The 56,772-nt window shown below is 69.5% G+C and carries 54 protein-coding genes, 3 tRNA genes and 1 other RNA gene (1 of these 58 only partly in view); 26 read left to right on the forward strand and 32 right to left on the reverse strand.

Annotation, left to right across the window (positions count from 1 at the left end; translation table 11 throughout):
- Positions 1-90: 90 nt before the first annotated feature.
- Together DEU37_RS13600 and DEU37_RS13605 are read right to left on the reverse strand one after the other, a co-directional pair.
- Positions 91-1,416, reverse strand: coding sequence for a hypothetical protein (locus tag DEU37_RS13600; protein ID WP_147424884.1), 1,326 nt, complete (start codon positions 1,414-1,416; stop codon positions 91-93).
- Between the two features lie 116 nt (positions 1,417-1,532).
- Positions 1,533-1,605, reverse strand: a tRNA-Lys gene (locus DEU37_RS13605).
- Positions 1,606-1,720: 115 nt separating this feature from the next.
- Here DEU37_RS13605 and DEU37_RS13610 point away from each other — a divergent pair.
- The 3 genes from DEU37_RS13610 (at position 1,721) to DEU37_RS13620 (ending at position 4,654) form a co-directional block, all read left to right on the forward strand.
- Positions 1,721-2,560 carry an inositol monophosphatase family protein gene (locus tag DEU37_RS13610; RefSeq protein WP_183043692.1) on the forward strand — a complete coding sequence of 280 codons (840 nt, stop codon included), beginning with the start codon at positions 1,721-1,723 and terminating at the stop codon, positions 2,558-2,560.
- 18 nt (positions 2,561-2,578) lie between these two features.
- Positions 2,579-3,175 carry a nitrate ABC transporter substrate-binding protein gene (locus DEU37_RS13615; protein WP_121191164.1) on the forward strand — a complete coding sequence of 199 codons (597 nt, stop codon included), beginning with the start codon at positions 2,579-2,581 and terminating at the stop codon, positions 3,173-3,175.
- 228 nt (positions 3,176-3,403) lie between these two features.
- Positions 3,404-4,654 (forward strand): tyrosine-protein phosphatase, encoded by a 1,251-nt coding sequence (locus DEU37_RS13620; protein WP_121191165.1) that lies wholly within the window; start codon positions 3,404-3,406, stop codon positions 4,652-4,654.
- 69 nt (positions 4,655-4,723) lie between these two features.
- Here DEU37_RS13620 and ssrA read toward each other — a convergent pair.
- Positions 4,724-5,093: a transfer-messenger RNA gene (gene ssrA / locus DEU37_RS13625) on the reverse strand.
- 100 nt (positions 5,094-5,193) lie between these two features.
- On the opposite strand from ssrA, the gene DEU37_RS13630 reads away from it, so the two are divergent.
- Positions 5,194-5,853, forward strand: coding sequence for an SIMPL domain-containing protein (locus DEU37_RS13630; protein WP_121191166.1), 660 nt, complete (start codon positions 5,194-5,196; stop codon positions 5,851-5,853).
- A gap of 124 nt (positions 5,854-5,977) precedes the next feature.
- Here the strand turns inward: DEU37_RS13630 and smpB are convergent, their stop codons facing one another.
- The 3 genes from smpB to ftsE all read right to left on the reverse strand — a co-directional run bounded on the left by smpB (position 5,978) and on the right by ftsE (position 8,540).
- Positions 5,978-6,454, reverse strand: a complete 477-nt coding sequence (gene smpB / locus DEU37_RS13635) for an SsrA-binding protein SmpB (RefSeq protein WP_005055097.1) — start codon at positions 6,452-6,454, stop codon at positions 5,978-5,980.
- A gap of 80 nt (positions 6,455-6,534) precedes the next feature.
- Complete coding sequence (ftsX, locus tag DEU37_RS13640) at positions 6,535-7,449, reverse strand: permease-like cell division protein FtsX (protein ID WP_121191167.1); 915 nt, start codon at positions 7,447-7,449, stop codon at positions 6,535-6,537.
- The gene (gene ftsE / locus DEU37_RS13645; RefSeq protein ID WP_121191168.1) at positions 7,446-8,540 is read right to left on the reverse strand and encodes a cell division ATP-binding protein FtsE; all 1,095 of its coding nucleotides are present in this window, start codon (positions 8,538-8,540) and stop codon (positions 7,446-7,448) included. Before ftsE ends, ftsX begins: the two co-directional genes overlap by 4 nt.
- Before the next feature lie 91 nt (positions 8,541-8,631).
- Here ftsE and DEU37_RS13650 point away from each other — a divergent pair, with 91 nt between their 5' ends.
- Positions 8,632-9,441 carry an alpha/beta fold hydrolase gene (locus DEU37_RS13650; RefSeq protein WP_121191169.1) on the forward strand — a complete coding sequence of 270 codons (810 nt, stop codon included), beginning with the start codon at positions 8,632-8,634 and terminating at the stop codon, positions 9,439-9,441.
- Here DEU37_RS13650 and prfB read toward each other — a convergent pair whose 3' ends face one another.
- A complete protein-coding gene (gene prfB, locus DEU37_RS13655) occupies positions 9,442-10,554 on the reverse strand; it encodes a peptide chain release factor 2 (RefSeq protein WP_121191170.1) in 1,113 nt (370 codons plus the stop codon).
- A gap of 73 nt (positions 10,555-10,627) precedes the next feature.
- Between prfB and DEU37_RS13660 the strand changes: the two genes are divergently transcribed.
- Together DEU37_RS13660 and DEU37_RS13665 are read left to right on the forward strand one after the other, a co-directional pair.
- Positions 10,628-11,878: an MFS transporter gene (locus tag DEU37_RS13660; protein WP_121191171.1), complete on the forward strand. Its 1,251-nt coding sequence runs from the start codon at positions 10,628-10,630 to the stop codon at positions 11,876-11,878.
- A 35-nt stretch (positions 11,879-11,913) separates the two neighbouring features.
- On the forward strand, positions 11,914-12,570 hold the full coding sequence (locus DEU37_RS13665) for a DUF6226 family protein (RefSeq protein WP_121191172.1): 657 nt from the start codon (positions 11,914-11,916) through the stop codon (positions 12,568-12,570).
- 11 nt (positions 12,571-12,581) lie between these two features.
- Here DEU37_RS13665 and DEU37_RS13670 read toward each other — a convergent pair whose 3' ends face one another.
- The 8 genes from DEU37_RS13670 to DEU37_RS13705 form a co-directional block, all read right to left on the reverse strand.
- Complete coding sequence (locus tag DEU37_RS13670; protein WP_121191173.1) at positions 12,582-13,007, reverse strand: pilus assembly protein TadG-related protein; 426 nt, start codon at positions 13,005-13,007, stop codon at positions 12,582-12,584.
- A complete protein-coding gene (locus DEU37_RS13675) occupies positions 13,004-13,480 on the reverse strand; it encodes a TadE family protein (RefSeq protein WP_310790707.1) in 477 nt (158 codons plus the stop codon). Before DEU37_RS13675 ends, DEU37_RS13670 begins: the two co-directional genes overlap by 4 nt.
- Entirely contained in the window at positions 13,464-13,853 is a 390-nt protein-coding gene (locus tag DEU37_RS13680; protein WP_061683637.1) for a TadE/TadG family type IV pilus assembly protein, read from the reverse strand. Before DEU37_RS13680 ends, DEU37_RS13675 begins: the two co-directional genes overlap by 17 nt.
- A 14-nt stretch (positions 13,854-13,867) precedes the next feature.
- Positions 13,868-14,047, reverse strand: a complete 180-nt coding sequence (locus DEU37_RS13685) for a hypothetical protein (RefSeq protein WP_005055077.1) — start codon at positions 14,045-14,047, stop codon at positions 13,868-13,870.
- A 108-nt stretch (positions 14,048-14,155) separates the two neighbouring features.
- Positions 14,156-15,082 (reverse strand): type II secretion system F family protein, encoded by a 927-nt coding sequence (locus DEU37_RS13690; RefSeq protein WP_121191175.1) that lies wholly within the window; start codon positions 15,080-15,082, stop codon positions 14,156-14,158.
- Positions 15,079-15,936 (reverse strand): type II secretion system F family protein, encoded by an 858-nt coding sequence (locus DEU37_RS13695; RefSeq protein ID WP_121191176.1) that lies wholly within the window; start codon positions 15,934-15,936, stop codon positions 15,079-15,081. The genes DEU37_RS13690 and DEU37_RS13695 overlap by 4 nt, the downstream gene beginning before the upstream one ends.
- Positions 15,933-17,123: a CpaF family protein gene (locus tag DEU37_RS13700; RefSeq protein WP_005055072.1), complete on the reverse strand. Its 1,191-nt coding sequence runs from the start codon at positions 17,121-17,123 to the stop codon at positions 15,933-15,935. Before DEU37_RS13700 ends, DEU37_RS13695 begins: the two co-directional genes overlap by 4 nt.
- A gap of 90 nt (positions 17,124-17,213) precedes the next feature.
- Positions 17,214-17,435 carry a hypothetical protein gene (locus DEU37_RS13705; protein WP_121191177.1) on the reverse strand — a complete coding sequence of 74 codons (222 nt, stop codon included), beginning with the start codon at positions 17,433-17,435 and terminating at the stop codon, positions 17,214-17,216.
- Between the two features lie 166 nt (positions 17,436-17,601).
- Between DEU37_RS13705 and DEU37_RS13710 the strand changes: the two genes are divergently transcribed.
- The 3 genes from DEU37_RS13710 (at position 17,602) to DEU37_RS13720 (ending at position 19,387) form a co-directional block, all read left to right on the forward strand.
- Positions 17,602-18,429, forward strand: a complete 828-nt coding sequence (locus DEU37_RS13710; RefSeq protein WP_121191178.1) for a formate/nitrite transporter family protein — start codon at positions 17,602-17,604, stop codon at positions 18,427-18,429.
- Positions 18,430-18,441: 12 nt separating this feature from the next.
- Positions 18,442-18,523: transfer RNA gene (locus DEU37_RS13715), tRNA-Leu, on the forward strand.
- A 138-nt stretch (positions 18,524-18,661) separates the two neighbouring features.
- Positions 18,662-19,387, forward strand: a complete 726-nt coding sequence (locus DEU37_RS13720) for a DedA family protein (RefSeq protein WP_121191179.1) — start codon at positions 18,662-18,664, stop codon at positions 19,385-19,387.
- A 1-nt stretch (position 19,388) separates the two neighbouring features.
- Here the strand turns inward: DEU37_RS13720 and DEU37_RS13725 are convergent, their stop codons facing one another.
- Complete coding sequence (locus DEU37_RS13725; RefSeq protein ID WP_121191180.1) at positions 19,389-20,237, reverse strand: Ku protein; 849 nt, start codon at positions 20,235-20,237, stop codon at positions 19,389-19,391.
- Positions 20,238-20,296: 59 nt separating this feature from the next.
- Between DEU37_RS13725 and DEU37_RS13730 the strand changes: the two genes are divergently transcribed.
- Positions 20,297-22,717: an ATP-dependent DNA ligase gene (locus DEU37_RS13730; RefSeq protein ID WP_121191181.1), complete on the forward strand. Its 2,421-nt coding sequence runs from the start codon at positions 20,297-20,299 to the stop codon at positions 22,715-22,717.
- A 3-nt stretch (positions 22,718-22,720) separates the two neighbouring features.
- Here DEU37_RS13730 and DEU37_RS13735 read toward each other — a convergent pair whose 3' ends face one another.
- The 5 genes from DEU37_RS13735 to murI form a co-directional block, all read right to left on the reverse strand.
- A complete protein-coding gene (locus tag DEU37_RS13735) occupies positions 22,721-23,527 on the reverse strand; it encodes a spermidine/putrescine ABC transporter permease (RefSeq protein WP_259457300.1) in 807 nt (268 codons plus the stop codon).
- A gap of 56 nt (positions 23,528-23,583) precedes the next feature.
- The gene (locus DEU37_RS13740) at positions 23,584-24,501 is read right to left on the reverse strand and encodes a cation diffusion facilitator family transporter (protein ID WP_121191183.1); all 918 of its coding nucleotides are present in this window, start codon (positions 24,499-24,501) and stop codon (positions 23,584-23,586) included.
- Positions 24,502-24,566: 65 nt separating this feature from the next.
- The gene (gene rdgB, locus DEU37_RS13745) at positions 24,567-25,211 is read right to left on the reverse strand and encodes an RdgB/HAM1 family non-canonical purine NTP pyrophosphatase (RefSeq protein ID WP_121191184.1); all 645 of its coding nucleotides are present in this window, start codon (positions 25,209-25,211) and stop codon (positions 24,567-24,569) included.
- Positions 25,208-25,945, reverse strand: a complete 738-nt coding sequence (rph, locus tag DEU37_RS13750; RefSeq protein ID WP_121191185.1) for a ribonuclease PH — start codon at positions 25,943-25,945, stop codon at positions 25,208-25,210. The genes rdgB and rph overlap by 4 nt, the downstream gene beginning before the upstream one ends.
- Positions 25,942-26,778: a glutamate racemase gene (murI, locus tag DEU37_RS13755; protein ID WP_121191186.1), complete on the reverse strand. Its 837-nt coding sequence runs from the start codon at positions 26,776-26,778 to the stop codon at positions 25,942-25,944. Before murI ends, rph begins: the two co-directional genes overlap by 4 nt.
- A 66-nt stretch (positions 26,779-26,844) precedes the next feature.
- On the opposite strand from murI, the gene DEU37_RS13760 reads away from it, so the two are divergent.
- The gene (locus tag DEU37_RS13760; protein ID WP_121191187.1) at positions 26,845-28,179 is read left to right on the forward strand and encodes a nicotinate phosphoribosyltransferase; all 1,335 of its coding nucleotides are present in this window, start codon (positions 26,845-26,847) and stop codon (positions 28,177-28,179) included.
- A gap of 10 nt (positions 28,180-28,189) precedes the next feature.
- On the opposite strand, the gene DEU37_RS13765 is transcribed toward DEU37_RS13760, so the two are convergent.
- From DEU37_RS13765 to DEU37_RS13775, 3 genes are read right to left on the reverse strand one after another with little or no spacing between them, the layout of a single operon-like run.
- Entirely contained in the window at positions 28,190-28,462 is a 273-nt protein-coding gene (locus DEU37_RS13765) for a DUF3039 domain-containing protein (RefSeq protein ID WP_005055043.1), read from the reverse strand.
- Between the two features lie 55 nt (positions 28,463-28,517).
- Positions 28,518-30,071 (reverse strand): hypothetical protein, encoded by a 1,554-nt coding sequence (locus DEU37_RS13770; protein WP_121191188.1) that lies wholly within the window; start codon positions 30,069-30,071, stop codon positions 28,518-28,520.
- Positions 30,047-31,480 carry an ABC transporter ATP-binding protein gene (locus tag DEU37_RS13775; RefSeq protein ID WP_259457301.1) on the reverse strand — a complete coding sequence of 478 codons (1,434 nt, stop codon included), beginning with the start codon at positions 31,478-31,480 and terminating at the stop codon, positions 30,047-30,049. The genes DEU37_RS13770 and DEU37_RS13775 overlap by 25 nt, the downstream gene beginning before the upstream one ends.
- Positions 31,481-31,582: 102 nt before the next feature.
- Here DEU37_RS13775 and DEU37_RS13780 point away from each other — a divergent pair, with 102 nt between their 5' ends.
- From DEU37_RS13780 to DEU37_RS13790, 3 genes are read left to right on the forward strand one after another with little or no spacing between them, the layout of a single operon-like run.
- Entirely contained in the window at positions 31,583-32,515 is a 933-nt protein-coding gene (locus DEU37_RS13780; protein ID WP_121191189.1) for a hypothetical protein, read from the forward strand.
- Between the two features lie 50 nt (positions 32,516-32,565).
- A complete protein-coding gene (locus DEU37_RS13785; RefSeq protein WP_259457302.1) occupies positions 32,566-32,805 on the forward strand; it encodes a hypothetical protein in 240 nt (79 codons plus the stop codon).
- Between the two features lie 21 nt (positions 32,806-32,826).
- Positions 32,827-34,116 carry a maltokinase N-terminal cap-like domain-containing protein gene (locus DEU37_RS13790; RefSeq protein ID WP_121191191.1) on the forward strand — a complete coding sequence of 430 codons (1,290 nt, stop codon included), beginning with the start codon at positions 32,827-32,829 and terminating at the stop codon, positions 34,114-34,116.
- Between the two features lie 96 nt (positions 34,117-34,212).
- Here the strand turns inward: DEU37_RS13790 and DEU37_RS13795 are convergent, their stop codons facing one another.
- Complete coding sequence (locus DEU37_RS13795) at positions 34,213-35,799, reverse strand: S1C family serine protease (protein WP_121191192.1); 1,587 nt, start codon at positions 35,797-35,799, stop codon at positions 34,213-34,215.
- Positions 35,800-35,899: 100 nt separating this feature from the next.
- Between DEU37_RS13795 and DEU37_RS13800 the strand changes: the two genes are divergently transcribed.
- Positions 35,900-37,117: an aminotransferase class I/II-fold pyridoxal phosphate-dependent enzyme gene (locus DEU37_RS13800; RefSeq protein ID WP_121191193.1), complete on the forward strand. Its 1,218-nt coding sequence runs from the start codon at positions 35,900-35,902 to the stop codon at positions 37,115-37,117.
- Here the strand turns inward: DEU37_RS13800 and DEU37_RS13805 are convergent.
- Positions 37,098-37,901: a carbon-nitrogen hydrolase family protein gene (locus DEU37_RS13805; RefSeq protein ID WP_121191194.1), complete on the reverse strand. Its 804-nt coding sequence runs from the start codon at positions 37,899-37,901 to the stop codon at positions 37,098-37,100. The genes DEU37_RS13800 and DEU37_RS13805 overlap by 20 nt on opposite strands.
- A gap of 131 nt (positions 37,902-38,032) precedes the next feature.
- On the opposite strand from DEU37_RS13805, the gene DEU37_RS13810 reads away from it, so the two are divergent.
- Positions 38,033-38,109: transfer RNA gene (locus DEU37_RS13810), tRNA-Met, on the forward strand.
- An 81-nt stretch (positions 38,110-38,190) separates the two neighbouring features.
- Here DEU37_RS13810 and DEU37_RS13815 read toward each other — a convergent pair.
- On the reverse strand, positions 38,191-38,658 hold the full coding sequence (locus DEU37_RS13815; RefSeq protein WP_121191249.1) for a MarR family winged helix-turn-helix transcriptional regulator: 468 nt from the start codon (positions 38,656-38,658) through the stop codon (positions 38,191-38,193).
- A gap of 73 nt (positions 38,659-38,731) precedes the next feature.
- Here DEU37_RS13815 and idi point away from each other — a divergent pair, with 73 nt between their 5' ends.
- The 7 genes from idi to DEU37_RS13850 are packed head-to-tail and all read left to right on the forward strand — an operon-like array spanning position 38,732 to position 44,367.
- On the forward strand, positions 38,732-39,280 hold the full coding sequence (gene idi / locus DEU37_RS13820) for an isopentenyl-diphosphate Delta-isomerase (RefSeq protein WP_121191195.1): 549 nt from the start codon (positions 38,732-38,734) through the stop codon (positions 39,278-39,280).
- Entirely contained in the window at positions 39,277-40,353 is a 1,077-nt protein-coding gene (locus DEU37_RS13825; protein WP_121191196.1) for a polyprenyl synthetase family protein, read from the forward strand. The genes idi and DEU37_RS13825 overlap by 4 nt, the downstream gene beginning before the upstream one ends.
- A complete protein-coding gene (locus DEU37_RS13830; RefSeq protein ID WP_121191197.1) occupies positions 40,350-41,204 on the forward strand; it encodes a squalene/phytoene synthase family protein in 855 nt (284 codons plus the stop codon). Before DEU37_RS13825 ends, DEU37_RS13830 begins: the two co-directional genes overlap by 4 nt.
- On the forward strand, positions 41,201-42,796 hold the full coding sequence (crtI, locus tag DEU37_RS13835; protein ID WP_121191198.1) for a phytoene desaturase family protein: 1,596 nt from the start codon (positions 41,201-41,203) through the stop codon (positions 42,794-42,796). Before DEU37_RS13830 ends, crtI begins: the two co-directional genes overlap by 4 nt.
- 1 nt (position 42,797) lies before the next feature.
- Positions 42,798-43,157: a lycopene cyclase domain-containing protein gene (locus tag DEU37_RS13840; protein ID WP_121191250.1), complete on the forward strand. Its 360-nt coding sequence runs from the start codon at positions 42,798-42,800 to the stop codon at positions 43,155-43,157.
- Positions 43,154-43,498: a lycopene cyclase domain-containing protein gene (locus DEU37_RS13845; RefSeq protein ID WP_121191199.1), complete on the forward strand. Its 345-nt coding sequence runs from the start codon at positions 43,154-43,156 to the stop codon at positions 43,496-43,498. The genes DEU37_RS13840 and DEU37_RS13845 overlap by 4 nt, the downstream gene beginning before the upstream one ends.
- On the forward strand, positions 43,495-44,367 hold the full coding sequence (locus tag DEU37_RS13850) for a prenyltransferase (protein ID WP_121191200.1): 873 nt from the start codon (positions 43,495-43,497) through the stop codon (positions 44,365-44,367). Before DEU37_RS13845 ends, DEU37_RS13850 begins: the two co-directional genes overlap by 4 nt.
- A gap of 84 nt (positions 44,368-44,451) precedes the next feature.
- Here DEU37_RS13850 and DEU37_RS13855 read toward each other — a convergent pair whose 3' ends face one another.
- Together DEU37_RS13855 and DEU37_RS13860 are read right to left on the reverse strand one after the other, a co-directional pair.
- On the reverse strand, positions 44,452-47,364 hold the full coding sequence (locus DEU37_RS13855; RefSeq protein ID WP_121191201.1) for a UPF0182 family protein: 2,913 nt from the start codon (positions 47,362-47,364) through the stop codon (positions 44,452-44,454).
- A gap of 63 nt (positions 47,365-47,427) precedes the next feature.
- Entirely contained in the window at positions 47,428-48,546 is a 1,119-nt protein-coding gene (locus tag DEU37_RS13860; protein WP_121191202.1) for a PDZ domain-containing protein, read from the reverse strand.
- Between the two features lie 135 nt (positions 48,547-48,681).
- On the opposite strand from DEU37_RS13860, the gene DEU37_RS13865 reads away from it, so the two are divergent.
- Complete coding sequence (locus tag DEU37_RS13865) at positions 48,682-50,091, forward strand: zinc-dependent metalloprotease (RefSeq protein ID WP_121191203.1); 1,410 nt, start codon at positions 48,682-48,684, stop codon at positions 50,089-50,091.
- A gap of 830 nt (positions 50,092-50,921) precedes the next feature.
- Here the strand turns inward: DEU37_RS13865 and DEU37_RS13870 are convergent.
- Both DEU37_RS13870 and nudC read right to left on the reverse strand, forming a co-directional pair.
- On the reverse strand, positions 50,922-52,637 hold the full coding sequence (locus tag DEU37_RS13870) for an ATP-dependent helicase (protein ID WP_121191204.1): 1,716 nt from the start codon (positions 52,635-52,637) through the stop codon (positions 50,922-50,924).
- Positions 52,634-53,566: an NAD(+) diphosphatase gene (nudC, locus tag DEU37_RS13875; RefSeq protein ID WP_121191205.1), complete on the reverse strand. Its 933-nt coding sequence runs from the start codon at positions 53,564-53,566 to the stop codon at positions 52,634-52,636. Before nudC ends, DEU37_RS13870 begins: the two co-directional genes overlap by 4 nt.
- 65 nt (positions 53,567-53,631) lie before the next feature.
- Here nudC and DEU37_RS13880 point away from each other — a divergent pair, with 65 nt between their 5' ends.
- On the forward strand, positions 53,632-54,957 hold the full coding sequence (locus DEU37_RS13880) for a phosphotransferase (protein ID WP_121191206.1): 1,326 nt from the start codon (positions 53,632-53,634) through the stop codon (positions 54,955-54,957).
- A gap of 24 nt (positions 54,958-54,981) precedes the next feature.
- Here DEU37_RS13880 and DEU37_RS13885 read toward each other — a convergent pair whose 3' ends face one another.
- Positions 54,982-56,772, reverse strand: the 3' portion of a protein-coding gene (locus DEU37_RS13885; protein WP_121191207.1) for an ATP-dependent DNA helicase. Its footprint extends 1,497 nt past the window's final position; the window shows 1,791 of its 3,288 coding nt (coding positions 1,498-3,288); its start codon lies beyond the right edge, outside the window; its stop codon occupies positions 54,982-54,984.

Consider the following 56,772-nt stretch of genomic DNA (forward strand, 5'->3'; position numbering starts at 1 on the left):
AGTGCGGGAACTAGACAGCTCCACTCTCGACCGGGAGGTCCTCACCCGTCTATCGCGTCACACCTCAACCAACGTCCCTGGGCAGCACAGCTAGCGCGCAATCTCATCGTTGCGGTCCCAATCCGCTGGCCACTCCTGGCGTGCGGCATCAATCCAGACATCGTCATCCCCCGGCCAGGAAGAGGGTCGCGCGGGACCCGCGTAAAGGAACTCACTCGTGCGGTCTGTTGCGCCGATGCCCAGCACCCACCCACTCGGAAGTATGCGCCATCCTCGCCAACGGGTCCTGTCGGGCGTCGTCTCGACGACGACCCCGTGATCGTCCGGTAGCTCGTACCTGGAGAGGGGACGGAGCATATCGTCTGTCCGCTCCGCGCCCCAGAAGCGGTTTCCCTGCCGCTCATACCACCCAGATTGACAGGTATGGAGCCAGCGAAGGGCCTTCTTCGTACCGTTGAACTCGCGCCGATCTAGCTGAGCACCCGTAGAGTCGGCACCGACCGCACCAGCTAAGGCATCCAGAGTCTGTACTTGATCGAGCGCCTTCGCCTCACGACGATCCAGATCATCTTTCACGTTACGCGCATGGTCGACCGCTCCCAGGAAGGTTCGGTCTCCGGTGAGGCGCAAGTGCGGACCGCTGAAGGCCTTCGCAGTTCGGAGCGAAAAGGACAGCCCGACGAGAATGCCCGCCTTCTCTCGCCAATCCACGTCGTCGTTCAGCCGGGAAATGCGAGAGAGGATTCCCTCGACGGCCGCCACGTAGGCGAACCCGTAGAGGAAAGGGAACAGCGCGAGTGGGAGCCAGACCGCCATGAAGAGTTGGAGGAAGAGTTCCTTCTGATCGAGTGTCGTCCACTCGGTCACCAAGCGGATGGTGCTCCATGTGATGAGACCGATTCCCAGAGCTACGAGGGCGAAGTTGACGCATCCGGATACTGCCTTCTGACCGGTGCTCGGGTCGATGCGCTGAACGGCAACTTGCATCAGCACAAGCAGTATCAGCACCATCTGAAGCAGGATCTCGGCCCACAAGGGAAGCGGACTCAGATTGACGTAGAAGGCGACGAATGCGGAGAGGCCAAGCGCTTCCTTGGCCACGTTTCGGAGCAGTAGTCCTCCCGACTTGTTGTTCAGCGCGCGAAACAGCAGTGGCAGACCAACGACGAGCGCGCTGAGGATCGTGTCCTTCAACAGCGAGAGTTGCCACAGGCCGATGGCCGACGCACCAAGCACGCACAGACTCACCCATGCGAAGTAGGCGAGCAGAACCCCGATGACATGGCGGTTCCAGAGCGCCTTCCCAACGGCGGCAAAACCGCTAAGAAGACCGGCGCGCGTTTTCGGGTTGGCTAGCCCCGCGACAACGAACATCGCAAGGACAATCGCCGTCGCGAGTTCACGTTCGTTGAGCACTGGGCCTCCGCCGTTGACCGTAGCAGACTCCAGATTGGCCCCGGATTGGCAGAGCCGATCTGAGATGCGAAAAGTCCCGGTCGGAATATGCCTTCTGACCGGGACTTTTCTGAGGGTGCACCCCCTGGGACTCGAACCCAGAACCCACTGATTAAGAGTCAGTTGCTCTGCCGATTGAGCTAGAGGTGCGTTCCGTCGGCCGCCGGATCTTTCGAGAAGATCACTGGCGAACCGAGGGACAACGCTACCATCCCGAACGTCTCACCGCGAATCGAGGCCCCGAGTGACCCCTATCCTTGAGGGTGTGACCTCCCCCGCCACCGCGTCCGCCTGGAGCACGCCCTTCGACGGCGACCTGACAGACGATCTCCGGCTCGCGTTGCGCCTTGCCGATGCGGCGGATGCCGTGACGATGGCGCGCTTCGATGCCGCCGATCTCGACGTCCAGGTGAAGGCCGACGCCTCCCACGTCACGGAAGCCGATCTCGCCACCGAGCGTGTGCTCCGCGAGCTGCTGTCGACCGAGCGGGCCGGCGACGGCATCCTGGGCGAGGAGTACGGCACCTCGGGCGACGCGGCCCGGCAGTGGATCATCGACCCGATCGACGGCACGGCCAACTACCTCAAGGGCATCCCCATGTGGACGACGCTCATCGCACTCGCGGTCGACGGCGTCCCCCGTGTCGGGGTGGCCAGCCAACCCGCCCTCGGGCGACGTTGGTGGGCGGCATCCGGCCAGGGCGCCTGGACCAATACTCCCGACGGCGGCACGCGCCGCCTGGGCGTCTCGGGTGTCGACGCCGTCGCCGACGCGAGCGTGAGCTTCCAGTCCATCGCGCAGTGGGACGAGGTCGGCCGCGCCGCAGATCTGCTCCGCCTCAGTCGTGCGGTCTGGCGAGACCGCGGCTATGGCGACACCTGGCCGTACATGCTGCTCGCCGAGGGCCGTCTCGAGTTCGTGGCGGAGTTCGGGGTCAAGGAGTACGACATCGCAGCCCTCGTGCCGATCATCCATGAGGCCGGCGGCCGGTTCACCGACATCGACGGAGCCGACTCGCTGTCCTCACGCTCCTCACTCGCGACCAACGGGCGCCTGCACGACGACTTCCTGTCCCTCCTCGGCGCTTCGTCCGCCACCTCCTGACCGATCGGACCCCCGCCGATGACACGTGCTCGTCTCGCGCCCCTCGTCCTCTCCGCCGTAGCCCTGGCGTCCGCGCTTGTGCTGAGCGGCTGCACGTCGGCCGCACCTTCGGCCGATCCGACCACGACCGGTAACGCCGTGTCGCCCACTCCGACCGAGGCGCTGCCCGGGCCGACGCCGGACGCATCGGCCACGGCGGGAGGCGCCGTCACCTGCGACAGCATGATCGTCTCCGACACCCTCGCTGAGTTCAAGACCAAGGGCTGGACCGCCAAGCAGACTCCGTTCACCTTCGAGACCCAGCCGCCCAGCGCACCGATCGGCGGCGGCCTGATCTGCACCTGGGCGAACTACTCGGTCGCCTCCGGCAACCTGATCGAGTTCGGTTGGGCCCCCATCAGCTCGGCCGATGCCGAAGAGGTCTCCGCGCAGCTCGAGAAGGAGGGCTGGCGCCGCGAAGCGGGCGAGTCCGGCTTCTACATCACGCAGGATCCGTCCCGCGTCATCACGGTCGACGACAAGGGCTATGGCATGACGTATCTCTTCGGCGACGGCTGGGTCGCGGTCTCCGACACGAAGCAGAACCTGCTTCTCATGCCGGCCACCGCCGACTGACGGCATCCCCGCCGGACCACACCACACGACTCGCGGTCGTTCCACAGCTTCCCAGCGACCCCATAACCCGCGCTGGCGATACCCATCAGCCCCCGTCAGCACAGGTTCATCCACCGTTGCGGTGCGCGCCGCACGCACCCCGCAGTCTGGTTCTTCGTCCGCCCCCTCGCCGTGCCCGAACGGCGTGCGCGAGGCCGGACGAACCATCCCCCGACTGTAAGGAAAACAGTGATCACGCACCGCACCCGACGCGGAATCCTTGGCCGACTCGGCGCGACCACCCTCGTCGCCGCCGCCGTCGTCTGCTCCGTCGGCCTCAGCGCCACCAGCGCCAGCGCCGACGACTCCTCCAACCAGCCCCCGCTGACCGCGAAGGACCACGCCATCACCGACGTCCCCGGCCTCGTCAACGGGCGTGAGCTCGGATCGTTCACCGGACTCAACGGCCAGCTGGTCAACTCTCCGCGCCTTTTGCGCACCGAGTCCCTCGACAAGATCAGCAGTGACGGCGCCGCCACCCTGGCAACCAAATACCACGTGAACCTCGTCATCGACCTGCGCACGGCCACGCAGATCGCGGCGAAGCCCGACGTGCCGGTCCCCGGCGCGAAGTCGGTGAACATCTCCATGTTCGGCGCCGACGGCAACTACCCCGACGACACCGTGATGTACCACGACCTCGTCGACAAGGGCTACAACGGCCCGAACGATCGCGGCCCCATGATCACGGCCTACGCGCAGATCCTCCGACTCATCGCCCAGGACACCACCGGCACCGTCCTCATCCACTGCTCGCACGGCATGGACCGCACCGGCACCGTGATGGACCTCCTGTACAACATCCTCGGCGTGAGCGAGTCCGACGTCCTGCACGACTACCTGCTGTCGAACACGCAGCTGAAGGTCGGGTGGGCGACGCCCCAGCTGCTGCAGGGCACATTCGAGTCCGACGTCACCTCGAAGTACGGCGGCATCGACTCGTACCTGCGCAAGACCATCGGCCTCACCGACCAGGACTTCGCCGCGCTGCGCACGAACCTGCTCGTCTCGAACGACGCGTCCGCCTCGTCGATCACCGTCGACGGCATCTCCGTCCCCCTGGATGCCGCGGCCACCACGGCCGGCGCCACCATCACCGACCCGCAGACCGCGCTCGCGGCCGGGGACGTGACGGTGACGACGACGAACCCGAATGCCACGGCATCCACCACGGTGTCAGGTCGCACGGCGACCATCACGGTCACCGCTCAGGACGGCACCACCGTCGACCGCTACGTCGTGAACGCGGCCCTGCCCGCGCCGGCGGGCGGCACCTCGACGCCCGTCGCGGCCGCGGCGGCCGCAACGACGAGGGCCACGCTGCCGGAGACCGGCGGCGACGACACGGCCGTGGTGCTCGTCGGCGGCATCGGCGGGGCGTTGCTCATCGCCGGCGGCATCCTGCTCATGCGCCGTCGTACGAAGCGCACGGCGGGCTGACACCCGCAGACGACGAAGGCCCCGGCATCCATCGATCGGATGCCGGGGCCTTCGCCTGTGACAGTGACGTCGTGGAGCTGGGGGGAATCGAACCCCCGTCCAACGCTGAGATACTGCGTCTTCTCCGGGCGCAGTCTGTGAAGACGTTCTGCTCGGCTCCGACCTTTGTCACAGACACCTAAGTCGACGAGCCCAGCCTGGGAAGAGTCCCGTGTGACGTCCAGGCGCCGTCACACAGCAAGACCCCTAGATGACGCCAGGGTCCGTGGCGGGGTCACACACGGTCTGACGGACTATCGGGCTCGCTTAGGCAGCGAGGGCGAAGTCAGTGCGCTTGGATTCGGCACTTGTAGTTTTGCAGAGATCGTTTACGAGATAACCCTGCATCCTCGGCCCGCTTCTCGCAGATTCACAGACGCTGTCGAAACCGATCAGCCCCTTGTGCGTCACGGCGACGTGCCGTGCGGCGAGTGAGCCACTGTCACGCTGTGGAGTTGTCCCTCGGATGCCGTCGGCACCCGAGCATTACAGTTTACCCCATGAGCGAGCTCACGATCACCGTCCGAGGAGAGAGCCACACCCGTGTGCTGCCCGAGCGTGCGGTCGCGCACGTCACGGCATCCGCCGACGGGCCCGAGCGCGCGGACGTCGTCGCGCGGGTGTCCGGCCTCACCGAGCCGGTTCGCATCCACCTGGCCACGCTCGCATCGGCGGGCACGATCGCCGACTGGTCGAGTCAGCGCATGTCGGTATGGGCCGACCGGCCCTGGAGCAGCGAGGGCCGGCAGCTCGACCTCGTGCACCACGCGTCCGTGGAGATCACCGCGACCTTCGCCGACCCGGGCTCCCTCTCCGACTGGCTCAACGACATCGCAGCGGTCGACGGGCTGCAGGTGGGCGCGGTCGACTGGCAGCTCACGCCCGAGACCCGCGCTCGCGTCGAGCGGGAGGTCGCGACGGATGCCGTCGCCGCCGCCGTGGAGCGCGCCTCCGCCTATGCCGCGGCGATCGGGCGAAGCGAGGTCGTACCGGTCGAGATCGCTGATCTGGGGCTGCTGGGCGCGGCATCCTCCCCCACCCCCGCGCCGCGGATGATGGCGAAGGCCGCGGCGGAGTTCGATCGCGCCGCCGCCGTCGAGTTCCGCCCCGACGACATCGTCGTATCGGCGGGCGTCGAGGCCCGCTTCATCGCACGCTAGGTCGCGGCATTTCGTGCGGCGCGCGCCGCACGGCGTCGCACCGACTCCGCAGAATCACACCTACTCCGCATCCAGCCGCGTCTCCGGCTGCGGAGTTCGCAACATTCTGCGGAGTTCGTGGGGACTACTCGCCGCGGAGGTTGCGACCGCGCATCGCGCGCTCGGCCTCGCGCTTGTCTTCACGCTCGCGGATCGTCTGCCGCTTCTCGTACTCGCGCTTGCCCTTTGCGATCGCGATCTCGACCTTGGCCCGACCGTCGGAGAAGTAGAGCTTGAGAGGAACCAACGTGTACCCGCCGGCGCTGACGGCGTGCGACAGCTTGACGATCTCCTCCTTGTGCAGCAGCAGCTTACGGGTGCGCTTGGAGGCGTGATTGGTCCAGTGGCCCTGCGAGTACTCCGGGATGTGCACGGCGTCGAGGTAGGCCTGTCCGCCGTCGATGTAGGCGTACCCGTCCGACAGGTTCGCCCGCCCCTGACGCAGCGACTTCACCTCGGTACCCGTGAGCACGAGGCCCGCTTCGTACGTCTTCTCGATGGTGTAGTCGTGGTGCGCGCGACGGTTGGTCGCGACGACCTTCTCCCCGCGTTCCCTGGGCATGGCTGATCCTCTGTGCTGGATGGCGTTGTTCCGCCGATGGACGACGGGATGCCGCGGACACGGCAGCCCGTCAGTCTATCTCACGCCCGCAGCCACCGGCGGATCGCGAAGCCTGCCGACAGCGCCGCCAATACGAGGCCGATGACGACGATGATGGGGATGACGACGGCGGCATCCCTCATGTCGATCCATTCGGTGATGAAGCTCACCCGTCCCTTGAGGTATTGCCCCACGCCGAAGTGCACGCCCACGACGATCGCCGCACCCGCCATGAGCGAGCCGATGAACGCGGCGAAAACGCCCTCCAGGATGAACGGCGTCTGGATGAACCGGTTGGAGGCACCGACGAGTCGCATGATGCCGACCTCGCGTCTTCGCGCGTAGGCCGACAGCCGGATGGTGGTCGCGATGAGCAGAACGGCGGCGATGAGCATCAGCACGGCGATGCCCACGGCGATGTACGTCGCGATCGTCAGGGCGGAGAACAGCGGCTCGAGATACTGCAGCTGGTTCTTCACCTCTTCCACCCCGGCCATCCCGTTGAACGCCTCGGTGATGACGTCCGCCTTCTCGGGGTCGATGAGGCCGACGAAGTATGTGTTGCCCAGCTGCGCAGGGGTCACATAGTCCTTGTACTCGTCGCCGTAGAGCTTCAGCAGGTTCTGATAGGCCTCGTCTGAGGACTCGAACCGCACGTCGCGCACTACCCCGCTCAGCGCGGAGCTCGACAGCCGCTGCGACACCTGATCGATCTGCTCCTGGGTCGCCGCGCCGTCGGCACACGTGGTCGCCGTCGAATCCTCGCGGCACATCAGCACGGAGACCTGGGCCCGGCCGGACCAGTAGTCCCGCATCTTGCCGATCTCCATCTGCATGAGCATCGCGGCCCCGACGAACGTCAACGACACGAAGGTGACGAGGACGACCGAGATCACCATCGACGCATTGCGACGCAGCCCCGTGAGCGCCTCGCCGAGAATCAACTGCAGTCTCATGAGGTCGGTCCCACTTCGTCGTTCTCGTCTGCTTCTCGGCCGCGGCGGTCGGCAACCCCGAGCTTGCCGAGGTCGATGTCACCGACGCCGAGCTCGCCGAGGTCGACCTCGGGGGCGGCGATGGTGATGGGGCGCGTGAGCGGCACAGGCTCCCCGCTCGCCGGAAGAGGCGTGGGGCGCTGCATGGCCGGGCGGGGGGCTGCGTCGGCGGGCGTCGCGGACACGGGGGCGGGTGCTGCCGGACGCGTGAGGGGCGGGGTCGCCGCGGCATCCGGCGCCGTCGGAGGCGCCGGGACGGGCTCGACGGGCGCTTCCGCGATCTCTCGCTGCAGTTCGAGCACCGCGGTCAATGCGGCTGTCGCCGCCGCGCCGCGTTCCATCTGCGGTTGCAGCGACGGCAGCGAAGAGGTGTCGCCGTACCCGCCGTGGCGGTCGTCGCGCACCATCACACCGCCGCGCAGTTCGATGACGCGGCGCTTCATCTGGTCAACGAAGCCGGCCTCGTGCGTCGCCATGACCACCGTCGTGCCGCCGGCGTTGATGCGGGCGAGCAGTTGCATGATGTCGATCGAGGTCGCCGGGTCGAGGTTTCCGGTGGGCTCGTCGGCGAGGAGGATCTGCGGACGGTTGACGATCGCCCGCGCGATGGCGACGCGCTGCTGCTCACCGCCGGACAGTTCATGCGGCAGCCGCTTCTGCTTGCCGTCCAGGCCGACCAGGGCGAGCGCTTCGGGGACGGCCTGCTGGATGAACGCGCGGGACGCGCCGATGACCTGCAGCGTGAAGGCGACGTTCTGGAACACGGTCTTGTTCGGCAGAAGACGGAAGTCCTGGAAGACCGAACCGATGTGCCGACGGAAGTACGGAACCTTGCGCGTCGAGAGGGTCTTGAGGTCGCGACCGAGCACGACGACGCGGCCCTCGCTCGGGCTGTCCTCCCGCAGGATCAGGCGCAGACAGGAGGACTTTCCCGAGCCGGACGCGCCCACGAGGAAGACGAACTCCCCGCGCTGCACCTCGAAGTCGACGTCGCTCAGCGCCGGCTTGCTGGTCCCTCGGTATTTCTTGGTGACGTGCTCGAACCGGATCATGACTCGACGAGCCTACGTCGCCGCTCTCCGGATGCCGGGTGCGACACTCGCCGCGTGTCGACTGCCCACCCGATAGCGTGGCCGTGTGCGCATGCTCGATCTGAATCTTCCTTTCGCCGTGTCCACGTTCGGCGCCCCCGACGCTCCCCCGCTCGTCGTCCTGCCCGGCGGCCCGTGCCGTGACCCGGAGTACCTGGAGGATCTCGCCGGCATCGGCGAGAGCGCGCACGTCATCGTGCTGCACCCACGCGGCACGAGCCGAACCGGCGGCCTGTCACGCGGATGGTGGACGGATGCCGACGACGTCGTCGCTCTGCTCGACGCGCTTCACCTTCCTTCGGCCTCCGTGCTCGCTCATTCGGCCGGCACGCGGCTCGCGCTGGCGACCGCGACGCGCTACCCGGGCCGCGTCGCGTCCCTGGCGCTGATCACTCCGCCGGCGACCTGGCTCTCCGGATCGCCATCCGACGCCGCGACCATCGGCGCCGCCCGCACCGAGCCCGAGGCCGTTTCCGCGCTCGCCGCGCTGGGCGAGGACACCGCGACCACCGACGCCGGCTTCGCCGAGCAGTTCCAGCGTCAGGCGCCGGCCGGCTACGCGAAATGGACGGAGCGTGAGCGCGACCATGCCCGCGTCGGGCGGGTGTCTCTCGCCGCGGCATCCGCGTGGTTCGACGACATTCCGGGCGATGCGGCCGAGCGCATCCGCTCGGCGTCTCTTCCACCGATGACGGTCATCGCCGGCGACGCCGACCTGCTCACCGGGGTGCAGCCCGTGGCCGACTATGCCGCGACGATCGGGGCCGAACTCGTCTGGCTCGCCGCGTGCGGCCACTACCCCTGGGTGGAGCAGCCCGCCGCGTTCCGCGAGGCGGTCACGACATGGCTCCGCCGCGACTGATCAGTCGTCGTCGTCCTTGCGCTTGCGCCAGCGGATGCCGGCGGCGATGAGACCGTCGAGGTCACCATCGAAGACGACCGCGGGGTTGCCGACCTCGTAGCCGGTGCGGAGGTCCTTCACGAGCTGCTGGCCGTAGAGGAAGTAGGAGCGCATCTGGTCGCCCCAGCTGGCCGTGATGGTACCGGCGAGCTCCTTCTTCTTCGCGGCCTCCTCCTCGCGCTTGAGCAGCAGGAGGCGGGTCTGCAGCACGCGCATGGCGGCGGCGCGGTTCTGGATCTGGCTCTTCTCGTTCTGCATGGAGACCACCAGGCCCGTCGGCAAGTGGGTGATCCGCACGGCGGAGTCGGTCGTGTTGACCGACTGGCCGCCCGGGCCCGACGAGCGGAAGACGTCGACGCGGATGTCACCCTCGGGCACCTCGACCTCGACGGCCTCTTCCAGCGCGGGAATGACCTCGACGGCGGCGAACGACGTCTGACGCTTGTCGGCACCACCGAAGGGGCTGATCCGTGCGAGACGATGGGTGCCGGCCTCGACCGACAGGGTGCCATAGGCGTACGGCGCGTCGACCTCGAACGTGGCGGACTTGATTCCCGCGCCCTCGGCGTACGAGGTGTCCATGACCTTGACGGTGTACTTGTGCCGTTCGGCCCAGCGCAGGTACATGCGAAGGAGCATCTCGGCGAAGTCGGTGGCGTCGTCGCCGCCCGCGCCGGAGCGGATCGTGACGACCGCGGGACGGTCGTCGTACTCGCCGTCCAGAAGGGTCTGCACTTCGAGCTGACCGATGACCTCCTGCAGCGCGGCGATCTCGCGGCGCGCTTCTGCGGCGGTGTCTTCGTCGTCCATCTCGTGCGCCATCTCGACGAGAACCTCGAGGTCGTCGAGGCGCTGCTCGACGTCGGTCACGCGCTTGAGGTCGGCCTGACGGTGGCTGAGAGCGCTCGTGACCTTCTGTGCCTTCTCGACGTCGTCCCACAGGTCGGGGGCGCCGGCCTCCTCGGACAGGCGCGCGATCTCCGCACGCAGCCCCTCGACGTCGACCACCGCCTGGATGTCGGAGAAGGTGGAACGCAGGGCCTGGATGTCGGCGGAAGGATCGAAATCAAGCATGACACTCCAGACTAACGTGGATCGGGTGACCTCCCGCGTGCCCGACCCTGCGTCTGCACCCGGAATGGGCCCGATGCTCTGGCGTCTCGCGCCCATGATCTACGGTCCGACGGTGCTCTTCGCCCTCGGCGAGGGCGCCGTGGTCCCGCTCTTTCCGGTGATCGCGGCGCAACTGGGTGCCGACGTGCCGACCGCGGCGCTCGTGGCATCCGCCCTCGTCGTCGGCCAGCTGTGCGGCAACATTCCGGCGGGGTGGGCCGTGAGCCGCATCGGCGAACGGATGACGATGATCATCGGCGGCGTGCTCGCGCTCGGCGGCGTGGCCGGCATGCTGTTCGCCCCGAGCCTGCCGGTGCTGGCCGCGTCCGTGTTCCTCATCGGATTCTGCGCGGCTGCGTTCGGCCTGGCCCGGCACTCCTTCATGACGACGCGCGTGCCGGTCGCCTACCGGGCCCGGGCGCTGTCGCTGCTGGGCGGCACATTCCGCCTCGGCATGTTCGTCGGGCCGTTCGTCGCCGCCGCGCTGATCGCGATCTTCTCGGACGAGCACTCGACGGTCTGGTTCTTCGGCGTATGCCTGCTCGCCACGATCGCCCTGCTCGTGTTCGGCCCCGACCCGGAGGATGCCGTGCCGGTCCCCCGCGTCACGCGTTCGTCCGGCGACCCGCGGCTCGCCGAAGACACCGGCGAGCCGGTCACGGGGTCGATTCCCGTGCCCGAGCGGGTCGGGGTGTTCCGGACGATGTGGCGCTTCCGCGGCGTGCTGTCGCGACTCGGGCTGGCGGCAGCATGCCTGTCGGCGGTCCGTTCGGCGCGCCAGGTGGTGCTGCCGCTGTGGGGCGTGTCGATCGGGCTCGACGCGCAGACGATCGCGCTCGTGGTCGGCATCTCGGGCGCGATCGACTTCGCCCTCTTCTATGCGAGCGGCCAGGTGATGGACCGCTTCGGCCGCCTCTGGGCCGCGCTTCCCGCGATGGTGCTGATGGGCTCGGGCTTCCTCGCACTCGCGTTCACGCACGATCTCTCGCAGGCGGCGATGTGGTTCGCGCTGTTCGCCGCGGTTCTCGGCGTCGGCAATGGGCTCTCCAGCGGCATCCTGCTCACGCTCGGCGCCGACGTCGCGCCGCAGGACGACCCGGCGGCCTTCCTCGGGTCATGGCGGACGCTGACGGATGCCGGGGGTGCCATCGCTCCCCTGCTCGTCTCGGCCATCGCGGCCGTAGTGTCGCTGTCGGTCGCCACCGGGGTGATCGGCGTGATCGGGCTCGCGGGGGCAGCGGGCTTCATCCGATGGGTGGCGCGGTTCGTGCCGCGCACGCGGTGAGTGCGCGCCGCGGAGCGCTGCGGCAGGATGACGGGATGAGCCCGTACACCCGCCCGTCGATCGCACCGCAGGTGTTCGTCGATGCCGACGGACAGGTCATCGACTACGGGCACCGGTGGTCCGACTCGCCGCCGACCGAGGCGTATTCGGTCACCGTGCATCCGGAACGCTACGCGCCGCTGCACGCGGTAGCCGCGGCGCTCATCGACCATCTGCGGCTCACGTACGACGTCGAAGTCGACGAAGGTGCGCACGTCGTCGCCGACCTTCTCGTAGCACCGAGCTGGGATGTGCCGCGCGCGGTACGGGTGCGCCCCCGCGATCCGAAGTGCGCTGCGCTGACATTCGTGTTCACGGCCTTCCCGGGGGTGATAGTGCACGCCGGCCTGCTGCACGACTTCCCCTATCCGCTGTGCGGATGCGACGCCTGCGACACCACGTGGCAGCGCGAGGCCGACGAGCTGGAGGAGCACGTCTTCGCCGTCGTCAGCGGCAACTACAGCGAGAGCGTCGAGCGGCGTGACGGAGAGCCGGCGGCGTGGTACCAGGTGCGATTCGCCAACGGCTCATCCGGTGGTTCGTCGAGCATCAGCACCGTGGCTCCGGAGCGCCTCGAGGCCGCGGCCGTCACGCTGCCGGACCTGCCGTCGGGGTGGAGACCCTGGCCGCTGCGCCACGCGGCAGAGGCATGACGAGGAAGGCGCTAATCCAGCGCCGTACGGCTGGTCGCGGTGGCCTGTAGCGGCCAGCCGTCCGGGACGAACAGCGTCAGCACGGGAGGGTGCCAGGTCGTCGCGACGGTGACGCGTGCCGAGACACCATCGGGTGTGGATGCCGCAACCAGCTCGGCCGTCTGGGTGGCCGCGAGCAGCTCCTCGGCCTGAGCGTAGACGCCGGCGTCCGTCAACCGTGCGGTGGGACCGGTCGCGTCGACGGTGAGGGTGAAGCCGTCCGCCCCGGCGAGCGCAGCCGCGTCCGCTGCGGCATCCAGGCGCTTCTGCGTGAGGTAGAGACTCGTCGCGTCGACGCACACGAGCACCAGCACGACCGCGATGACGAAGTAACCGAGCGCCAGGATCAGCACGCTGCCGTCTTCATCGTCTCGAAGGCGCGACGCGAGGGCCCTCACGGCTCGACCCAATAGCGGGAGACCTTCTGCACCCCGGTCGCGGTGACCGGCACGCGCGTCGCCTGGTCGAGACCCAGCACCGGCGGGACCAGCGGCAACGGCACCTCTGCCGTCACCGTGACCGAGAGCATCGCGCCGGCCGCGGGGCACGGCCCGGGCGTGGCGCACTGCACCTGAACGTCGAGAGTCGAGCGGTCGATGCCGTATTCGGCGACGATGGCATCGACGACCCGCTGAGTGCGGGCGTCGGCTGTCGCTCGGTCGGATGACGAGGCGATCGTGCGGGCGAGCTGCCGTGCAGCCGTTTCGGCTCCCAGCGCCTGGGATTGGATGCTGCCGAGCGCGACGATGAGGTAGACGAGGGGCACGAGCAGGATGAGCCCGACGGTGATGAACTCCAGGGATGCCGAGCCGCTGTCGTCTCTGAGCGTCGCGCCCCGGATCGCTCGCGGTGGGTCAGTCGAAACTCTCACGCGGGGCACGGGCGCTCACCTCCATCCCGGAGGGCACTCCGAGCAGTCCCACCAGTGGGAGCGTCGCCACCACGCGGACCTCCACCTCCGGTCCGCGCGCCGTGTCGGTGTCGGCTGCGCTCACCCGAGCGCCGATGCCGTCACCCACGGCCGTCGCGATCAGCTGTGCAGTGCGTGCGGCGCCGGCTTCGGCATCCGTGTCGGCGAGAGCGCCGAAGTAGGCGCCCTCCACCGCCGCATCGTGGACGACGTTACGGATGTACACGGCGAGCGCCAGCTGCAGCACGCCGAGGGTCAAGAGAGTGAGAAGCGTTCCGACGAGCACGAACTCGACGGTGCTCGAGCCGCGCTGATCGTGGCGGAGGCTCTCCACGCCGATTCCCGGAGTCAGAGTCCCGAGACGCGGCTCAGCGCCTGCTCGAACAGCGCAGCCAACGCGGGGCCGGCGAGAGTCCAGATCGCGACGACCAGGCCCGCCGTCATGAGCGTCACGAGTACCCAGCCCGGAACGTCACCCGTCTCATCGTCGACGAACTCGCGCAGTGCGGATCGGTGTGAACTGTCCATGCGTCGAGTCTGATCGGATGAGATTTCGCACGCGGGAGTTATCCACAGCAGTGGGAACGAGACGCGAGGTATCGCGCTACGCGACGACGACCGGCACGGGTCAGCCGGTCAGCCGACACCGAGGCGCAGCATGACGATGCCGGGGAAGATCGCGAAGAGAACCGACAGGGGCAGAATCAAGAACACGAGCGGCAGAAGCATCAAGATCTCCTTGCGTCCGGCCAGCTCCAGCAGCCCCCGCTTGGCGTCCTCTCGCGCATCGACGGCCTGCTCCTGCAGAACATGCGCGAGAGGCGCTCCACGGTCCATCGCCGCCACGAGGTGCTCGATTGCTCGCGCGAGTGCCGGCACGTCGAGGCTCTTCGACACCGAGAGCAGCGCGTCCGGCAGGCTCGATCCGGTGCCGCTCGCCAGGACCGCCGCGCGGAGCTCACCGGTCAGCACGCCGGAGCCGACCTCGCCCACGCGACGTAGCGCATCGCGCAACCCTTCACCGGCAGCCAGGCACAGCGAGAGGAACTCCAGCACGGTCGGAAGCTCCTCCTCGACGCGCGCGATCCGCTGGCGCGCCGCTCTCGTCAGTCGGTAGTCGCAGCCGACAACTCCGGCCGCGGCGAACAGTGGTGGCAGAAGAGCGAGGGTCGGCGCTGCGCGGCCGAGGAGAGTCAAGGCGACGACGAGAAGGCCGCCCGCGCCGAGGCCCCCTACGGCCCACCCGAGCTGCAGGGCGCGGAAGGCCACGACGTCCGGACGCCACCCGGCCTGGCGCAGGCGACGCGCGACGCTCCCTCCACCGCCGAGTCCGACCCAGGATGCGGCGACCCGGTCTCGCACGAGCCGCCACGACGATGCGACCGCCGGCGCCGCGAGCGGAGTGATGCCGCGCGGATCGGCGACGTCGCGCAGGTAGGGCGCGACGCGACGCGACAGCGAGGGCGCCGCCCACCGCGGAAGCCGGCCGACGGCCAACACAAGCCCCGCTCCCAGCGCGACACCGAGGACGACGGCGGATGCGGCGAGGCTGACGATGCTCATGCGAACCACCGCCGCGGCTCCGGCAGGCGACCGATGCGAATGGTGAGGCGGTAGGCGCCTACCGAGACGACGGCACCGATGATCACGACCACGACGCCGGCGGGACTCGCATACGCGCTGGCACCTTCGGGGCGAAGCGCCAGCAGACCCAGAACGATCCAGGGTGCGACCACACCGACGACCGCTGCTCCACGCACCCATGACTGTCGCGCCTCGACTTCGGCGCGGAGGGTGGCGTCGGCCCGCACGGATGCCGAGAGCGCACGGAGCACGGCGGTCAGCTCGGTCCCTCCGACCTGGCGTGCCATGCGGAGCGTCTCGATGATCCGGTCGGCCACCGGATCGGCGAGAGCGGCCTTGAGACGGAGTGCGCTGGAGTCGAAGTGTCCCGATGCGGCCATGTCGACGCGGAACCGGTCGAACGCAGGTCGCAGCGGAGGGGGTCCGCTCGTGGCGAGAGCGGCCACGGCATCCGGCAGCGACATGCCGGCCCGGGCGGACGAGATCAGCAGGTCGCACACGTCCGACCACAGCGCGCGGCGTGACCGCCGAAGCCGCCGCGCACGCCCGCGTAGCCAAGTGAAGGGCGCTGCCGCTCCAGCCGCCGCCGCGACCAGCGCGACGGCGCCGAGTCCGGTCGCCAACCAACTGATGGCGCAGAACAACGCAGACAGGACAGCCGCGATGAGCACGGGGCGCATCGTGGAGGCGTGGGCGAAGCCCGCCTCATCCAGCATGCGCGATACACGACCGTCCCGCTGCGGTGCCTCGCGGCGCTCGTTGGCCGGCCACAGCCAGGGCGACAAGACGAGGAGGATGCCGGCAGCGAGCACCGCGGCCCAGACGACCGTCATGAGCGGCCCCGCCGAAAGACGACGCGGGTGTCTATGACATCGTCGTGAATGCGACCGGTCGTCTCGATGACCTCCTCGACGAATCGCTCACCGCCGGTGCCGCGCCGGCAGTGCACGACAAGGTGGACACCGGTCGCGATGGCGGGTTGGACGAACGCGGCGTCGATGTTGCGGCCCGCGAGCAACGGCAGGGTGGCCAGGCGCGACAGGGCATCGTCGGCGCTGTTCGCGTGGATCGTCGCCGCGCCCGGCACGCCGGTATGCAAAGCGAGGAGGAGATCGAGCGCCTCCGCGTCACGGACTTCCCCGACGATCAGGCGATCGGGGCGCATGCGCAGTGCCTCCTTCACGAGGCGACGCAGGCTCACCGCGCCCGTCCCCTCCAGACTCGGCTGGCGCCCCTGCAAGGCGACGATGTCGGGAGCCGTGACCGCCAGTTCGAAGGTCTCCTCGACCGTGATGATCCGCTGCTCGGGGCGACACCCGCCGATAAGCGCCGCCAGCATCGTCGTCTTGCCCGCATGTGTGGCTCCGGACACCAGGACGTTTCGCCCCTCCACCATGGCGTCGCGCAGCATGTCAGCGACGTGCGCGGGCAGCGATCCTGCGCCGACGAGGTCGTCCAGGCTCCGCCGCGCGGGAAGGAACTTGCGGATGTTGACGGCGAGGTGCGAGCGCGTGATGTCGGGGATGACGACGTGAAGTCGGCTTCCGTCCGGAAGTGACGCGTCGACGAACGGCTGGCTGAGATCTACCCGTCGTCCGGTGGCGTGCAGCATCTTCTCGACGAGATCGCGCACCGCCTCGTCGCTGAGGCGCATCGGGACGCGCTCGCTGCGCCCCGCGCGCGCCGCGAAGACCGCACCGGGACCGTTGATCCAGATCTCCTCGACTTCCGGGTCGTCCAACAGCGGTTGCAACGGTCCGTAGCCCGTCACCCGCGCAAGCACGTCGCGGACGGCGGCGCCCTCGTCGTCGACGAACTCGAGCCCACGGGCGAGGGCATAGTCGTTGTGACGGCGAACCTCCGCTACGGCCGCCTGGTGGGCGCGATCGGGGTGGCGGAGCGGATCGGCCTGTTCCTCACGAAGCCGGTCGCGCACACGTTCCGCGATCGCCTGCACAACACTCGCCGACGCCCCCGCCGACACGAGCGGCGCGTCGGGCGTGTACGTGGAGGGGCTCACCTCGGCATCGTGGCATCGTCGGCGCACCGCCGGTGAGAGATATCCACAGCCCGACGCCTGTCCGGCGACAGCTCTCTTCGCGGTGTGGCCCTAGCTCGACCGGGAAGCGCGCATCATCCAGGACCACCACGCCAACGCAGGCATAGCGATGCCGACGGTGACCGCGGGAGCGGCATCCGGAACCGCGATGCTCAGCCCCACGCCCATCACGATCAATCCGAACGTGAGGGCTGTGGCGAAGAGGTGCGGGCCGGGCCGCGCGATGGTGGCGAACCAGCCAGGCCGGCCCTCATGCTCGTCCTGCATCATCATCGATACTCACCTCTCTGCACTGGTCGACACACGACACAGGCGCGCTGCCGTCGACGCGAGAGCCACTGCACGCTCCACTCCGAACCTACCCGTACACATCTCAGTGCTCGATTTTCCACAGCCCAACCGCCCGATGTGGTCCGACCACTCTTCGTAGACTGCCGTCGTGCTCACGATTCCCGAGACTCTGCAGGTACAGGCCGACGCCGCGGTCCACAAGGCCGAGGGACTGCGCTCCCCCGGCCGCTTCGCCGTGTCCGGCATGCTCGCCGGCGCCTACATCGGCATCGGCGTCGTGCTGATGGTCGCCACCGCCGGACCACTCATCGCTGCGGGCGACGGCCTCGCAAAACTTGTCGCCGGCCTCGTGTTCGGCGTCGCCCTGACCCTCGTCGTCTTCGCCGGCGCCGACCTCCTGACCAGCGCGATGATGATCCTCCCCCAGGGCGCCCTGATGGGCGCGGTCGGGTGGTGGCGCGCGATCGGCACCATGGCGGCCACCTTCGTCGCCAACCTCGTCGGCGCCCTCGTCTTCGCCGGACTGATCGTCGCGTCCGGTGTCCTGCATTCCAACGCACCCGCCGGCAAGATGATCGCCGACATGCTCGCTGCCAAGGCGGAGGAGGGTCCGCTGCAGCTGTTCGTCCGCGGCATCCTCTGCAACGTGCTCGTGTGCCTCGCGATCTGGATGTGCGCGCGCGTGCGTTCCGACGTCGCCAAGATCCTGCTGATCTTCGCCGCGATCCTCGCCTTCATCAGCTCGGGTTTCGAGCATGTCGTCGCGAACATGACCACCTACGGCATCGGCCTGTTCAGCGGCGACCCCCACTTCACCTGGGCCTTGTTCGCGAACAACATGCTCTGGGTGGGGCTCGGCAACCTCGTCGGCGGCGGCATCGTCGTCGGGCTCGGCTACTGGATCGTCGGCGGTCGCCCCCGCGTTGCGGCCCTCACCGACACCCCCGCCCCAGAAACGGCCGACGCCGCCGGATAGACTGACTCCCGCGCGGGAGTGGTGAAATCGGCAGACACGCAGGATTTAGGTTCCTGTGCCTTCGGGCGTGTGGGTTCAAGTCCCACCTTCCGCACAGAACGAGTCAGCGCGCGTCGCCTGGATTGATCAGCCGATTCACCGCAATCACTCGGGAACCGCCCCGGTAGACTGACCGCGACCGCTCACCTCTCGGAGCGGGCCCCTCCACCGCCGATCTACCGACGGGAAGTCTGTGCACGCTCTCGCCCTCATCCCCTGGCTCGACCCCGCAGCCATCATCCAGAACGCGGGCCCGTGGGCTCTGCTGGTGGTGTGCTTCATCGTCTTCGCCGAGACTGGTCTGCTCATCGGGTTCCTTCTTCCGGGCGACACCCTGCTCGTCATCTCCGGCCTGCTGTCGCACGCCACCGCGACGACGCCGCACGGGATCTTCGGCATCAGCGTCTGGTGGGTTGCGCTGCTGATCGGACTCTCCGCGTTCATCGGCGGCGAAGTGGGCTACTTCATCGGTCACAAGGGCGGACCGGCCGTGTTCGAACGCAAGGAATCGGGTCTGTTCAGCCGCAAGAACGTCGAGCGCACCAACGCGTTCTTCGAGCGCTACGGCGGCCTCACGGTCATCCTGGCCCGCTTCGTGCCGATCGTGCGCACCTTCGCGCCCGTCGCGGCGGGGGTCGGCCACATGCCGTGGCGCAAGTACTCGCTCTACAACCTCATCGGCGCGGTCCTCTGGGGCTTCGGCCTCACGATGTTCGGTTACCTCATCGGGTTCATCCCGCCGGTGGCCACGTTCGTCGAGAACTACATCGACCTCATCCTGCTCGCCGCCGTCGGCGGCACCGCCCTCGTCACGATCTGGCACTACTTCTCCGAGCGCCGCAGCGTGAAGAAGGAGAAGGCGGCCGGGCTCACCCCCGAGACCGTCGAGCCGCTCGAGGACGACGCGCCCGCCGTCTGACTCAGGACGCTTTGGTGGCCTTGCCCTTCTTGGGCGAGGCCACCTTCTCTTTCTCCGCCCGCGCCGCTCGGCTGCGCTCCACGCTGGCCTTGAGGGCCGCCATCAGATCGATGACCTCACCGCCGGCATCCTTCTCGCCCTTCTCACCGAAGGTCTCGGACGTGTCAAGGGCGTCACCCTTCTCGAGCTTGGCGTCGATGAGGGTGCGGAGCTCCTGCTGATACTCGTCGACGAACTGGCCGGGGTCGAAGTCGGCGGAGAAACTCTCCACGAGGGATGCCGACAGCTCCAACTCCTTGTCAGAGATCTTGACCGGCTCATCGAGGGCGGCGAATGAGGCTTGCCGCACCTCGTCGGCCCACAACAGGGTCTGCAGCACCAGCACGTCGCCGCGGACCCTCAGAGCAGCCAGTCTCGTCTTCTGGCGCAGCGAGAAGCGCACGACGGCTGTCCGATCGGTCCGCTCCAGGGTCTGGCGCAGCAGCACATACGCCTTCGGCGACGACGAGTCGGGCTCGAGGTAGTACGGACGGTCAAGGGTCAGCAGATCGATCTGGTCGCTGGGGACGAACTCGACCACCTCGATCTCGCGGCTGCGCTCGGACGGGAGCGCAGCGAGATCTTCTGTCGTGAGCACCACGATGCGCTCGCCGTCGTCGTAGGCCTTGTCGATGTCGGCGTACGGCACGACCTCACCGTCCAGCTCGCAGATGCGCTGATACCGGATGCGGCCGCCGTCGGCCGCATGCACCTGATGCAGCGGGACGTCGTGGTCTTCGATCGCCGAGTACACCTTCACCGGCACGTTCACGAGGCCAAACGTCAATGCGCCCTTCCAGATCGCTCTCATGTGGCCATCCAAGCGGCTGCCGCCCGCCGACGCCAGGGGCTGGACGCTAGCCTGACGCCATGGCACAGTCAGCGCAGGTGGTCGACGTGGGCGGTCGTCGCCTGCGTCTGAGCAACCTCGACAAGGTGCTCTATCCCACCACCGGCACCACCAAGGCCGAGGTAATCGACTACTACTCGCGAATCGCTCCCGTGATGCTGCCGCACCTGGCCGGCAGGCCGGTGACGCGGCTGCGCTGGCCGGAGGGCACCGGCGAGCCGCCCTTCTTCGCGAAGGACCTCGAAGCCGGCGCGCCCGAGTGGATGCCGCGCCACGCGATCGACCACTCGGGGGGCGCCAAGGAATACCCCCTGGTCACCGACGTCGCCGGGCTCGTGTACCTCGCGCAGGTCGCGAGCCTCGAGCTCCACACGCCGCAATGGCGCTTCAACCATGGCGGACGCGGCTGCCCCGACCGCCTCGTGCTCGACCTCGACCCGGGCCCCGGAGTCGGGCTCGCCGAATGCGCGGAAGTGGCCCGCCGCGCCCGCGGCATCCTGTCGGACATGGGCATGGAACCGTTGCCGGTGACGAGCGGGTCCAAGGGCATCCACCTGTACGCGGCGCTCGATGCCACCCGCTCCAGCGACGAGATCTCGGCGTTTGCCCGCGAACTGGCCCGCGCCCTGGAGGCTGACGACCCCGCCCTCGTCGTCAGCGCGATGAGCAAGGCTGCTCGCCCCGGAAAGGTGTTCGTCGACTGGAGTCAGAACAACGCGGCCAAGACCACGATCGCTCCCTACTCGCTCCGCGGACGCGCGCATCCCACGGTCGCCGCCCCTCGAACCTGGGCCGAGCTCGACGATCCCGACCTGCGCCACCTGCTGCTCGACGAGGTGCTCGCGCGGGCCGCGGCCGACGGTGACCTGCTCGCCGCCCTCACACCCGGCGCACCCGACCCCCTCGCGCCCTACATGGCCAAGCGCACCCCCGCCGCCACCCCCGAGCCCTTCCCGCCGAGCCGCCATGATTCTGTCGAGCCGCCACGTTCTGGCGCGCCGAATCATGGCGGCTCGACAGAATCGTGGCGGTTCGTGATTCAGGAGCACCACGCGTCGCGGCTGCATTGGGACCTCAGGCTCGAGCGCGACGGGGTGCTCGTCAGCTGGGCAGTGCCGCGCGGCATCCCCGATTCTCCCGACCGCAACCATCTGGCGGTGATGACCGAGCCGCATCCGCTCGAGTACCTCACCTTCGCCGGCGAGATCCCCGCCGGCGAGTACGGCGCCGGCACCATGACCGTCTGGGACTCCGGCACGTTCACGGTGGAGAAGTGGCGCGACGACGAGGTCATCGCGACGCTCAGCGGCCGCACCGGCGGCCCCCTCGGGCAGGTCCGTCTCGCCCTGATCCGCACGTCGGGTACCGGTGAGAAGTCGCAGTGGCTCCTGCACCGCACGAAGGATGCCGCGACGCCTCCCGTGCGCGCCGCTCGCGCCGGCCGCCGCGCCACGTCCCGCGCGTTATCCGGAAGTGACGCGCCGATGCTCGCCGTGTCGACGACACCGGCGCTCGCCGCGTCCGCCGCCCGGCGCTGGAGCGACGTTCCGTGGGTCGAGTTCAAGTGGGACGGCATCCGCGCGATCGGCACGTGGGATGGCGAGCGGCTGCACCTGCGCGCCCGCAGCGGCACCGACATCACGGAGCGCTACCCCGAGCTCACCGCTGTCGACCTCGGGCTCGGCGCTCTGCCCGCCGTCATCGACGGAGAGATCGTCGCTCTGGATGCCGCCGGCCGCCCGAGCTTCACACGGCTGCAGTCGCGTATGCATCTGACCGGCGTCCACGAGATCGCCCGCGAAGCCCAGGCGACACCCGTTCACTACTTCGTCTTCGATCTGCTGCGCGTCGACGACGACGATGTCTCCGCCCACCCCCTCCGCGAGCGGCGCGACCTGCTCCTCACCCTCACCGCCGATGCGGCTCCCCCGCTCGTCGTCCCCCCGATCACCGACGACATCGCCGATGCGTTGACGGCCGCCGTCGACCTGCGGTTGGAAGGCGTCGTCGTCAAGGACCCTCGCTCTCCCTATCGGCGCGGCGAACGCTCGGAGGAGTGGCTCAAGGTGAAGCTGACGGCCATGCAGGAGGTCGTGATCGGCGGCATCCGCCCCGGCAAAGGCGAACGACGCGACGGCATCGGCTCGCTGCTGCTCGGCATTCCGGATGCCGAGGGCCTGCGCTATGTCGGGCGCGTGGGATCGGGGTTCAGCGAGCGCGAGCTCGGTCGCCTCGAACAGCAGCTGCAACCGCTGCGCACCGAGGCGAACCCGTTCATCGGTGTCCCCGCCGCAGACGCGGCGGACGCGCTCTGGCTGCGCCCGGAACTCGTCGGCGAGGTCGAGTACGCGGAGTTCACTCCGAACGGCACGCTGCGCCACGCGCGGTGGCGAGGACTCCGCGCCGAGAAGCAGCCGGGGGACGTCCGCCGCGAGGAGTAGTCCTCACGCAGGTGCGCTGGTCGGCGCAGGCGGGTCGGCCGCGAAGACAGCGACGGCGGTGCCGTCCCACTGGAACTCGAGCACCGTGCCGACGGGGAAAGCAGCCGTCAACTCGTCCGAGCTGCCGCTGGTGACCTGGATCGACACGGCGGGGTGGAAGGGTTTGGCGCTGCACGCACTGTCGCCGACGCGAGTCCCGGTGGCATCCCCCGTTTCTTGGAGGACCGTCACGCACTCCCCCTCGAAACCGCGGTTCTCGCCGGAGGAGACGACGATGAGCAGACCGGCGAAGCTGAAGGTGGCGCCCCGGTCGCCGTTCCGCGCCCACGGAAGCGCTATCGGCACGTCCGCCGCCGGCTCGTCGAGGCTCGCGACCTGACGCGCCCCGGTCACTGCCGGCACCGGCCGCAGTGACGCCAGTCCGAAGACGAGCGCACCCACGACGACCGCGACCGCAACGATCGACGCGGCCCACCCGATGAGCAGCACGCGACCGATCCGAGGAGGGGTCGGCGTCGCGCGGGCGGGAGTCTCCGCCTGCTGCGGCTCAGCGGAGCTGCCGGCGACGTCGGGGGCGGAGGGAGCTTGTGCCGCCGGCGGCACGGAGCTCTCCGGTCGCGGCGGACGAGGTCCGAACAGGCCCTCCGCCTCCGCCATCCGCGCCGCCATCTCGGGGGTCGAACCGCGGTCGTGGCGCTCCTCGAGCTCGCGAAGCCGAGCGAGCGCCACCGGGTCGTCGGCGATGTCAGCGTTCGGCCCATACGCGCGTCGGCGTAGCGCCGCGAACTCCTCGCGGGTGGCGGCATCCATGCTCTGCATCGTGACACATCCGAACGCCGATACGGCATCAGACGCACGTCCGCGTGTCAGACGTGCGCCTCGTGCTCGCGGTGACCGGCGGGTTCGAACTGGAAGGTGGAGTGCTCCACATCGAAGTGTCGCGACAGGCACCCCTGCAGACGGGACAGCAACGCACCCGTTCCCCCGGATGCGCCTGCCAGCACGTCCTCGCCGACGACCACGTGCGCGGTGAAGACCGGAGCTCCCCGGGTGAGCTGCCACACGTGCACGTCGTGCACATCGACCACGCCGTCCTCTCCGAGGATGTGGTCGCGGATCTCCGCGACCTCGGTCCCCTTCGGCGCCCGCTCCCCCAGCACCGAGAACACCTCGCGCAGCAGACCGACGGCGCGGGGCAGGATCATCACCGCGATGAGCAGAGAGGCGAGCGCATCCGCCGGCATCCACCCGGTCGTCCAGATGATCGCGGCGGCGACGATGACCAGCGCCGACCCGATGAGATCGCCGAGCACCTCGATGTACGCGCCGCGCACGTTGATACTGCGCTTCTGCGCCGCGCTCAGCAGGTACATCGAGACGGCGTTGGCACCCAATCCCACCGCCGCCACGAGAAGCATGAGCCCACCGGCGACCTCAGCCTCGCCGGGGGTGACGAGTCGCTGGACGGCCTCGACGGCGATCCACACCATCAGCGCGATCAGGATCACCGCGTTGACGAGCGCCCCGAAGACCTCCGCGCGCTGGTATCCGTACGTGTTGCGGTCGTTCGCGGGACGTGCGGCCACCGTCGAGGCGATCAGCGCGATCACGAGCGCCGACGAGTCCGTGAACATATGCGCGGCGTCGGCGAGCAGGGCGAGCGAGCCCGTGAAGAGTGCGCCGACGACTTGCACGAGCATGACCGTGGCGGTGAGGCAGAGCGAGATCGTCAGCAGACGACGGTTGCTCGACTGCCTGATTCCGGTCGGTGCGTGATCGTGCATAGGTCGAGGCTAGGGCGCGCACAGCCTCCGCACGGCAGGTTTCGCCTAGTCGGGAATGAGAGCGGTTATCGCTCCAGCGTGCTCAGCAGCGGCGCCAGCGCCACGAACGCCCGAGCACGGTGGGATGCCGCGTTCTTCTCCTCCGCCGACAGGTCAGCGGCCGTGCGGCCGTCCTGATCGTCGGGCAGGAAGATCGGGTCGTAACCGAACCCGCCACGGCCCGACGGCGCGGTCGCGAGCCTGCCCGGCCACACGCCTTCCACCGTTTCCTCACGGGCGACCCCGTCCGGCCCCGGAACGACCAGGGCGATGGTCGAGACGAACTGCGCGGTGCGATGTGGATCGGCGATGTCGGACAGCTGATCCAGCAGCAGCTCCAGGTTGGCGCGCGCATCCTTGCGATGGCCGGCCCAGTACGCCGAGAAGACGCCGGGGGCCCCGCCGAGCACGTCCACGCACACGCCCGAGTCGTCCGCGAGCGCCGGCAGCCCGGTGTGCGCCGCGGCGGCGCGGGCCTTGATGAGCGCGTTCGCCGCGAACGTCACACCGTCCTCGACGGGCTCGGGCCCGTCATAGCCGATGACCTCGAGGTCGGGACGCACGCGCGCGACGATCGCCCCGAACTCCTCCACCTTGTGCGGGTTGTGGGTCGCCAGCACGATCCGGCGGAAACCATCGGCCGGCGTCGAGGAGTTCGGCAGGCCCGTCACGACGCGAGCACCGAGCTCTGCGCGTCGCGCAGGTCGGCGCAGCCGGCCACGCCCAGCTCGAGCAGGGCATCGAGTTCGCGCTTGTCGAAGGGCGCACCCTCGGCCGTCCCCTGCACCTCGACGAACAGGCCGCGGCCGGTGACGACGACGTTCATGTCGGTCTCGGCACGCACGTCTTCGACGTAGGCGAGGTCGAGCATCGGCTCACCGTCGATGATGCCCACCGACACCGCGGCGACCGAGTCGAGGAGCACCTTCGCGTTCTTGCCGACGAAGCCCTTGGCGCGCCCCCACTCGATCGCATCTGCCAGAGCCACGTAGGCACCGGTGATCGCGGCGGTGCGCGTGCCCCCGTCGGCCTGCAGGACATCGCAGTCGATGACGATCGTGTTCTCGCCCAGAGCCTTGGTGTCGACGACGGCGCGCAGCGCACGACCGATCAGGCGGGAGATCTCATGGGTACGCCCGCCGATCTTGCCCTTGACGGCCTCACGGTCGTTGCGTGAGTTCGTCGCGCGCGGGAGCATCGCGTACTCCGCGGTCACCCAGCCCTTGCCCTTGCCGGTGAGCCAGCGCGGCACCCCTCCGGTGAAGGATGCCGTGCACAGCACCTTGGTGCCGCCGAAGGAGATCAGCGCCGAACCTTCGGCGTGCGCGGACCAGCCGCGTTCGATGGTGACGGGACGCAGCTGATCGGGGGTGCGGCCGTCGGCGCGGGTGGTGAAGTCGGTCATGGGGTCCCCTTCCAGGGGTGCGGGAGATCGATGGCGCCGGTCTGCACCAGGCGCACGCTGGACACGCCGCGGCCCATCAGCCGATCGGCGAGACGGATGAAGTCGTCGGCGGAGTCGCCGGTCGCTTCGTAGACATGGGTGGCCGCGGCATCCGGCCCGGCCAGCAGGTCACGCGAGACGAGCTGGCGGTAGACGTCCTTGGCGGTCTCGGTGTCGCTCGAGACCAGCGAGACGTCCGGCCCCATCACGTAGCTGATGGCGCCCTCCAGGAAGGGGTAGTGCGTGCAGCCGAGCACCAGGGTGTCCACGCCGGCGTGGCGCAGCGGCGCGAGGTACTCCTCGGCGACCGTGAGCACCTCGGCGGAGCCGGTCACGCCTGCCTCGACGAACTCGACGAAGCGCGGGCATGCCTGTGTGAACACCGACAGATCCTCGTTGACGCCGAGCATGTCCTGGTAGACGCCCGATCCGATGGTGCCGACCGTGCCGATCACGCCCACCCGGCGATTGCGGGTGGTGGAGATCGCCGTCCGCACCGCCGGCCCGATCACCTCGACGACGGGCACGTCATAGCGCTCGCGCGCGTCACGGAGAACCGCCGCGGATGCCGTGTTGCACGCGATCACGAGCATCTTCACGCCCTGGTCGACGAGGGTGTCGAGCACCTCGAGACTGTAGCGCCGGACGTCCGCGATCGGCTTCGGCCCGTACGGCGAATGCGCGGTGTCGCCGATGTACAGCACCGACTCCCGCGGCAGCAGCTGCGAGACGGCCCGGGCGACCGTGAGTCCACCGACACCGGAGTCGAAGATGCCGATCGGTGCGTCAGTCACGGTTCTCCACCCTACCCGCCGCCGTGCCGACGGCGACGTCACCAGCCCCGTCGCTAGAGTGACGGCATGACCCGCGCCGAGGCCCCGTCGTCCGCCCTGCTCACCGATCGCTACGAGCTGACCATGATCGACGCGGCCCTGCGAGACGGAACCGCCGCCCGCCGCTGCGTGTTCGAGCTGTTCGGACGGCGCCTGCCGGGAGCGCGCCGCTTCGGCGTGGTCGCGGGCACCGGACGGCTCTTGCACGAGTTGCGGGCGTTCCGGTTCGGGGACGACGAGCTGCGCTACCTCCGCGACAACCTCGTCGTCGGAGCGGAGACGCTGCGCTACCTCGAGAACTACCGTTTCACCGGGAGCATCCACGGCTACCGCGAGGGCGAGCTGTACTTTCCGGGATCGCCGGTGCTCACCGTCGAGAGCACCTTCGCGGAGGCGGTCGTTCTCGAGACTCTGGCTCTCAGCATCCTCAATCACGACTCCGCGGTTGCCAACGCCGCCGCACGCATGAGCATCGCCGCCGGGGACCGTCCGCTCGCCGAGATGGGCTCGCGTCGCGCAGCGGAGCGTTCCGCCGTCGCGGCTGCTCGTGCCGCCTACATCGCCGGGTTCGGTGCCACGAGCAATCTGCAGGCGGGACGGGAATGGGGCATTCCCACGATGGGAACCGCCGCTCACGCGTGGACCCTGCTGCACGACAGCGAAGAGGACGCGTTCCGCAGCCAGATTCAGGCACTTGGCACCGACACGACGCTGCTCATCGACACCTACGACATCCGCCGCGGCGTCGAGACCGCGATCCGTGTCGCCGGCACGGGCCTGGGCGGCGTGCGCATCGACTCCGGAGACCTGCCCACCGTGGCTGCGGAGGTGCGAGCGCAGCTGGACGAGCTCGGCGCGACCGGCACGCGCATCACGGTGACGAGCGATCTCGACGAGTTCGCCCTGGCTGCACTCGCGGCATCCCCCGTCGACGCCTACGGCGTCGGGACGTCGGTGGTGACCGGATCGGGCGCGCCCACAGCCGGCATGGTCTACAAGCTGGTCGCCCGCCAGGATGCCGCCGGAGGCTGGGTCGCAGTGGCCAAGACCTCGACCGACAAGGGATCCAAGGGCGGCCGCAAGGCCGCGTTCCGCACCCTGTCCCGCGGTACCGCGACGAGCGAGCTCATCGCCGTCTCCGACGGGTTCGAGCAGATGCAGACGGCAGCTGATCATCCCGAGGCGCGCGCCCTGCAGGTGACGCTCGTCGAAGCCGGTGAGCCCGACTCCGCATTCGAGGGGGCCGAGGGCGTCGCTCGCGCGAGGGAGCATCACGCGATCGTTCGCGAAGAGCTTCCCGTCACAGGGCTCGCACTGAGCCGGTCCGACCCGGCTCTGCCCACGGTCTACATCGACGCGTGAGCGGGACGAGTCAGCTCATGAGCGACTCGTAGATCTCCTTGCACGTGGGGCACACCGGGAACTTCTCCGGGTCGCGACCGGGAGTCCACTTCTTGCCGCACAGCGCGCGTACCGGCTTGCCCGTGAGCGCGGACTCGAGGATTTTGTCCTTCTTCACGTAGTGCGAGAAGCGCTCGTGGTCGCCGGGCTCGATGTTCTCCTCGCGCAGAAGCTCTTCGAGCTCGCGATCAAGGGTGGCGACGCCGCCGTCACCGGGTGCGTCGGGGCTGTCGAGGGGGCTCATGGTGACCGATTCTATCGGCGGTGGGGCGCCCCCGGACCGGTTCGTGCACAGAGGGTCACGTCGACTCGGCGAACTCCATCAGACGCTCACCCGTGCGGTCGAACACGGCCCCGCCGGCGAAGATCCCGATCAGAAGCGCCACCGCGCCGATCCCCACGCCGCCCCACAGCGCGGTCCACGCCCAGCTCTCGTCCACCGACAACGCGAGCCAGGCCCACCACAACGCCGGAACGCTGAGGAGCATTGCACCGAACATGACCACCGCCTGCGAGAGTCCGCCGCCCGTGCGCTGCGGCTGCTGAAACGGACTGTCGCCCGGTCGGGAGACGGCGTAGGGGGCGATGACAGAGGTGAGCGAGGACACTCCGAGACCGCCCAGGAAGAGGCTGGCGCACACGCCCGCCATCGCCGGGAGCATCGCCCAACGACCATGCAGGGAGATCGTCACCGGCACCGCTACCGCCAACATGACCACGCCGACGACCGCGATCGGCACGAGACGTCCGGCCCGGTCGGCCGCACCGCGCACGGCCCCCGCGATGTGCATCCACAAGGCCGTGGAGTCGTAGGCGAGGTCGTTGTGCGGCAGCCATCCCAGGAAGAGCGCGATCAGCGGCGCCGGCAGCAGCACCGCGAACTCGAACGGCACGCCGACCAGCAGAAGCGGGACGACCGTCAGGGCCGCCGCGATCGGCACGATGATCATGTTGACCAGATATCGCGGATCGCGGAACCAGTAGATGATGCTGCGCGCAGCGATACCGCCGGCAGCCGTGCCGCCGGTCAGATCGAACCAGCCGAGCCCGCGTCGCTGACGTGCGGCCCCCGGGCGCTCCGTCGTCGTCATCAGCCGGTCGACGAGCCAGAACCACAGCGCCGCAAGCACCGCGACCGACAGCACCGCGATCACGGCGGGGGCAGCGGCGCCGCCGCTCAGCGCGCGTTCGGGAAGCGCCCACGCTGCGCCCAGAGGCGTGAGCGCGAGCAGGTCGACGGCCGCGACGAGGGCGGACGGGACTCCTTGTGTCCACTGCAGAGACGCGAGGAAGACGACGACGGGAACGACGACGACGATCAGGGCGATGAGGAACACGCCCGTCAGCTCTCTCGAGCGGCGATCGCGGACCATGCTCGCCAGGGCCAGGCCGATCTTCGCGAGCAGCAGGCAGGTGAGCACACCCAACACGGCGGAGACGATGGACACCCACACCGGAGCTCCGCGATCGGTCCACAGCGCACTCAGCGCCACCGCGACGACGATGAGGGCGAGCGCCGGCACGCTGATCGCGCTGGCCAGCAGCGTCACCCCGGCGATCTCGCGGGGCGAGGCTCCGACCACGGCGAATCGTCGCGGGTCGAGCTGGTCGTCCACGCCGCCCACCAGCACTGTCACGAAGAACCCGAGAGTGAGGGCGGATGCCGCGACGATCGTCACCGTGAAAGCCGCATCCTCCGAGGAGGCGTGCAGGCGCCATGCGGCGATGCACACCGCCACCACGACCACCGCGATCACCGCGACGCCGACCAGGGTGCGCACGGTCTGGCGTCGATCTCCGCGCAGGGCGCCGACGAGGAGGTCGAGCCTCAGTCGGAGAACGTGTGCAACCACTCGAGGCCCTCCGCATCGCTGATGCCGCCGGACAGCTCGATGAAGCGCTGTTCGAGAGTGAGCTCCCCTCGCACCTCGTCGACGGTCCCCTCGGCGAGCACGCGGCCTCCGACGATCACTGCGAGTCCGGAGCAGACGCGCTCCACGAGCTCCATCCCGTGACTGGAGAGCACCACCGTGCCGCCGTGCGCGACGTAGGCGGACAGGATGTCGAGGACGACCGCGGACGAGACCGGGTCGACCGACTCGAACGGTTCGTCCAGCACCAGGACGCGCGGCGAGTGGATCATCGCGCCGGCGAGCATGATCTTCTTCGTCATGCCGGCCGAATAGTCCGACACCGGTCGGGACAGGGCATCGGTGAGATCGAACGCCCGCGCCAGCTCGGCCGTGCGACTCTCCACGACCGCCGACCGCAGCCCTCGCAGCACGCCGTAATAGTGGAGCAGCTGTCGACCGGTCAGCCGGTCGAAGGTGCGCAGCCGATCGGGGAGGATGCCCATCTTCTGCTTCGCCTGACGCGGCGCGGAGGCCAGGTCGACACCTGCGATGCGAATCTCGCCGCTGTCGGGGCGGAGCAGACCCGCGATCATCGACAGCGTCGTCGTCTTTCCCGCCCCGTTGGGCCCCACGATCCCGTAGAACGTACCGGCGGCGATCCGGAGGTCGATCGCGTCGACCGCGACGGTCGCACCGAAGGTCTTCGTCACGCCGCTGAGGCGGACCGCGTCGACCTGCCCGTCCACGACGGACTCGTCGACGGGGCGTTCGTCGTCCGCCGTTGACGACGCCGTGACGGCGAGGATCTCCGCGAGCGGGGATGCCGCGTCGTCCGGATCGGGCAGAAGCCCCGGGTCCACGAGGGACTCGACGTCAGCCGCGACTTCGGGCGAAACCTCAGGTGCGGCCTGGACATCGTCCGCACCCACCGGCTCGTCCTCGACGCTCACAGCCGCCTCGGTCACCGCGACAGCATCGCCCTCGTGCTCGACGTCGGGCTCCGGCTGCTCAGCTTGGGGCTCTCGCTCGACGAGCGAAATCTCCACGGTCGTCGTCTCCGCACCGCTCACGGCGGTGGTGTCCCCTGCGGCAGGCCTCGGCGGGAGGTCATCCGGCTCGATCGATGACAGCGGGGCGGCGGCCTCGAATCGTGCGGCCGCCACTGCCGGCGGTACATCCGGCGGCGGCGGTGTCGGTGTCGCCTTCGGCTTACGAGGCCGGGGCGCGCGTTTGGCGGCGGGCGTGGCCGCGGGCCGACGCGGTCGCGGCGGCGCGACCGGTTCGTCTTCGCGCTCGCCGTCGCGGCGATCGAGCTGAGCTGCCGCCTCGGCGGCGGGCACGACAGGCAGCGGCGGCAGTGCGTGCACGCCGTCGTCGTCGTCCGCGGGGGTCGGATGGGGGGCGCTCACCCGTCAAACCTAGCAAGCCGACCCGACGATCGCCCCGATCGTCCACACACCCACGTCAACGCTCAGCCGCTCTTCAGCGGCCGTCCATAGGATCGTGCCGTCATGGCCAAGATTCCCCGCATCCACACGCTCCCCGATGACGCGCCGTGGGCCGGCGGCCTGCCCCCGGAGGGGTCCCCCGAGCATCCCCGGACCATTCGTGCACTCGACCGGGTCCTTCAGGTTCAGCGTCCCGCCGTGATCGCACATCTGCGCAGCATCCGCCTGCGTCACCCCGATGCTTCGACCAGCGACATCGTCCGCATGCTCGAACGCCGCTACCTCGCCGCGGTGACCACCGGCGGCGCAGCCGTGGGGGCCACCGCCGTGGTGCCCGGCATCGGCACCGGCATGACCCTCGCGCTGTCTGGCGTCGAGACGGTGGGCTTCCTCGAGGCCACGGCGCTGTTCGCGCAGTCGCTGGCGGAGCTGCACGGCATCCGCGTGGAGAACCCCGACCGCGCACGCGCTCTCGTGCTGACGCTCATGCTCGGCAAGGAGGGCGTCGATCTCGTCGCCCAGCTCGGCCGGCAGATCGCCGGCTCCGGCGCGTCTCGGCCCGCGTACTGGGGTGAGCTCGTCACGAAGTCGCTGCCTCGAGCCGCGGTGGGTCCCCTCGTCGACCGGCTGAAGTCGGCGTTCATCCGTCAGTTCGCCGCGAAGGGCAGCGCCTCCGTCATCGGCAAAGCGCTCCCCTTCGGCATCGGCGCCGCCGTCGGTGGAACCGGAAACCACCTGCTCGGGCGACGCGTCGTCGTCGGATCCCGCCGCGCCTTCGGGGTGGCACCGCTGCAGTACCCCGCAGAACTCGAGCCGCGACCCGGGGCGACGCGAGTGGAGCGCACCGCGTTCGGCCTCGTTCGACGCACCGGCAGCGCCATCGGCGTCCGGGGGCGATCGGCGGCGACCACGGTCGCCGGTCTCATCCCGCGCCGCAACACGCATCAGTCCCCCACAGCGCCCGCCGAGGATGCCGCGACCCACGAGACCGAGTGATCCTGCGCGCGGCGGGAGCGCGTCAGAGGCGCGTCGCGCACAATGGGCGCATGGGTATCTTCCAGAGCCGGCCCGAGGATCCGTCGCAGTGGGGCGGGCTTCCCGCAGACCCGCCGGACCAGCCACAGCCCGCGGAGGTGCTGCCGCCGCCGGTCGACGATCTCGGCGTGTTCGGCGCGGCGGGCGTCGCGATCTCGGTTCCGCTGGAGACCTTCCTTCCTCACGCGGCGCCGTCCGCGGACGCCGACCGCGACGGGGATGACGAATCCGGCGACCTCGACAGCCCGTGACCGGCTGACTAGCCTCGACGCATGCAGACGACGCTGGGGCACCTGGCTACGTGGATGCCGCAGCAGCGGTGGTACTCGCCGACCGGGGGCTCCCCCCGCCTGCGTCTTCTCGACCAGCGCGAGCTGACGAGCCGCGACGCGGATGTCTCTGTGCGCGTCGTGATCGTCGCCGACGGTGACGACGAGAATGCCGTCGTCTATCAGATCCCTCTCGTGACACGTCCCGCCGAGGTCACCGGGCCGTGGACGATCGCGCTCCAGGACGGTCGCGCGTTGATCGACGGACCCCATGATCACGCGTTCGCTTCTGCGCTGCTCGCCGAACTCGGGCGCAGCGATCTGGATGGCCCCTCCCAGGTGCTGGTCGGCGAGCAGTCGAACACCTCGATCATCTTCCGTCCGCATCAGGCCGCCCCCACGATCTGCAAGGTGTTCCGGCGACTGCATCCGGGCATCAACCCGGACATCGAACTGCAGTCCGCCCTCGCCGCTGCGGGCAGTCGCCACGTTCCGCCCGTCGTCGGCCATCTCGACGGGCGCTGGATGATGCCGCAGGGCGGCGACGTGCAGCAAGGCTCGCTCGCGTTCGCGCAGGAGTTCCTGCCCGACGTCGACGACGCATGGCGAGTGGCGTTGGCTGCGGCGGCGGTCAACACCGACTTCACATCCGAAGCCGCCTCCCTCGGCCAGGTCACCGCCGCCGTCCATCGCGATCTCGCCCGTCTGTTCCCCACCCCGTCTGCCGACGACGCCGCCCGCCACGCGATCAGCACAGCGTGGCGGCGACGACTCTCCATCGCGATGGTGGAAGTTCCCGCCCTCGCCGCGCACGAGGCGGCCATCTCCCGTATCTACGCTGCCGCCGAGGCCTCCGCGTGGCCGGCCTTGCAGCGTGTGCATGGCGATTACCACCTCGGCCAGGTGCTGCACTCGCCGACACGGGGCTGGATGCTGCTCGACTTCGAGGGCGAACCGATGCGGCCGATCGCCGAGCGCCGAGCGCCGGATCTCGCCCTCCGCGACATCGCCGGGATGCTGCGGTCGTTCGACTACGTCGCGGGCTCTCTGCGTCTGCAGCGTGCTCCCCAGCAGCACGACGCTGCCGTCGACGAGGATGCCGAGGCCTGGGCCCGCACGGCGCGCGCCGCCTTCCTCGCCGGCTATGCCGACACCGGCGGCGCGCCCGCGGTGACTCTGCTCAACGCGCTCGAACTCGACAAAGCGGTCTACGAGGCCATCTACGAGGCGCGGCACCGACCCGCGTGGCTCGCGATCCCGCTGTCGGCGATCGAGCGTCTGCTCGCACACTGACGCCGCCGCCCTCGCACCCGACGACGAAGGCCACCGTGCGAACAGTTCGCACGGTGGCCTTCGGTGTCGCCCGGTGTCTGCGGGCGGTGAGCGTCGCTACTGCTGGAGCTGGCCCAGCGTGACCTCGGCGGAGGCGGTCTTTCCGCCACGGTCGTAGACGATGGTCGCCTTCGACCCGGCAGCGAGCGCGCGGACCTGAGCCGTGAGGTCGGTGGCGTTGGTGATCGGAACGCCGTTGAAGGACGTCACGACGTCGCCCTTGTGCAGACCCGCGGCCGCAGCGGCACCGCCCGAGGTCACCTCCGCGATGTACGCTCCGGCGGTCGTCGCACCCTCCTGAGTGGCGGCATCACGCACGCCCGCGCCGAGCAGACCGTGGGTGGCGGTGCCGTTCTTGATCAGGTCGTCGGTGATGCGCTTGACGATGTCGGACTCGATCGAGAAGCCGACACCGATCGAGCCGGACTGGCCGCTCGAGCTCGAGCCGCCGGCCGAGGCGATGGCGACGTTGATGCCGATCAGTTTGCCGTTGCCGTCCACGAGAGCGCCGCCGGAGTTGCCGGGGTTGATTGCGGCATCCGTCTGGATCACCGCGATCGAAATGGAGCTCTGCGGAGTGGCCTGCTGCTGACCCTGACCGAAGTCGAACTGGAACGGCGAACCGTTGCCGTCACCCTGCTGAGGGGTCTGGTCCTGCGTGTCACCCTTCGGCGCCGCCGACGAGGCGATCTGGATGGATCGGTTGAGCGCGCTGACGATACCCGTGGTGACCGTGTTCGACAGCCCCAGTGGCGCACCGACGGCGACGGTCGCGTCGCCGACGTTGAGCTTGGACGAGTCACCGAACTCGATCGGTGTCAGCCCCGATGCGTCGGTGAGCTTGATCACCGCGAGGTCGTAGGTCGGATCGGTGCCGACGATGGTCGCCGCGTACACCTTGCCGTCGGATGCGGTGACCGACAGCTTGGCGTCGCCGGTCTGACCGTCGAGGGTGACGACGTGCGTGTTCGTCACGACGTACCCGTCGGAGGTGAGCACGACGCCGGATCCGGTGCCGCCCGAGGAACCGGCCGTCGCCGAGATGGTGACCACGCTCGGGACGACCTTCGCGGCGATCGCCGTCGTCTGGTTGACCGACGCCGTGTTGTTCACCGTGACCGTGGACGGCGCGCCGTTGACCACCGTCTGCGACTGCGGGAGGAACGACGCCCCCGCCGCCGCGCCGCCGATGCCGGCCGCACCGCCGACGAGCGCCGCGGCGACCATGATGCCGACGATCTTTCCGGCGCCGAGCTTGGCGGACGGCGCGTGTTCGGGCCTCGTGGTCGCAGCCGGGTACGCGGCGGTGGGCTGCGCACCGAAGGCGGAGGTGCCGAATGCCGGGCCGGCGTACGACGGGGCCGGGTACGCGGTGTGCGGCGGCTGAGGGCTCGTCGCGTGAGCGGACGGCGCGGCCGGGGCCGTGTAGGGCGCCTGCGCGGCGTAACCGGCGTTGTGCTCCGGCGCGCCGACGGGCGCGGGAGGCGCCGTCGGGGCTGCTGCCGGTGAGCTCTGGGCCGCGTGCGTGGCCGACTGCTCGGGCAGCGGCGGACGCTCCGGCACGGTCTCGCCCTGCTGTGCGGCGTCGATGCCCTGCACGGCGTCATCCTGCGGTTCGCTGTTGGTGGGGGTGTTCTCGCTCATGTGTGCTTCCTTCTTCCCAAGACCTGACCAGGATGTCGCGCGATTCTGTGTTTTGCTTATGCCCGCACCTCGCCCAGCCTATGCATGTAGCCTGAGCGCGATGCGAGAGATTCCCGGCGCGTGGCGCCGTACGGCACAGGGTGCGGGATTGCTGTCGGCAGAAGGTGTCGCTGCGCCGACGATCTTCGCGGAGATGAGTGCTCTGGCCGCACGATCGGGGGCGATCAACCTCGGCCAGGGCTTTCCCGATGAGGACGGACCCGCCGCGGTGATCGATGCCGCCCGTGCAGCCATCGCGAACGGGCGCAACCAGTACGCGCCCGGTCGCGGCGTCCCGACGCTGCTGCGGGCGATCGCGGCGCATCAGGAGCGCTTCTACGGGGTGAGTCTTGATCCCGACCGCGAGGTCGTGACGACCGCCGGAGCGACCGAGGCCCTGGCCGCGACGCTCCTCGCCCTGATCGACTCGCCCGACGACGAGGTCGTCGTTTTCGAGCCCTACTACGACGCGTACGCCGCCGCCGTGGCGCTGGCCGGCGCGCGACTGGTCACCGTGCCGCTGCACTGGCCCGATTTCCAGCCCGACCTCGACGATCTGGCGGCCGCCGTGACCGACCGCACGCGGATCATCCTGGTGAACGATCCGCATAATCCGACCGGCGCCGTCTTCTCCGCCGATGTCCGGGCGGAGATCGTCCGCCTCGCCGAGCACCACGACGCTCTCATCGTGACGGACGAGGTGTACGAGCACCTCGTCTTCGACGGCGCCCATGTTCCGATCGCGACGTATCAGGCCGCCGCCGAACGCACCCTGTCGATCTCCTCCGCGGGCAAGACGTTCTCCACGACGGGATGGAAGATCGGGTGGATCACCGGTCCCGCCGATCTCATCGATGCCGTCCTGGCGGTCAAGCAGTTCCTCACCTACGTGTGTGCGACCCCGTTCCAGGACGCCATCGCCGTCGGGCTCGGGCTTCCCGACGCCGTGTTCGCCGGCATCGCGGCCACGCTGCGGGCAAAACGCGACCGACTCGCCGAAGGGCTGAACACCGCCGGGTTCACGGTGTCGACGCCAGCCGGTTCGTACTTCACGGTGGCGGATGCCGCGGCGCTGATGGAACCGGGAATCGACGCGGCCCAGTTCTGCCGCGAGCTGCCGTCACGCGCGGGTGTCGTGGCCATTCCGCTCACGGCCTTCGTCGCTCCTGAACGCCGCCGCGACTACGCGACGCTGGTGCGCTTCGCCGCGTGCAAGCGGATGGAGGTCATCGCCGAGGCAAGCCGCCGTCTCGCGCTGATCAGCGCGGCGCGACCGTGAACCGGCGCAACTGCAGAGCCGGGTTGACGCGCCGGACACGGTCGATGGTGCCGGCATCCGCAAAGCCGACCGCGACATCCGTCGCCGTTCCGATCCCGGCGATCTCGACGCCCTGAGGGTCCACGACCACCGAAGCGCCCACGCCCAGCGGCGGCGGGTGATCGGCGCCGGCGACATACAGGGTGTTCTCAATGGCACGCGCGTGCAGAAGCGTCCGCCAGTGCTGCTCCTTCAGCGGTCCCCTGACCCACTCCGCAGCCACCAGGATCACGTGGGCGCCCGCGTCGGCGAGCACGCGCCCCACCTCCGGAAAGCGCAGGTCGTAGCAGGTCATGAGCGCCATCGTCAGACCGCCCACGTCGAAGGTCTCGGGAGAGCTGACCGGTGCCGGTTCGACCCAATCGGACTCTCGCTGTCCGAATGCGTCGTAGAGGTGGAGCTTGCGCGAGACGGCCCGCACTCCCGCAGCGTCCACGGCAACCACCGTGTTTCGCACGCGGTCGGCCGCGCCGCGTTCGACCAGGCCGGCGACCACCACGACACCGCGATGTGCCGCGATCTCCGTCAGCCCTGCGACGAATGCTCCGTCCAGGTCCTCCGCGTTGGCAGCGAGCGTCGCATCGAACGGATCGACGAAGTAGCTCGCGTACTCGGGGAAGAGCACCACCGCGGCGCCACGAACGGCGGCCTCGCCGCTCAGCTCGTCGATGACGCGGAGGTTGTCGGCTTTGTCCGCCGTGGGCGCGAACTGGGCGACGGCGACACCCACGGCATCCGTTCTCATCGGTGGTGTCCTCTCGAAGGGCGGCCGGGCGTTCGTCCCATCCTCCCCGACCACCGCGTCGGGAGCAACGACCGGCCGCGCCCGCCCGTGTACTCCGGCACGCGAAACCCGTGTTAGGCTATTCCTTGTGCCGCGGGGTGGAGCAGCTCGGTAGCTCGCTGGGCTCATAACCCAGAGGTCGCAGGTTCAAATCCTGTCCCCGCAACCAATCGATGGGATGTGTCATCCGGTCAACGAAGAAGGCGTCCCGATCGGGACGCCTTCTTCGTTTCTGAGCCCGACGCGCGACTCAGTCGACCATCGCGTCGTCCATGTCGTCGAGGAAGCGCGCGACGACACGCAGCTCGTCGTCGCTGTAGGCGTTCATCACATCGCGCATCTTCGCCATGCGCGCGCCCAGGTGACGAAAGAAGTCGCTCCGGGCGCGGTCGGTGAGCACCACGATGCGAGCGCGTCGGTCGGCGGGGTGAGGCCGGCGCTCGATATGCCCGCGCTCGGCGAGGCGATCGAGAAGCTTCGTCGTCGAGGCCGTCGAGATCGCGAGGTGTCTCGCGATCTCATGGGGCGACACCCACTCACCCCGCTGCTCTCGCACGATCAGCATGCGCAGCGCCGCCAGATCGGATCCGTTCATGTCCATGTCGCTGCGCAGCACGCCGTGCATGCGGTCCATAGAATCGCTGAAGGAGCGCACGGCGACGAGCGCGTCGCGCACGAGCTGGTCGCGGTCTGTCGTCGGGATCCATCGGTCTGTCACGCTGGACACCCCCCTCACTCGAAAGGTAGTATCCCTTAAAATCGCTAGCTAAACTAGCAATAAGGAGAAGATCGTGTCCCCGACAGAATACGTGGTCCTGCTCGACGACAACGGGGATGAGATCGGCACGGCGCCCAAGGCGAGCGTCCACGGCACCGACACCGCACTCCACCTCGCATTCTCCTGCCACGTGTACAACTCGCGCGGCGAAACCCTGGTCACACGCAGAGCACTCGACAAGAAGACCTGGCCGGGCGTGTGGAGCAACTCGTTCTGCGGTCACCCCCGGCCCGCGGAGGCGGTGATCGACGCCGTCCATCGCCGGGCGGAACAAGAACTCGGTCTTACGCTGCGCGACGTGCAGCTCGCGCTGCCGCTCTTCCGCTATCGCGCCGTCGACGCGAGCGGCATCGTCGAGCACGAGATCTGCCCGGTCTACACCGCTCTCGTCGACGACGAACCGCGACTGAACCCGCTCGAGGTCGCCGAGGCCCGTTGGGTCGATCCATCCGATCTCGCCGTCTCGCTGCGGGCGACCCCCTGGGCTTTCAGCCCGTGGCTGGTGCTCCAGGCCGAGCAGCTCGGCGTCTTCGAAGAAGCCAGCGTGCGGAGAGCGTCGTGATCACGCTCCTCGACGACGACGCGCGGCAGAGCATCGACGCGGCGATCGATGGCGCCCTCGAGCGGCTCGAACGTCGGGCCGCGCCCCTCGGCGATGGCGCCCGTGCGCTTGCAGCCGCGACGACCGCGGCAGCCGCCGACGGGAAACGCCTGAGGCCGGCACTGGTCGTCGCGGCCTATCGCGCATTCGGCGGATCGACCGACGCGCTCCACACGGCGGGTGCGGCCGTCTGGGACGTCGCCGCCGCCCTCGAGCTGCTGCACACCGCCTTCGTCGTGCACGACGACCTCATCGATCGCGATCTGGAGCGACGCGGCATCCCGAACGTCGCGGGTCGCTTCCGCACTCGTGCGCAAGCCTTCGGAGCGTCGGGCGACCAGGCGGCGACCGTCGGCGACGCCGCGGCCGTGCTCGCCGGCGATCTCCTGCTGTTCGAGGCCAGCCGACTGGTCGCGTGCGCCCCCGTGGATGCTCCGACACGCGTCGCCCTGCTTCAGATCCTCGACGACGCGATCCTCGTCTCGGCATCCGGCGAGCTCGCCGACGTCGAGCACGCCGCCCGCGCGGACTATCCCGAAACCGACGCGCTGCTCGGCGCCGCCCACGACAAGACGGCCGCCTACTCGTTCGAAGCACCACTGCTGGCCGGAGCCGTGATGGCCGGGGCGACCGATGCCGCCCGCGCGCAGCTCTCGCTCGCCGCGGCCGACCTCGGGCTCGCCTTCCAGCTGGTCGACGACCTCATCGGGACGTTCGGCTCACGTCGCCAGGCCGGCCGCGACCCGGGGGCCGACCTTCGCGAAGCCAAGCGCACTCCTCTCATCGCGCTCGCGCGCGACACCGCCGCCTGGCCGCGGGTCAGCTCGGCTCTCGCCGTCGCGCATACGGGTCCGATCGCCGTGCGGCGCGCACAGCGCGAACTCGAGGCCAGCGGCGCACGCGACGACCTGGTCGCCCTCATTCACGACCGCCTCAGCCGAGCGCGCTCGCGGGCCGCCTCACCGTCGCTGCCGCCTGCCGCCGTCGCACTGCTGGCCGAAGTCGCGAACACGATCGAGGGGCGCATCCCGTGAGCGGCGCATCCCTGTACGACCGGTGCGCGCAGGATGCGGCCGCGACCGTGATCACGGCCTACTCGACGTCGTTCGCGCTGGCATGCCGCCTGCTCGGCCCGCGCGTGCGCACGCATGTGCGCAGCGTCTACGCACTCGTGCGGGTCGCGGACGAGGTCGTCGACGGCGCGGCCGAGGCGACCGGCCTGCCGTCACCCACCCAGCGGCTGCTGCTGGACGAGCTCGAAGCCGAGACGCTGGCGGCGGTCGCGCGCGGCTTCAGCACCAACCTCATCGTTCACGCGTTCGCGTTGGCGGCGCGCGAATGCGGGATCGGCCATGATCTCATCCGCCCCTTCTTCGCCTCCATGCGCACCGACCTCACGCGCACGCAGCACGATGACGCCTCGCACGACGCCTACGTGTACGGGTCGGCGGAGGTGGTCGGTCTGATGTGCCTGCAGATCTTCGTCAACGCCGGTCGCAGCACGCCGCTGAGCCCCGACCCGACGCTGGTCGAGGGCGCCCGCCGCCTCGGCGCCGCCTTCCAGGACGTCAACTTCCTCCGCGACCGCGCGGACGATGAGAACCGACTGGGCCGTGACTACCTCGGCCTCCAGGACGGACACCGGGACCGGATCACCGTCCTCGACCGCATCGACGCCGACCTGGATGCCGCGGCCCGGGCGATCGCCGACCTGCCCGTCGACTGCCGGCGCGCGGTGACGACCGCACACGGGCTGTTCGCCGAGCTGGCCCGCCGCCTGCGCGACGACGACGAGACCGTGCGCGTCTCGGTGCCCACTCCCGTCAAAGCAACCATCGCGGCTCGCGCCCTCGCCGGCCGCCCCCCGAAACGGAGCACCCCATGAGCCGCACGGCCCTGGTCATCGGCGGAGGCATCTCCGGGCTCGCGACCGCCGCCCTGCTCGCGCGCGACGGCTGGAGGGTCGACCTCCACGAGGCCGCGGACGAGGTGGGCGGGCGTGCGGGCTCGTGGGAGAGCGACGGCTTCCGCTTCGACACCGGACCGAGCTGGTATCTCATGCCGGAGGTCTTCGATCACTTCTTCCGCCTGTGCGGCACGACGGCGGCCCAGCAGCTCGATCTCATCCCACTGACCCCCGCCTATCGTGTCTACCCCGAGCCCGACGGCGACGCGTCCAGCGCCCCGATCGATGTCGTGTCGGGTCGCGCTCAGGCGCGGGAGCTCTTCGAGAGCCGGGAGTCCGGGGCCGGAGCCCGCCTCGACGAGTACCTCGACTCGGCGCACGATGCGTACGAGCTTGCCGTGTCGCGATTCCTGTACGACACCTACGCCTCCACCAGGGGTCTGCGATCCCCGGCCGTCGCCGGCCAGCTCCCCCGCCTCGCCCCCCTGCTCACCCGCTCGCTCCACGATCACGTCGCGCGCCGCTTCTCCGATCCCGTCCTTCGCCAGATCCTGGGCTATCCGGCCGTCTTCCTCGGGTCGTCACCCTTCGACGCACCGAGCCTGTACCACCTCATGAGCCACCTCGATCTGGACGAAGGGGTCCTCTACCCGCAGGGCGGCTTCACGGAGGTCATCGCGGCCGTGGCCCGTGTCGCAGAGGCCCAGGGCGCCACGCTGCACACGTCGTCGCCGGTGGCGGAGATCCTCACTCAGGACGCGCGCGCGGTCGGCATCCGCCTGGCCGACGGAACGGTGCACGAGGCCGACATCGTCGTCTCCTCGGCGGACCTGCACGCGACCGAGACGACGATGCTGCCCGCGTCGTTGCAGACCTACCCGCAACGGTGGTGGCGACGGCGCAATCCGGGCCCGGGCGCCCTCCTGCTGCTGCTCGGCGTCGAGGGCGAACTGCCGGAGCTGGCTCACCACACGCTGCTGTTCGCCCGCGACTGGCAGAAGAACTTCGGTGACGTGTTCGGCCGTGACACGCGGATCCCCGACCCCGCCTCGCTCTACGTGTGCCGCCCGTCGGCCACCGACCCGACGGTGGCACCGGTCGGCAGCGAGAACCTGTTCGTGCTCGTTCCGATGCCCGCCGACCCGTCGCTCGGGCGCGGTGGGATCGGCGGAACAGGAGCGCCCCTGATCGAGGAAGCCGCGGATCGCGTCATCGCCCAGATCGCCGCATGGACCGGCATCCCGGACCTCGCGGCCCGCATCCGCGTGCGACGCACGATCGCGCCGGCCGACTTCGAAGCCGATCTGGGGGCGTGGCGTGGCGGTGCTCTGGGGCTCGCGCACACTCTTGCTCAGAGCGCCGTCTTCCGACCTCGCAACGCATCGCGAAAGGTCGGCGGACTGTTCTACGCCGGCACTTCGGTGCTGCCGGGCATCGGCCTTCCGATGTGCCTGATCTCCGCCGAACTGGTGGTCAAAAGGCTTCGCGGCGACGACGGCGCGGCCCGCCTGCCAGAACCGAGCGGTGTCGGGGCAGGACGGGGCATCGGCCCCGGCCGAGACGACGCCTGAGATGCCCGGCGCCTATCTGCTCATCCTCCTGGTGTCGCTGGGAGGGATCGTCGTGCTGGATGCGCGCTTGCGACTCGTGCTGTGGTCGGCGGCCGGGCCCGTCGGTCCGACCAGGGGGCGCGCCATCGCCGCGGTCCTCGTCGGGACCGTGTTCTTTCTCGCCTGGGATGCCGTCGGCATCGCCACCGGTGTGTTCGTCAAGGGCGACAGCCCCTATCTTCTGGGGATCGACCTGGCGCCGCACCTTCCGATCGAAGAACCGGTCTTCCTCGTCTTCCTGTGCTATCTGGCGCTGGTCGTCCACGCTGCCGTGCTCCGGGTGCTGACCGCACGGGGCGGGAGGGTGCGGACAACGCCATGACGTACGCCCTGATCGTCGCGCCGTTCGCCGTCCTCGGGCTGCTCGCGTTCGCCGCGACGGCTCGCCGTCCGGCACTGCGCAGGCGGCTGACGGCAAGCGTCGTGACGGCCGTGATCCTCGTCGTGCTCACCGTGATCTTCGACAACGCGATGATCGCGGCGGGCCTGTTCACCTACCCCGACGCGCTCATCAGCGGCATCCGTGTGGGCCTGGCACCCATCGAGGACCTGTCCTACCCGATCGTGGCCGCCTTCGCCGTCCCGGCCATCGCTGAGCTTCTCCGCCCGCGTCGACGCGTCCCTCCCGCCCCGACCGAAACCGAGACGGAGCCCGCACGATGACCGCGACCGCCACCGCACGCCAGCTCCTGGTCTCTTCCCGACCGGTCAGCTGGGCCAACACGGCCTACCCCTTTGCGGCGGCCATGCTCCTCACGACCGGCAGGGTCGACGCGCCCCTGATCATCGGAACCCTCTTCTTCCTGATTCCCTACAACTTGGCGATGTACGGGATCAACGATGTCTTCGACTACGAGTCAGACCTCCGCAATCCGCGCAAGGGCGGCGCTCACGGCGCCGTGCTGGAGCGCCGTCTGCACCGCACCACGCTCTGGGCGGCCGCACTGTCGTGCCTCCCCTTCGTGGTGTACCTCGTCGCGGTCGGCACGCCTGTCTCCTGGCTGGCGCTGGCGGTGAGCCTCTTCTTCGTCGTCTTCTACTCGGCGCCTCCCCTCCGCTTGAAGGAGCGTCCCCTCGCCGATTCCGTGACCAGCAGCATCCACTTCTTCTCCCCCGCGGTCTACGGTCTCGTGCTGGCAGGCGCGACGTGGACGTGGCAGCTGGGTGCCGTGATCGCCGCCTTCGCCCTCTGGGGCATCGCCTCGCACGCGTTCGGCGCCGTGCAGGATGTCGTGGCGGATCGCCAGGCCGGCATCTCATCCATCGCCACGGTCTTCGGCGCCCGCGCCACCGTCCGTCTCGCGATCGCCGGCTACGCCGCCGCGGGCATCGTGATGCTCGGCGCCGCATGGCCGGGCCCACTGGCAGCGGTACTCGCGCTGCCCTACATCATCACCGTGTGGCCGTACCGCAACGTCGCCGACCAGGATGCCGAGCGTGCCACGCGCGGGTGGGATCGCTTCCTCTGGCTCAATCAGTTCACGGGCTTCGCGGTCACGCTGCTGCTGATCTGGTACGCGCTCGGCCGCTGACGACCCCGGCGCGCGCATCCTCGCGCGACCATGCAGAAGGGCCGGAGGCATCACGCCCCCGGCCCTTCGCTCATGCGTGCGAACTCAGCCCTGACCCTCCAGCTGGATCAGCTTCTGCAGCGCCGCCGTCAGCCGTGCGTCCGCTTCGCCGTACTTCGTCCAGTCGCCCTGCGTCAGGGCGCTCTGCCGATCCAGCATCGCCTGCTGCGCGTCCTTGAGCGCCGCCTGGAACTCGACGCTGGTCCCGGTGCCACCGCCGGTCGCACCCGAGCCGGAGCCCGAGCCGGCGGTCGCAGAGGGGCTCGGCGTCGCCGACGGGGTGACGTCGCCGTCCCCGGCACTCGCGCCCGAGTCGCCACCGAACAGCTTGTCGAGCGCATCTTGGAGCGTGCTCTCGAAAGCGACCTGGTTGCCGAAGGCCACGAGCACCTTCTGCAGCGTCGGAAGCTTCGTCGAGCCGGACGACTGCACGAACACCGGCTGGACGTAGAGCAGGCCGCCACCGACCGGCAACGTCAGCAGGTTGCCGTTGATGACATCCGACTGCCCCTGTTTCAGGATGTTGATGAACGCGGACACGCTCGGATCGGCGTCGAACGTGTTCTGCACCTGCCCGGGTCCGGGCACCGGCGTTTCGGCGTTGATCTCCAGCATGCGCAGCTTGCCGTAGTTCGGATCCTTGACGCCCGCCGTGGCCCCGGCATCCGAGTCCACCGACAGGTACCCCATGAGCACGTTGCGGGTGTCGTCACCGCCCGGGATGAACGTCGTGAACATGGAGTAGCTCGCGGCATCCTGGCCCGGCATCTTCATCGTCAGGTAGTACGGCGGCTGCAGCACCGGGTTCTTCTGCGTCGGATCGTTGGGTGTCTTCCAGGCGTTGTCGCGCTGGTAGAACGACCCCGCATCGTCCACGTGGTAGGTGCCGAGCATGGCGCGCTGCACCTTGAACAGGTCGGTCGGGTAGCGCACGTGGCTCATGAGGTCGGCACTCATGTCCGACAGCGGCTTGACCGTCGACGGGTAGATCTTCTGCCACGCCTTCAGCAGCGGATCGGTGTCATCCCACGCGTACAGCGTCACCTTGCCGTCATACGCGTCAACGGTGGCCTTGACGGAGTTGCGAATGTAGTTGACGTCGTCGAGGGCCACGCGCGGCGTCGTGTTCGTCGTGTCACTGATCGCGTCGCGCAGGCTCACGATCGACGAGTAGGGGTAGTTCGCGCTCAGCGTGTAACCGTCCACGATCCAGACGATGCGTCCGTCGACGACCGACGGGTACGGGTCGTTGTCGAGCTCGAGGTACGGCGCGACCTTGTTGACGCGGTCGATCGGATCGCGGTCGTAGAGGATCTGCGAGTCCGCGTTGATGCCGTCGGAAAGCAGGATGTCGGTCGACTGGAACTTCAGCGAGTAGATCAGACGGTTGAACGGGTTGCCGACGTTCGGCCCTCCGTTTCCTTCGAAGGTCGTCTTCGTCTGCGCCGCATCGCCCGTGCCGCGCGGGTAGTCCAGCTCGATGTCGGGGGTGCCCTCCGGGGCGCCCACGATCGAGTACGGCGGCGAGTTCTCGCCGAAGTAGATGCGCGGCTCGTACTTCTCGCTCGTGGTGAGCGCGCCGGTGGTCGGGATGCCGCGCTCGATGAAGACGGGATTGCCGTCGGCCGTGCGCTCATTGCCCTTGGCCGCCACCATCCCGTAGCCGTGCGTGTAGACCAGGGTCGAGTTGTACCACGACGCGGCCTGACCGAGCTGGGCCATGTTCAACTCACGCACCGACACGACGGTGTCCTGGGACTTGCCGTCGATCTGATAGCGGTCGACATCGAGCGGGTTGGTGAACTGGTAGTACGCGCGGTACTGCTCGATCTGACGCACCGTGGGCGAGATGATCGCGGGGTCCATGATGCGGATCGACGCCGTCGTCTGGGCATCGGAGCGGAGCTGGCCGGGTGCGACGTTCGTGACCGCCTGGAAGTCGTTCTTGGTGAGGCCGTCGATGCCGTACGCCTTCTTCGTGGCGTCGATGTTGCGCTGATAGTAGGGGCTCTCCAGCGTCTCCTGGTTCGGACGCACCTGCAGGTTGGTCACGACCCACGGGTACGCCACGCCGACGATCAGGGCAGAGACGACGAGCAGGCCCACACCGATCAGCGGGAACCGCCACCGCCCGATGATCGCGGTCACGAAGAAGAGGACGGCGACGATCGCGGCCGCGATGGCGATGATCGTCAGGCCGGGGATCACCGCATGGTCATCGACGTAGCTCGCGCCGGTGATGCGATCGCTCTGCTGAGTCAGTGTCTTGTAGCGGTCGAGCCAGATGCTCACACCCTGCACCAGCAGGTAGAGGCCCGCGAGCACAGCAAGCTGGATGCGCGCGGCCTTGGAGATGCGCAGCTCACGCTGCCCGACGCGCACCGAGCCGTACAGATAGGCGACGAGTGCCGAGAGCAGGAGCGAGACGAGCAGCACGGCCGACGCGAACCCGAGCACGGAACTGAAGAACGGCAGCGAGAACAGGTAGAAGCCCGTGTCCATCTGGAACTGCGGGTCGAGATCGCCGGTGTCGACGCGGTTGAACCACAGCCAGGCCGTCTCCCACTGCGCCGAGGCGGCGAAGCCCGCAAAGAACCCGAAGAAGACCGGGATGCCCCACATCGCCAGGCGACGCAGCGGCTCCACGACCTCCTGGTAGTGATCGAGCTGAGAGGTCAGACGCGCGTAGACCGGGCGCAGACGGTAGGCGAGCTGGATCGCGATGAAGACGGGCACGGCCATCGCCAGGAAGCCGACGACGAACATGATCACGCGCGCCGTCCACTGCGTCCACAGGACGCTCGAGAACCCGAGCTGGTCGTACCAGAGCCAATCGGCGTAGAGGCTCGCGAAGACGAAGAAGCCCACCACGACGACCGCGATGACCGCGAGCGTGATGGCGATCGCGCGACGGACGGGGTTCGGCGTGGCCTGATTCGGCGCTGAGGTCGTGGTCACACCACCATCCTAGGTGGGGTGATTCTGGCGGGACGCCGACCAACCTTCCAGGATGCCGTGAGCTCAGCGGCAGGTCGGCAGCGCGTCCAGGTCGCCCTTGTCGCGGATCGTCGACAGCACCTGCAGCGAGTCCTTGAGCGTGGCGACCGAGAACACGCGAAGACCGGACGGCACGTGACCGACCACTTCGTCGCAGTTGTCTCTGGGGGCGAGGAAGTACGTCGCTCCGGCGCCCACCGCGCCGTACATCTTCTGGCGGATGCCACCGATCGGCCCGACGGTGCCGGCGGCGTCGATCGTCCCGGTGCCGGCGACCTGCGCGCCGCCGTTGAGGTTCCCATCGCTGAGCGTGTCGATGATCCCCAGGGCGAACATCATGCCGGCGCTGGGCCCGCCGACGTTGTTGAGCTGGAGGGTGACGTCGATCGGGAAGTCGTAGTCGTGCATCGTCGAGATGCCGACGAGCCACGTGCTCTTGCCGTCGACGGTCGCCTGCTTGGGGGTCACCTCGACGTTCTCGCTCGCGCCGGAGCGCTCGATCGCGAGTCGCACGGGAGCGCCCGCACCGGCGTTGATGATGGTGCGCAGTTGATCGGTCTCGGTGATCGCCTGACCGTTCGCGCTGCGGATGATGTCACCCTTCTGCAGGATGCCTTGCGCTGCGGAGTCGTCGGTGAGTGCGTAGACCTCCACCATCGGCTTGACGTCGTAGCCGAGCTGCGTGAGAGCGGCAGCGGTCGCCTCCTTCTGCGAGTCGACCATCATCACCGCGCTCTCCTGGTTGCGCTGCTCCGTCGTCTGCCCCTGGGGGAAGACGTCGTCCAGCGGCAGCACCGCCTTCGCGGGGTCGAACCAGGCGAGGGCGAGCTCGAACCACGACGGGGTGCGCTCACGATTGCCGACGACCTGCACCGTCAGCAGGTCCAGTGCACCGGAGGTGGGGAAGGTCGGCGCGCCTTTCACGGTGATCAGCGGCACATCGGCGCCCGAGGAGTCCGGGGCCGACCCCAGCGTGTTGAAGACGGGGCCCGGACGCTGAATGACGTAGGTGCTCGGCAGCAGTGTGAGCGTCAGCAACGCCACGAGGGCGACAGCGAGAGCCCAGACTCCGACGCGCAGGGGGCGGGACACCGGACGGCGGCGAGCGGGCACGACGGTCGTGCCCTCGTCGAACAGTGCCACAGCAGATCCTCCCGGCCGATCGTTCGCGATCGGCGTACACGGGACATCCTCCGTGGCGGGCCGAGGCGGCCGTGCGGGGAAGTCCAGCCATTAGCGTAGAACGCGACGGTATCCGCCTGCTGAAAGGCGCCTGATATGGCTGATGAGACTCCCGACCGCCCCGAAGACGACTTCCAAGAACTGCTGCGGAACCTGCTCGGTGGTGGAGGCGCGGGCCTTGACCCCGAACAGCTCGAGAGCCTCTCGCGCATGGGCGTGGATCCCGCCATGCTGCAGCAGATGATGGCGCAGATGCAGCACGCCTTCGCCACCGGCAGCGATGACGGCATCGACTGGAGCGCGGCGAAGACGCAGGCTCTGCACCTGGCGAACAAGGACGGGCTCGGCATCACGACGGGCGATCGCCACGATTTCGATCAGGCCTTCGCCCTTGCAACCCTCTGGCTGAGCGAGGCCACGACGATCTCGGACCTTGCGGCCCCGGCACAGGCCATGACCCGCGGACAGTGGGTCGAGACGACGCTTCCGGTCTGGCAGGAACTCGCCGAGCCCGTCGCCGACTCGATCGCGGGGGCGCTGACGGCCGCGATCGACGAGCAGACCCCGGAGGAGATGCGACAGCTCGTCGCCGGGGCGGGCACGTTCATGCGACGCGTGGGCGGTTCGCTGTTCGCCGCTCAGCTCGGCGGCGTCATCGGACGCCTGTCGCAGGAGGTGGTGTCCGGCGGCGATGTCGGCATTCCCGTCATGCCCGACGGCGTCGCGGCGATCCTGCCGCAGAACTTCGCCGACTTCGGCCGTGACCTGGACGTGACCGACGACCAGCTCGCGCTCTACCTCGGAACCCGTGAACTGGCGCACGCTCGTCTCTTCCGTCACGCCCGATGGCTGCGGCTGCACGTGATCACCCAGGTGACCGAGTTCGCCCGCGGCATCCACGTCGACACCACCGCCCTCGAAGACCTCGCGTCGCGCTTCGACCCGTCCTCACCGGAGGAGCTGCGCTCCGCCCTCGAGTCCGGGGCGCTGCTTCCCCAACGCACGCCCGCGCAGGATGCCGCGCTCGTTCGGCTCGAGAACCTCCTCGCGACCATCGAAGGCTGGGTGGATGTCGTGACCGCCGACGCGACCTCGCGCCTTCCCGCCGCGGCGAAGATCGCCGAGGCCGTGCGTCGCCGGCGAGCCGTGGGCGGTCCCGCCGAGCAGGCGATGGCCTCCCTCGTCGGGTTGGAGCTGCGCCCGCGACGACTGCGCGAAGCGGCGGCGATGTGGCGCGCCGTGACGGATGCCGTGGGCATCGAGGCCCGCGACCGACTCTGGGACTACCCCGACCTCATGCCGGGGGCGAGTGACATCGACGACCCGCAGGCGCTCGTGGCGCGTCTGGTGGCCCACGAGCGCGGCGAGGACCCCGAACGGGACGCCCTCGACGAGGCGCTGGACGCGCTGCTGGCCGAAGCGGCCGAGGAGGCGGAGCACGCCACCGGCGACCCCGGCGAGCGCGCCTCCGACGACCACGGTCCGGAGGATCCGCGCCCGGTGTGATCCGACGGGGCCTCCTCCCCCTCACGGGTCTGGACACCCGCACGTGTCGCGGCTGTGGAAAGTCGCGGCACGGGGGCCCGTCTCGCCTCAGAATCGGGACATGCTCCGCTTGGCCGCTTCGTCCCCGCCGCTGTGGCGCACGCCCTCGAGCCTCCAGCTCGGCACGGATCCGGCGATCCGCGTCGACGGCGTGCTCCCCTGGCAGGAGCGGCTCCTCGACGCCCTTGCCGACGGCGTGGCCGATGCGGGACTGGGACCTCTGGCACGCAGCTTCGGGGCCACGGCTGCGGAGGCCGCGGAGTTCACGGGACGAATCGAGCAGGCCCTCATCCGAGAACCACCGACCCCGCGTGCCGTGCGGGTCGAGGTGCCCGAGTCGCTGACGAGCGCCGAGCGTGAAGCGCTGCTGGCAGGGTGGGACGCCGCAGGCCTGGCGCGCGTCTCGATCAGCACCTGGGCCGTCGACGCGCCGCAGCGCGGGGTGCCGGTGATCGTCGTCGCCGACCGGCTCATGGACCCGCGCCGCGCCGCGCGGCTCATGCGCGCCGACGTCACGCACATCCCCATCGAGCTCGCCGGTGACCGCGTGCGCGTCGGACCCGTGGTCATCCCCGGCGCGACGGCGTGCACCGCGTGCGAGCACGCACGCCGCACCGCCGAGGACCCGCAGTGGCCGCTCATCGCCGCCCAGCTGCTCGGTCGTGATCCGGTGCGCACGGATCCCGGTCTGCTGATCGAAGCCGGAGTCCTCACCGGCCGGCTCCTGCGCGACGCCCTGGACGCGCCCACGGAGCGCCCCGGGGAGGCGCATACGAGCATGTCGGTCGGCCTCAGCGTCGCCCACGTGCGGCGGACGTGGCATGCGCACCGCCCGCACGCACGGTGCCTGTGCCGATCTCCTGAAGGAAGCGGGAGCGCTGACGTGAGCGCGATCCCGACCGTTGCGACCAGCTCATCGAGAGGCTACGCGCAGCCCGCGTGACGCCCACGTACGCGAGTCGTCGTTCCTCGTCGATCTCGTCGAAACCGGTGGCGTAGGAGATCGGCAGGAGCCCTTCCGCGAGGCCGAGGAGATGGACGTGATCCCATTCCAGGCCTTTGGCCGCATGCAGCGTGGCGAGAGTCACGGTGCGCAGGGTGGGCTCATGCTGTCCGCGCCCGCGCACCATCAGCTCGTCGGTGAATGCCCGCAAAGTGGTGCCCTCCGTCGCCTGCTCGGCTAGACGCAGGACGGCGGCGCGTGCCTCCCAGGCGTCACGCAGCGCTCCGCCGGCCGGAGGCGGATCGTCGGTCAGTCCGACCGAGCGCAGCACGTCGCGCACCGCCGCGACCAGACCGTTCGGGGTGGGCGCGACGGAGGCGCCCCTCAGCAGCGAGACCGCCTGACGCACTTCGGGCAGATCGAAGAACCGCTTGCCGCCGAGAACGGTCGCGGCGATTCCGCGCGCGGCCAGGGCCGAGAGCACGGGCGCCGATTGCGCGTTGGCTCGATACAGCACGGCGATCTCGTTCGGCTCGATGCCCGACGCGAGCTGGGCGGCCACCGCCGCCGCCACACCTTCGGCCTCCGCCTGATCGTCGTCATAGGCGGTGACCGACGGGACGGGGCCTGCTGAACGATCCGAACGCAGCGCGAGGGCGCCCGGTCGGCCGCGCATGAGCGCGTTCGCGACACCGAGAATCGCCGGGTCGGAACGATAGTTGCGTTCGAGGCGCACCACGGTGGCCTCCTCGTAGCGGTCCGGGAATCCGAGCAGGTAGCGCGGGTCGGCCCCGGCGAACGAGTAGATGGTCTGGCTCGCGTCGCCGACGACGCAGATATCGCGCCGATCCCCGAGCCAGAGCTCCAGCAGGCGGTGCTGCACGGGCGAGACGTCTTGGAACTCATCGACCGTCAGATGGCGATACTGCTCATGCACCGCGGCTGCGACCCGCGGCTCCGATTCCAGCATCCCGGCGCACGCCAGCAGCACGTCTTCGAAGTCCAGTTGACGCCGTTCGTCCTTGACCTTCTCGTAGCGCCGCTGCAGATCCGCCAGCGCCTGCGCATCCAGAGTGTTGCCGAGACCCTCGGGGTGCGCAGCGGCATCCTGATCGATCGTTCGCATCGCGACCTTCCGCCACTCGATGCGGCTGGCGACGTCGCGCAGGGTGGTGCCGTCCAGACGGAGGCCGAGGCTGTCGGCGGCCTGCCCGAGCACACGCACCTTGTTGTCGATGATCGACGGTGCCGTATCGCGGGCGAGCTGCGGCCAGAAGAAGTTCAGTTGCGCCAGCGCGGTCGCGTGAAACGTGCGCGCCGCGACCCCTTCGACGCCGAGCGCCCGCAGACGCCCGCGCATCTCCCCCGCCGCCTTCGCCGTGAAGGTCACCGCCATCACCCGCGACGGTGAGTAGGCGCCGGTGTCGACGCCGTGGGCGATGCGGTGGGTGATCACGCGCGTCTTGCCGGTGCCGGCTCCCGCGAGCACGCAGACCGGTCCACGCAGCATCGCCGCCGCGACCCGCTGCTCGTCGTCGAGGCCCTCGAGAGCACGTCCGCTCACGCGGGGTCCCCCGCCCAGTCGGCGATCAGCCGGTGCGCGATGGACGTCGTACCGGGAAGCAGGATGTCGCCGTCGCCGCGCAGCGCCGCACGGATCTCCTCGCGCGAGAACCACCGCACGTCGACGATCTCCTCGCCGTCGGCGCGGGCCGCGGACATGTCCGCCGCCGTCGCATGGAAGCCGAGCATGAGTGACCGAGGGTAGGGCCAGGACTGAGACCCCCGGTACTGCAGCGCCTCGACGAGCACGCCGGCTTCCTCCTGCACCTCGCGGACGATCGCCGACTCCAGCGACTCCCCCGCCTCGACGAAGCCCGCGAACGTCGAGTAGAGATTGCGATCCGCCCACAGCGCGTTCTTGCCCAGCAGCAGCGACGAGCCGTCCGGAGAGATCACGGCGACGATGACGGCGGGGTCGGTGCGCGGAAAGTGCTCGCGCCCGCACACCGGACAGTGACGCGCCCACCCACCCGTGCGCTCCTCGGTGCGCGCACCGCAGTGGGAGCAGAAGGGCGCCTCGACCAGCCAACGCCCGAGGGCGACCGCCTCGACGAGCAGCCCGGCGTCCGTGGCCGACATCTCGCCGCCGATCGCGCGCAACGATCCCCATGCATCGGCGGGATGCGCGGCCACGGGGATATCCTCGTCGGCGCCGGATGCCGCGAGCAGCACTGCCGCTCCCTCGGCATCCCGCCCGAGGAACGCCCACGACACCCCCTCGCGGATGTGTCCGACGGGTACCGTCAGCAGAGCGCCGTCGCCGTCGAGCGGCGCGCGATCGCCGTGCACCGCGACAACCCGCGTCGACGCCTCGCCCCGCAGACGCGCGAGCACATCCGGTGCACTTCGTTCCTCGGCGCAGCGGTCGATACCGCCGCGCGCAAGCGCGGGAGGACGCACGGGAACAGGCGGCTCAGCCGATGGCGACATCCGGGACCTTCCTCGACGGGCGTGGCGCACACGGGGACGGGGCGCGGCACACCTACCCTGGGGGCATGGCACGCTCACCACTCACTCTAGCCGCGTCGGTCACGTCGGCCCTTCCCCGCGTCGCGGTGGTCGGTGTGGCGCCGCTGACCGAGGGCGTCTCCGGCCGCTACGACAGCGCGATCGCCACTCTTGACGACGGCCGGCGGGTCGTGGTGCGTGTGCCCGTCAACGACCAGGCCGAGCAGGATCTGCTGTCCGAGGCCCGTGCCCTGACCTCGCTGACCGCCGGCGTGCGGGGTGTGCTGCCGTTCGGCGCCCCCGATGTTCTGGGCCAGACGACGGTCGACGGTCGCAGCGCCCTCGTCCAGACGCTACTGCCGGGCTATCGGGTCGATGCGGCCCACGTGCCCGCGGGCCGGGGCGTCGCCACCGCTCTGGCCGCCGCGATCGCGGCGGTCCACGATCTTCCGGTGACCGTGATCCGTGACGCGGGACTGCCCATGCGGACCTCCGCGCAGGTGCGCGACGAGGCCGAGCGCCTCCTGGATCGGGCGGAAGCGACCGGGCTCCTGCCCTTCGGGCTGCTGCGACGCTGGAGCACCGCCATCGGATCCGATCCGCTGTGGCGCTTCGAGACGACCGTTGTTCTGGGCGGCGTCGACCCGGCATCCTTCGTCTTCGAGGACGATGCCGAGGGCACACCCGCCGTCACCGGTCTTCTGAGCTGGGGCGCACTCGGCGTCGGCGATCCGGCGATCGACGTGCGCTGGACGGCGTCGGCCCCGGCTGCTCAAGCCGACGTGCTCGACGAGTACGCGCACCGTTCGCACCGCGCACCCGACGCCCTCCTCGCCGAGCGCGCCCGGCTGCATGCCGAGCTGGAGTTCGCGAAGTGGCTGGTGCACGGTCACGAAGCCGGGCAGCAGGACGTCGTGCGCGACGCCGTGGCACTGTTGGAGTCGCTCGACGCCAACGTTCGCGACGAACCGGTACGGGCGCGCGACGATGTCACTCTCGATCAGGCGCTTGCGGCGACCCAGCGTGTCCCTGCCGGTGCGGGCGAGGCCGCCGACACCTCGATGCAGACCGACAGCTTCGACCCCGAGACCCTCGCCACCTTCCTCGCCGATGAGAACGCGACGGGGATGGTCGAGACGAGCCGCCTGGACACCGTCGCGATCGAGATGTCGGAGTGGGCGCAGCCGGCGCAGCCGTCGACGACGCGGGTTCCGGTGCACACCTCCGACATCCCTGTTCACGATGGCTCCGCACCCGCTACCGGTCAGGGCGAGGCAGCCACGCAGGACGCCCCCGGCGAGCCCTCGGCCGACGACATCGACCGCGACACTGCCGCGCGCAACGCTCTGCGCCGCTGGACCGGCACGGCCTGACACGCGGCGCGCGCCGCCGCGACCTCAATCGCGCAGGATGAGGCCTTCCGCGACGTAGAAGAGCACCACATCGATCTGCTCGCGCGCAATGCCGTGCTTCGCGTGGTACGCCTCGCGATACAGGCGCAGCTGGATCATCCGCTCATCCCGCTCGGCGGCGGTGCGCGGCGCACGGCCCGTCTTCCAGTCGACGATCTCGATGCGCTCGCCGCGCCGGTAGACGGCGTCGAGCTTGCAGATCACGACGTGCGGTCGACCGTCTCCGAGAGCGTCCTCGATCGTGACGTCGATCTCCGTCTCCACTTCCAACGGCCGCAACGATGCCCACTCGGAGGCCAGAAAACGCTCCTGCAGCTCGGCGAGCTCTGTCGATGCCGGACCGCCGTCGGAGACGGCCGCGGTATCGGATGCGTCCTCATCCCACAGCGCGTCATCGAGCGAGGTGCCGGCGCCCACGACGCCCGAGCGCTGCTCGACCCACGAGTGCAAAGCCGTCCCGAGCCGCGACTGGCGATAGGGACGCTCGGGCAGCGGACGGCGCAGGGCCGGCGCGTCGCCGATGAAGTCCTTGAAGCGGGATGCCGGGATGCGCACCGGCGCCGCCGGTCGCGCCTTGCGTTCCCGCTCGGCACGCTCGGCGAGCAGGAGGGCGAGTTCAGCCGTGGGCTCGGCCTGCGCAGCTCGTCGTACCTCCTCGGCTGCGGCGGCGACGGTGCCGCGCCGGGCCCCGAGGGGATCGAGCGGCCACTGCAGGAGGCGGCGGCGACCCTCGAAGGGGTTGTCGCCCGGGTCGACGTCGGGCACGATCGTCCGGCCCAGAGCAGCGGCCATCTCCTCCAGGAAGGCACTCGGGCGACGCGGCGACTTCGTCCCCGACCAGTGCGAAGCGCTCAGAAACAGGTGATCCCGCGCACGGGTCACGGCGACGTACGCGAGCCGACGCTCCTCATCCCGCTGGCGCGCGCGCCCGGCCGCGACGAAGTCGTCCAGCGCACGGGACAGATCCTGCTGCGTCGGGGACTGGTCAGCACCCCAGCGAAAGGCGGGGAGCCAGTCGGCGTCGCCGCGGAACTCGTACGGGAGAACGCCGAACCCGAGCCATCCGCGTGTGTCTTTGGGTCGGGTCGGCAGCTCATCCTCGACCAGTCGGACGACGGCCACGGCATCCCATTCGAGGCCCTTCGATCCATGGATCGTGAGCAGCTGCACGACATCGTCCTCCGGCGGCTCAGTGCGCGGCGCGAACTCATCGAGGCGCTCGGCATGGTCGAGCCAGGCGAGAAGGCTGGGCAGCGACCCGCGCTCATCGGTTGCCAGAAAACCGTGCAGCTCGTCGACGAAGGCGCGCAACTGGTCGCCGGCCACCCGCGCCGGACCGCGTGCCTCGTTCGCGGCCAGCTCGATATCCAGCCGGAGTTCGAGCTCGATCATCCGCACGAGCTCGGGGATCGGCAGTGTCGCGTGCCGACGCAGGCTGGCGAAGACGGCCGCCGCCTCGCGCAGGCGTTCTCGTGCCGCCGCGGTGAAGTCGCTCAGCCAGCCGTGGTCGGCGCCGTGACGGAGGAAGAAGTCGAGAGCGTCGACGAGGGAGCCCTGATCATCCCCCGCCGACGTCCGCATCCGCGCGACGATGTCGGGATGCAGCGGCTGGAGGGCGCCGTCGTGACGGCTGATCCGCCGGGACAGCTCACTCAACGCCCGCAGATCTGCCACGCCGATCCCCCAGCGCGGACCGGCGAGCAACCTGATCAGCGACGACCCCGCACGCGGGTCGCTGATGACCCGGAGCGTCGCGACGACATCGACCACCTCCGG

This window comes from Microbacterium sp. AG790 (assembly GCF_003634765.1).
Lineage (GTDB): Bacteria > Actinomycetota > Actinomycetes > Actinomycetales > Microbacteriaceae > Microbacterium.

Bases quoted from the DNA above. Each gene is read 5' to 3' on its own strand.
- DEU37_RS13615 (WP_121191164.1), top strand. From the start codon at position 2,579: ATGACACGTGCTCGTCTCGCGCCCCTCGTCCTCTCCGCCGTAGCCCTG.
- DEU37_RS13630 (WP_121191166.1), top strand. From the start codon at position 5,194: ATGAGCGAGCTCACGATCACCGTCCGAGGAGAGAGCCACACCCGTGTG.
- smpB (WP_005055097.1), bottom strand. From the start codon at position 6,454: ATGCCCAGGGAACGCGGGGAGAAGGTCGTCGCGACCAACCGTCGCGCG.
- ftsX (WP_121191167.1), bottom strand. From the start codon at position 7,449: ATGAGACTGCAGTTGATTCTCGGCGAGGCGCTCACGGGGCTGCGTCGC.
- ftsE (WP_121191168.1), bottom strand. From the start codon at position 8,540: ATGATCCGGTTCGAGCACGTCACCAAGAAATACCGAGGGACCAGCAAG.
- DEU37_RS13650 (WP_121191169.1), top strand. From the start codon at position 8,632: ATGCTCGATCTGAATCTTCCTTTCGCCGTGTCCACGTTCGGCGCCCCC.
- prfB (WP_121191170.1), bottom strand. From the start codon at position 10,554: ATGCTTGATTTCGATCCTTCCGCCGACATCCAGGCCCTGCGTTCCACC.
- DEU37_RS13660 (WP_121191171.1), top strand. From the start codon at position 10,628: ATGCTCTGGCGTCTCGCGCCCATGATCTACGGTCCGACGGTGCTCTTC.
- DEU37_RS13665 (WP_121191172.1), top strand. From the start codon at position 11,914: ATGAGCCCGTACACCCGCCCGTCGATCGCACCGCAGGTGTTCGTCGAT.
- DEU37_RS13685 (WP_005055077.1), bottom strand. From the start codon at position 14,047: ATGGACAGTTCACACCGATCCGCACTGCGCGAGTTCGTCGACGATGAG.
- DEU37_RS13690 (WP_121191175.1), bottom strand. From the start codon at position 15,082: ATGAGCATCGTCAGCCTCGCCGCATCCGCCGTCGTCCTCGGTGTCGCG.
- DEU37_RS13695 (WP_121191176.1), bottom strand. From the start codon at position 15,936: ATGACGGTCGTCTGGGCCGCGGTGCTCGCTGCCGGCATCCTCCTCGTC.
- DEU37_RS13705 (WP_121191177.1), bottom strand. From the start codon at position 17,435: ATGATGATGCAGGACGAGCATGAGGGCCGGCCTGGCTGGTTCGCCACC.
- DEU37_RS13725 (WP_121191180.1), bottom strand. From the start codon at position 20,237: ATGAGAGCGATCTGGAAGGGCGCATTGACGTTTGGCCTCGTGAACGTG.
- DEU37_RS13730 (WP_121191181.1), top strand. From the start codon at position 20,297: ATGGCACAGTCAGCGCAGGTGGTCGACGTGGGCGGTCGTCGCCTGCGT.
- DEU37_RS13735 (WP_259457300.1), bottom strand. From the start codon at position 23,527: ATGGATGCCGCCACCCGCGAGGAGTTCGCGGCGCTACGCCGACGCGCG.
- DEU37_RS13740 (WP_121191183.1), bottom strand. From the start codon at position 24,501: ATGCACGATCACGCACCGACCGGAATCAGGCAGTCGAGCAACCGTCGT.
- rph (WP_121191185.1), bottom strand. From the start codon at position 25,945: ATGACCGACTTCACCACCCGCGCCGACGGCCGCACCCCCGATCAGCTG.
- DEU37_RS13760 (WP_121191187.1), top strand. From the start codon at position 26,845: ATGACCCGCGCCGAGGCCCCGTCGTCCGCCCTGCTCACCGATCGCTAC.
- DEU37_RS13765 (WP_005055043.1), bottom strand. From the start codon at position 28,462: ATGAGCCCCCTCGACAGCCCCGACGCACCCGGTGACGGCGGCGTCGCC.
- DEU37_RS13780 (WP_121191189.1), top strand. From the start codon at position 31,583: ATGGCCAAGATTCCCCGCATCCACACGCTCCCCGATGACGCGCCGTGG.
- DEU37_RS13785 (WP_259457302.1), top strand. From the start codon at position 32,566: ATGGGTATCTTCCAGAGCCGGCCCGAGGATCCGTCGCAGTGGGGCGGG.
- DEU37_RS13790 (WP_121191191.1), top strand. From the start codon at position 32,827: ATGCAGACGACGCTGGGGCACCTGGCTACGTGGATGCCGCAGCAGCGG.
- DEU37_RS13795 (WP_121191192.1), bottom strand. From the start codon at position 35,799: ATGAGCGAGAACACCCCCACCAACAGCGAACCGCAGGATGACGCCGTG.
- DEU37_RS13800 (WP_121191193.1), top strand. From the start codon at position 35,900: ATGCGAGAGATTCCCGGCGCGTGGCGCCGTACGGCACAGGGTGCGGGA.
- DEU37_RS13805 (WP_121191194.1), bottom strand. From the start codon at position 37,901: ATGAGAACGGATGCCGTGGGTGTCGCCGTCGCCCAGTTCGCGCCCACG.
- crtI (WP_121191198.1), top strand. From the start codon at position 41,201: ATGAGCCGCACGGCCCTGGTCATCGGCGGAGGCATCTCCGGGCTCGCG.
- DEU37_RS13840 (WP_121191250.1), top strand. From the start codon at position 42,798: ATGCCCGGCGCCTATCTGCTCATCCTCCTGGTGTCGCTGGGAGGGATC.
- DEU37_RS13845 (WP_121191199.1), top strand. From the start codon at position 43,154: ATGACGTACGCCCTGATCGTCGCGCCGTTCGCCGTCCTCGGGCTGCTC.
- DEU37_RS13850 (WP_121191200.1), top strand. From the start codon at position 43,495: ATGACCGCGACCGCCACCGCACGCCAGCTCCTGGTCTCTTCCCGACCG.
- DEU37_RS13865 (WP_121191203.1), top strand. From the start codon at position 48,682: ATGGCTGATGAGACTCCCGACCGCCCCGAAGACGACTTCCAAGAACTG.
- nudC (WP_121191205.1), bottom strand. From the start codon at position 53,566: ATGTCGCCATCGGCTGAGCCGCCTGTTCCCGTGCGTCCTCCCGCGCTT.
- DEU37_RS13880 (WP_121191206.1), top strand. From the start codon at position 53,632: ATGGCACGCTCACCACTCACTCTAGCCGCGTCGGTCACGTCGGCCCTT.